This window comes from Pseudomonas sp. L-22-4S-12 (assembly GCF_009799935.1).
Lineage (GTDB): Bacteria > Pseudomonadota > Gammaproteobacteria > Pseudomonadales > Pseudomonadaceae > Aquipseudomonas.
Map to the genome: position 1 here is coordinate 278,473 of NZ_WELL01000004.1, position 55,169 is coordinate 333,641.

Annotated in this window: 53 protein-coding genes (2 of these 53 only partly in view); 33 read left to right on the top strand and 20 right to left on the bottom strand. The window is 66.8% G+C overall.

The genetic code is table 11. The features are described from left to right. Positions 1-573, bottom strand: the 5' portion of a protein-coding gene (locus F3I16_RS12585; protein ID WP_160493934.1) for an alpha/beta hydrolase. It extends 375 nt beyond the left edge of the window; 573 of the gene's 948 nt are visible here — the first part of the coding sequence; its start codon is at positions 571-573; its stop codon lies beyond the left edge, outside the window. Next, positions 557-2,029, bottom strand: coding sequence for an NAD(P)/FAD-dependent oxidoreductase (locus F3I16_RS12590; protein ID WP_160493935.1), 1,473 nt, complete (start codon positions 2,027-2,029; stop codon positions 557-559). The genes F3I16_RS12585 and F3I16_RS12590 overlap by 17 nt, the downstream gene beginning before the upstream one ends. Before the next feature lie 110 nt (positions 2,030-2,139). Here F3I16_RS12590 and F3I16_RS12595 point away from each other — a divergent pair, with 110 nt between their 5' ends. Next, the gene (locus F3I16_RS12595; RefSeq protein WP_160493936.1) at positions 2,140-3,165 is read left to right on the top strand and encodes an AraC family transcriptional regulator; all 1,026 of its coding nucleotides are present in this window, start codon (positions 2,140-2,142) and stop codon (positions 3,163-3,165) included. Between the two features lie 71 nt (positions 3,166-3,236). On the opposite strand, the gene F3I16_RS12600 is transcribed toward F3I16_RS12595, so the two are convergent. After that, the gene (locus tag F3I16_RS12600; RefSeq protein WP_160493937.1) at positions 3,237-5,312 is read right to left on the bottom strand and encodes an LTA synthase family protein; all 2,076 of its coding nucleotides are present in this window, start codon (positions 5,310-5,312) and stop codon (positions 3,237-3,239) included. A gap of 1,337 nt (positions 5,313-6,649) precedes the next feature. On the opposite strand from F3I16_RS12600, the gene F3I16_RS21380 reads away from it, so the two are divergent. Next, the gene (locus tag F3I16_RS21380) at positions 6,650-7,192 is read left to right on the top strand and encodes a methyl-accepting chemotaxis protein (RefSeq protein WP_372239627.1); all 543 of its coding nucleotides are present in this window, start codon (positions 6,650-6,652) and stop codon (positions 7,190-7,192) included. Positions 7,193-7,258: 66 nt separating this feature from the next. Here F3I16_RS21380 and speE read toward each other — a convergent pair whose 3' ends face one another. Then, entirely contained in the window at positions 7,259-8,119 is an 861-nt protein-coding gene (speE, locus tag F3I16_RS12610; RefSeq protein WP_160493938.1) for a polyamine aminopropyltransferase, read from the bottom strand. Positions 8,120-8,285: 166 nt separating this feature from the next. Next, on the bottom strand, positions 8,286-8,477 hold the full coding sequence (locus F3I16_RS12615; protein WP_160493939.1) for a PLDc N-terminal domain-containing protein: 192 nt from the start codon (positions 8,475-8,477) through the stop codon (positions 8,286-8,288). A gap of 240 nt (positions 8,478-8,717) precedes the next feature. On the opposite strand from F3I16_RS12615, the gene F3I16_RS12620 reads away from it, so the two are divergent. From F3I16_RS12620 to F3I16_RS12640, 5 genes are all read left to right on the top strand, one after another. Continuing rightward, a complete protein-coding gene (locus F3I16_RS12620; protein WP_160081244.1) occupies positions 8,718-8,984 on the top strand; it encodes a hypothetical protein in 267 nt (88 codons plus the stop codon). A 182-nt stretch (positions 8,985-9,166) separates the two neighbouring features. Then, the gene (locus F3I16_RS12625) at positions 9,167-10,159 is read left to right on the top strand and encodes a GlxA family transcriptional regulator (RefSeq protein ID WP_160493940.1); all 993 of its coding nucleotides are present in this window, start codon (positions 9,167-9,169) and stop codon (positions 10,157-10,159) included. A 15-nt stretch (positions 10,160-10,174) separates the two neighbouring features. Next, positions 10,175-10,423, top strand: a complete 249-nt coding sequence (locus tag F3I16_RS12630) for a DUF1272 domain-containing protein (protein WP_160493941.1) — start codon at positions 10,175-10,177, stop codon at positions 10,421-10,423. Positions 10,424-10,434: 11 nt separating this feature from the next. Next, positions 10,435-10,944 (top strand): HPP family protein, encoded by a 510-nt coding sequence (locus F3I16_RS12635; RefSeq protein ID WP_160493942.1) that lies wholly within the window; start codon positions 10,435-10,437, stop codon positions 10,942-10,944. 8 nt (positions 10,945-10,952) lie between these two features. Then, positions 10,953-12,122 carry an MFS transporter gene (locus tag F3I16_RS12640; protein WP_160493943.1) on the top strand — a complete coding sequence of 390 codons (1,170 nt, stop codon included), beginning with the start codon at positions 10,953-10,955 and terminating at the stop codon, positions 12,120-12,122. Positions 12,123-12,227: 105 nt separating this feature from the next. Here F3I16_RS12640 and nfuA read toward each other — a convergent pair whose 3' ends face one another. Both nfuA and F3I16_RS12650 read right to left on the bottom strand, forming a co-directional pair. Further along, the gene (gene nfuA / locus F3I16_RS12645; RefSeq protein ID WP_160493944.1) at positions 12,228-12,812 is read right to left on the bottom strand and encodes a Fe-S biogenesis protein NfuA; all 585 of its coding nucleotides are present in this window, start codon (positions 12,810-12,812) and stop codon (positions 12,228-12,230) included. A gap of 121 nt (positions 12,813-12,933) precedes the next feature. Then, positions 12,934-15,219: a fatty acid cis/trans isomerase gene (locus tag F3I16_RS12650; protein WP_160493945.1), complete on the bottom strand. Its 2,286-nt coding sequence runs from the start codon at positions 15,217-15,219 to the stop codon at positions 12,934-12,936. A 160-nt stretch (positions 15,220-15,379) separates the two neighbouring features. Between F3I16_RS12650 and metH the strand changes: the two genes are divergently transcribed. The 3 genes from metH to F3I16_RS12665 are packed head-to-tail and all read left to right on the top strand — an operon-like array spanning position 15,380 to position 20,204. Beyond that, on the top strand, positions 15,380-19,090 hold the full coding sequence (metH, locus tag F3I16_RS12655; protein ID WP_160493946.1) for a methionine synthase: 3,711 nt from the start codon (positions 15,380-15,382) through the stop codon (positions 19,088-19,090). Between the two features lie 32 nt (positions 19,091-19,122). Further along, positions 19,123-19,686 (top strand): nicotinamide riboside transporter PnuC, encoded by a 564-nt coding sequence (pnuC, locus tag F3I16_RS12660; protein WP_160493947.1) that lies wholly within the window; start codon positions 19,123-19,125, stop codon positions 19,684-19,686. Further along, positions 19,683-20,204, top strand: a complete 522-nt coding sequence (locus F3I16_RS12665) for an AAA family ATPase (protein ID WP_160493948.1) — start codon at positions 19,683-19,685, stop codon at positions 20,202-20,204. Before pnuC ends, F3I16_RS12665 begins: the two co-directional genes overlap by 4 nt. A gap of 259 nt (positions 20,205-20,463) precedes the next feature. On the opposite strand, the gene F3I16_RS12670 is transcribed toward F3I16_RS12665, so the two are convergent. Continuing rightward, a complete protein-coding gene (locus F3I16_RS12670; RefSeq protein ID WP_160493949.1) occupies positions 20,464-21,069 on the bottom strand; it encodes a Crp/Fnr family transcriptional regulator in 606 nt (201 codons plus the stop codon). 232 nt (positions 21,070-21,301) lie between these two features. On the opposite strand from F3I16_RS12670, the gene F3I16_RS12675 reads away from it, so the two are divergent. Next, on the top strand, positions 21,302-22,255 hold the full coding sequence (locus tag F3I16_RS12675; protein ID WP_160493950.1) for a sterol desaturase family protein: 954 nt from the start codon (positions 21,302-21,304) through the stop codon (positions 22,253-22,255). Here the strand turns inward: F3I16_RS12675 and F3I16_RS12680 are convergent. Further along, complete coding sequence (locus F3I16_RS12680; protein WP_160493951.1) at positions 22,252-24,318, bottom strand: multicopper oxidase family protein; 2,067 nt, start codon at positions 24,316-24,318, stop codon at positions 22,252-22,254. The two genes, F3I16_RS12675 and F3I16_RS12680, sit on opposite strands and share 4 nt — an antisense overlap. Positions 24,319-24,639: 321 nt before the next feature. Here F3I16_RS12680 and F3I16_RS12685 point away from each other — a divergent pair, with 321 nt between their 5' ends. Further along, positions 24,640-25,299, top strand: a complete 660-nt coding sequence (locus F3I16_RS12685; RefSeq protein ID WP_160493952.1) for a potassium channel family protein — start codon at positions 24,640-24,642, stop codon at positions 25,297-25,299. A 90-nt stretch (positions 25,300-25,389) separates the two neighbouring features. Here F3I16_RS12685 and F3I16_RS12690 read toward each other — a convergent pair whose 3' ends face one another. Further along, the gene (locus F3I16_RS12690) at positions 25,390-25,914 is read right to left on the bottom strand and encodes a hypothetical protein (RefSeq protein ID WP_160494038.1); all 525 of its coding nucleotides are present in this window, start codon (positions 25,912-25,914) and stop codon (positions 25,390-25,392) included. A gap of 244 nt (positions 25,915-26,158) precedes the next feature. On the opposite strand from F3I16_RS12690, the gene F3I16_RS12695 reads away from it, so the two are divergent. Next, positions 26,159-27,490, top strand: coding sequence for a sensor domain-containing diguanylate cyclase (locus F3I16_RS12695; protein ID WP_160493953.1), 1,332 nt, complete (start codon positions 26,159-26,161; stop codon positions 27,488-27,490). 21 nt (positions 27,491-27,511) lie between these two features. Here F3I16_RS12695 and F3I16_RS12700 read toward each other — a convergent pair whose 3' ends face one another. After that, the gene (locus F3I16_RS12700) at positions 27,512-27,814 is read right to left on the bottom strand and encodes a DUF1883 domain-containing protein (RefSeq protein ID WP_160489576.1); all 303 of its coding nucleotides are present in this window, start codon (positions 27,812-27,814) and stop codon (positions 27,512-27,514) included. A gap of 125 nt (positions 27,815-27,939) precedes the next feature. On the opposite strand from F3I16_RS12700, the gene F3I16_RS12705 reads away from it, so the two are divergent. The 6 genes from F3I16_RS12705 (at position 27,940) to F3I16_RS12730 (ending at position 33,238) form a co-directional block, all read left to right on the top strand. After that, positions 27,940-28,413, top strand: coding sequence for a DUF2846 domain-containing protein (locus F3I16_RS12705; RefSeq protein ID WP_160493954.1), 474 nt, complete (start codon positions 27,940-27,942; stop codon positions 28,411-28,413). Positions 28,414-28,430: 17 nt separating this feature from the next. Beyond that, entirely contained in the window at positions 28,431-29,039 is a 609-nt protein-coding gene (locus F3I16_RS12710) for a hypothetical protein (protein ID WP_160493955.1), read from the top strand. 80 nt (positions 29,040-29,119) lie between these two features. Next, positions 29,120-30,163: an RNA methyltransferase gene (locus tag F3I16_RS12715; protein WP_160493956.1), complete on the top strand. Its 1,044-nt coding sequence runs from the start codon at positions 29,120-29,122 to the stop codon at positions 30,161-30,163. A gap of 75 nt (positions 30,164-30,238) precedes the next feature. Next, positions 30,239-30,700, top strand: a complete 462-nt coding sequence (locus tag F3I16_RS12720; protein ID WP_160493957.1) for an isoprenylcysteine carboxylmethyltransferase family protein — start codon at positions 30,239-30,241, stop codon at positions 30,698-30,700. 169 nt (positions 30,701-30,869) lie between these two features. After that, positions 30,870-32,198, top strand: a complete 1,329-nt coding sequence (locus F3I16_RS12725) for a leucine-rich repeat-containing protein kinase family protein (protein WP_160493958.1) — start codon at positions 30,870-30,872, stop codon at positions 32,196-32,198. 89 nt (positions 32,199-32,287) lie between these two features. After that, positions 32,288-33,238, top strand: a complete 951-nt coding sequence (locus F3I16_RS12730) for an endonuclease/exonuclease/phosphatase family protein (protein ID WP_160493959.1) — start codon at positions 32,288-32,290, stop codon at positions 33,236-33,238. Between the two features lie 81 nt (positions 33,239-33,319). On the opposite strand, the gene F3I16_RS12735 is transcribed toward F3I16_RS12730, so the two are convergent. Then, a complete protein-coding gene (locus F3I16_RS12735; protein ID WP_160493960.1) occupies positions 33,320-33,478 on the bottom strand; it encodes a hypothetical protein in 159 nt (52 codons plus the stop codon). Positions 33,479-33,483: 5 nt separating this feature from the next. Here F3I16_RS12735 and F3I16_RS12740 point away from each other — a divergent pair, with 5 nt between their 5' ends. Next, positions 33,484-33,870 carry a VOC family protein gene (locus tag F3I16_RS12740; protein ID WP_160493961.1) on the top strand — a complete coding sequence of 129 codons (387 nt, stop codon included), beginning with the start codon at positions 33,484-33,486 and terminating at the stop codon, positions 33,868-33,870. A gap of 130 nt (positions 33,871-34,000) precedes the next feature. Beyond that, entirely contained in the window at positions 34,001-34,948 is a 948-nt protein-coding gene (locus tag F3I16_RS12745; protein WP_160493962.1) for an IS481 family transposase, read from the top strand. On the opposite strand, the gene F3I16_RS12750 is transcribed toward F3I16_RS12745, so the two are convergent. Continuing rightward, positions 34,945-35,724, bottom strand: coding sequence for a helix-turn-helix domain-containing protein (locus tag F3I16_RS12750; protein ID WP_160493963.1), 780 nt, complete (start codon positions 35,722-35,724; stop codon positions 34,945-34,947). The two genes, F3I16_RS12745 and F3I16_RS12750, sit on opposite strands and share 4 nt — an antisense overlap. A 172-nt stretch (positions 35,725-35,896) precedes the next feature. On the opposite strand from F3I16_RS12750, the gene F3I16_RS12755 reads away from it, so the two are divergent. The 5 genes from F3I16_RS12755 to F3I16_RS12775 all read left to right on the top strand — a co-directional run bounded on the left by F3I16_RS12755 (position 35,897) and on the right by F3I16_RS12775 (position 39,754). Continuing rightward, positions 35,897-36,844 carry a hypothetical protein gene (locus tag F3I16_RS12755; RefSeq protein ID WP_160493964.1) on the top strand — a complete coding sequence of 316 codons (948 nt, stop codon included), beginning with the start codon at positions 35,897-35,899 and terminating at the stop codon, positions 36,842-36,844. 57 nt (positions 36,845-36,901) lie between these two features. Then, positions 36,902-37,231, top strand: a complete 330-nt coding sequence (locus F3I16_RS12760) for a hypothetical protein (RefSeq protein WP_160493965.1) — start codon at positions 36,902-36,904, stop codon at positions 37,229-37,231. 187 nt (positions 37,232-37,418) lie between these two features. Further along, positions 37,419-38,357 (top strand): triacylglycerol lipase, encoded by a 939-nt coding sequence (locus tag F3I16_RS12765; RefSeq protein WP_160493966.1) that lies wholly within the window; start codon positions 37,419-37,421, stop codon positions 38,355-38,357. Between the two features lie 96 nt (positions 38,358-38,453). Then, entirely contained in the window at positions 38,454-39,488 is a 1,035-nt protein-coding gene (locus tag F3I16_RS12770; RefSeq protein ID WP_160493967.1) for a lipase secretion chaperone, read from the top strand. A gap of 47 nt (positions 39,489-39,535) precedes the next feature. Beyond that, positions 39,536-39,754, top strand: a complete 219-nt coding sequence (locus tag F3I16_RS12775; RefSeq protein WP_160493968.1) for a DUF2970 domain-containing protein — start codon at positions 39,536-39,538, stop codon at positions 39,752-39,754. Positions 39,755-39,936: 182 nt separating this feature from the next. On the opposite strand, the gene F3I16_RS12780 is transcribed toward F3I16_RS12775, so the two are convergent. Beyond that, on the bottom strand, positions 39,937-40,992 hold the full coding sequence (locus F3I16_RS12780; RefSeq protein ID WP_160493969.1) for an ABC transporter substrate-binding protein: 1,056 nt from the start codon (positions 40,990-40,992) through the stop codon (positions 39,937-39,939). Positions 40,993-41,592: 600 nt separating this feature from the next. Here F3I16_RS12780 and F3I16_RS12785 point away from each other — a divergent pair. Together F3I16_RS12785 and F3I16_RS12790 are read left to right on the top strand one after the other, a co-directional pair. After that, a complete protein-coding gene (locus tag F3I16_RS12785; protein WP_160493970.1) occupies positions 41,593-43,251 on the top strand; it encodes a nitrite/sulfite reductase in 1,659 nt (552 codons plus the stop codon). Further along, complete coding sequence (locus F3I16_RS12790; protein WP_160493971.1) at positions 43,235-43,732, top strand: DUF934 domain-containing protein; 498 nt, start codon at positions 43,235-43,237, stop codon at positions 43,730-43,732. Before F3I16_RS12785 ends, F3I16_RS12790 begins: the two co-directional genes overlap by 17 nt. A gap of 80 nt (positions 43,733-43,812) precedes the next feature. Here the strand turns inward: F3I16_RS12790 and F3I16_RS12795 are convergent, their stop codons facing one another. Then, positions 43,813-44,802: a YhdH/YhfP family quinone oxidoreductase gene (locus F3I16_RS12795; protein WP_160493972.1), complete on the bottom strand. Its 990-nt coding sequence runs from the start codon at positions 44,800-44,802 to the stop codon at positions 43,813-43,815. Between the two features lie 10 nt (positions 44,803-44,812). Next, positions 44,813-45,835: a protease SohB gene (gene sohB, locus F3I16_RS12800; protein WP_160493973.1), complete on the bottom strand. Its 1,023-nt coding sequence runs from the start codon at positions 45,833-45,835 to the stop codon at positions 44,813-44,815. A 336-nt stretch (positions 45,836-46,171) separates the two neighbouring features. On the opposite strand from sohB, the gene F3I16_RS12805 reads away from it, so the two are divergent. From F3I16_RS12805 to F3I16_RS12820, 4 genes are all read left to right on the top strand, one after another. Beyond that, on the top strand, positions 46,172-46,882 hold the full coding sequence (locus F3I16_RS12805) for a histidine phosphatase family protein (protein WP_160493974.1): 711 nt from the start codon (positions 46,172-46,174) through the stop codon (positions 46,880-46,882). Positions 46,883-46,943: 61 nt separating this feature from the next. After that, positions 46,944-47,258 carry an SCP2 sterol-binding domain-containing protein gene (locus F3I16_RS12810; protein WP_137972692.1) on the top strand — a complete coding sequence of 105 codons (315 nt, stop codon included), beginning with the start codon at positions 46,944-46,946 and terminating at the stop codon, positions 47,256-47,258. Positions 47,259-47,455: 197 nt separating this feature from the next. Further along, positions 47,456-48,523 (top strand): phosphotransferase family protein, encoded by a 1,068-nt coding sequence (locus tag F3I16_RS12815; RefSeq protein WP_160493975.1) that lies wholly within the window; start codon positions 47,456-47,458, stop codon positions 48,521-48,523. Between the two features lie 24 nt (positions 48,524-48,547). After that, positions 48,548-49,315, top strand: coding sequence for an SDR family oxidoreductase (locus F3I16_RS12820; protein ID WP_160493976.1), 768 nt, complete (start codon positions 48,548-48,550; stop codon positions 49,313-49,315). Between the two features lie 68 nt (positions 49,316-49,383). On the opposite strand, the gene F3I16_RS12825 is transcribed toward F3I16_RS12820, so the two are convergent. Together F3I16_RS12825 and F3I16_RS12830 are read right to left on the bottom strand one after the other, a co-directional pair. Further along, complete coding sequence (locus tag F3I16_RS12825) at positions 49,384-51,102, bottom strand: SulP family inorganic anion transporter (RefSeq protein ID WP_160493977.1); 1,719 nt, start codon at positions 51,100-51,102, stop codon at positions 49,384-49,386. A 68-nt stretch (positions 51,103-51,170) separates the two neighbouring features. Next, positions 51,171-51,821 (bottom strand): hypothetical protein, encoded by a 651-nt coding sequence (locus F3I16_RS12830; RefSeq protein WP_160493978.1) that lies wholly within the window; start codon positions 51,819-51,821, stop codon positions 51,171-51,173. Positions 51,822-51,921: 100 nt separating this feature from the next. On the opposite strand from F3I16_RS12830, the gene F3I16_RS12835 reads away from it, so the two are divergent. Next, positions 51,922-52,707: a TSUP family transporter gene (locus F3I16_RS12835; RefSeq protein WP_160493979.1), complete on the top strand. Its 786-nt coding sequence runs from the start codon at positions 51,922-51,924 to the stop codon at positions 52,705-52,707. Between the two features lie 72 nt (positions 52,708-52,779). On the opposite strand, the gene nudC is transcribed toward F3I16_RS12835, so the two are convergent. Both nudC and F3I16_RS12845 read right to left on the bottom strand, forming a co-directional pair. Beyond that, positions 52,780-53,613 carry an NAD(+) diphosphatase gene (gene nudC / locus F3I16_RS12840; RefSeq protein WP_160493980.1) on the bottom strand — a complete coding sequence of 278 codons (834 nt, stop codon included), beginning with the start codon at positions 53,611-53,613 and terminating at the stop codon, positions 52,780-52,782. Next, positions 53,613-55,169, bottom strand: the 3' portion of a protein-coding gene (locus tag F3I16_RS12845; protein ID WP_160493981.1) for a ferrous iron transporter B. It continues 111 nt past the right edge of the window; the window shows 1,557 of its 1,668 coding nt (coding positions 112-1,668); its start codon lies beyond the right edge, outside the window — the gene reads right to left on this strand; the stop codon is at positions 53,613-53,615. The genes nudC and F3I16_RS12845 overlap by 1 nt, the downstream gene beginning before the upstream one ends.

Sequence of the window (55,169 nt, forward strand, 5' to 3'; positions counted from 1 at the left end):
ATCGCTGAACGGCGACAGGCAGACCAGCGCCGCCGGCAGCGGCAGGCCCAGTTCGCGCAGCCGCAGCACACTGACCAGGGCCAGGTTGCCGCCGGCCGAATCGCCGGCGATGACGATCCGTTCGGCCGGCTGGCCCTGGGCCAGCAAGGCGCGATAGGCCGCCAGCGCATCGTCGCGGGCCGCCGGGAACGGATGCTCCGGCGCCAGGCGGTAATCCAGGGCGCAGACGCGCAGCTGGCCGTGCCGCGCCAGGTAGCTGGTCAGGTTGCGATGGGTCTGCGGCGCGCCGACGATAAAAGCCCCGCCATGCAGGTAGAGCAGCACCCAGCCGTTGTCCCGCGCCGGCAGCAGCCATTCGCAGGGCACCCCGCCCAACTCGCCCGCCGCCACCCGCACCCCGCGCGCCACCGGTGCCAGGCGCGTGCCCCAGCGCAGCAGGCGGCGCTGGGTCGGCACACCGACGCCGGGGTGGAAGCCGCCGCGGAACAGCAGCCAGGTCAGCCCGCGCAGCAGCGCCGTCAGCAGGCGCTGCCCCGCGCCCGAGGGGGCCGCCAGCTCAACGGACCAGGTCATAGTCGCTCCAGTCCGGCTGGCGGGTGTGCTGACGGTAGCTGAAGGTGAAGCCGGACCAATTGTTGGTGTGCTTGCCGGCGGCATTCTTGTACCAGCTGCTGCAGCCCTGCTCCCACACCGAACGCCGGATGTCGTGCTGCACCTGGCGGTTCCAGGCCTGCTGCACCGGCGCGCGCACGTCGAGGTAGCGCACCCCCTGCTGCAGCTGCTGCAGGCCGGCCAGCACATAGGGGTACTGGCTCTCCAGCATGTAGATGATCGAGTTGTGGCCCAGGTTGGTGTTCGGCCCGTAGAGCAGGAACAGGTTGGGGAAGCCGTTGACGCTGATGCCCTTGTAGGCCTCGGCGCCCTCCTGCCAGGCCTGGTTCAGCTCGACGCCGCCGAGGCCGCGGATGTGCATGGGCGCGAGAAAATCGCTGGCGGCGAAGCCGGTGCCGAAGATCAGCACGTCCGCCGGGTGTTCGCGGCCGTCGGCGGTGATCACCCCGTGGGCACCGACCGCACGAATCGCCGTGTCGACCACCGCTACCTGGGGCTGCGCCAGCGCCGGGTAGTAGTCGTTGCTGATCAGGATGCGCTTGCAGCCCAGCGGGTAGTCCGGGGTCAGGCGCTCGCGCAGGGCCGGGTCGGCGATCTGCCGGCGCAGGTGGCGCAGAAAGGTGCCGCGGTACAGTTTCATCAGCCCCGGCAGGATGAAGAAGGCCACACCGCGGGCCTCGTGGTAGAGGTACTGCAGGGCCCGGTCGAGTTTCTGCGTCCACGGCCAACGCTGCATCAGCGCCAGCTCGAAGCGGCTGTAGGCGCGGTCCGGCTTGGGCAGCACGTAGGCCGCCGAGCGCTGGAACAGGGTCAGTTGCGCCACCTGGGGCACGATCTGCGGGACGAACTGGATGGCGCTGGCGCCGGTGCCTATCACCGCCACCCGCTTGCCGGTGAGGTCCACATCATGGCGCCAGCGCGCCGAGTGAAACGCCTCGCCGGCGAAGCCCTCGATGCCCGGCAGCGCCGGGTACGCCGGCCGGTTGAGCTGGCCACAGGCGCTGACCAGGGCACGGGCGCTGAAGCGGGCGCCATCGCGGGTCTGCACGCGCCACAGCGCGGCCGGCTCGTCGAACCAGGCCTCGGCCACTTCGCTGTTGCAGCGGATGCGCGGCTGCAGGTCGTACTTGGCCACGCACTGCTGCACGTAGGCGAAGATCTCCGCCTGCGGGGCGAAGCGCCGACTCCAGTCGGTCTTCGGTTCGAAGGAAAAGGAATACAGGTGCGACGGCACATCGCAGGCCGCTCCGGGGTAATGGTTGTCGCGCCAGGTGCCGCCGGCCTCGGCGGCCTTTTCCAGAATCAGGAAATCGTCGCAGCCCTGCTGGCGCAGGCGCATGGCCAGGCCCAGGCCGGCAAACCCGGCACCGATGATCAGCACGCCCAGGGGTGCATGCTCGGGAGTATTGTTAGACATTGTGTTCTCCGTGAATCGCCGTGCAGGCGATGAACGAATCCTAAGTGCAGCGGCGTCCCCGAGTTATGGCATAGTCGGCCAGAAAATTGTGACTTTCGGACAAGCTCGCCATGCCCATCGCCACCCCCTGGCCGCAGCGCCGCAGTGCCATCAGCGTCCAGCTGCTGACCCAGTTCGGCCTCGACCAGGGCCTGTCGATCGACGCCTGCCTGGCCGGCACGGGGCTGAGCTGGCAACAGCTGGCCGACCCCGGTTGCGAGGTGGAGGCCGGCCAGGAGCTGCTGCTGATCGGCAACCTGGTGCGCGCCCTCGGCGAGCGCCCGGGCATCGGCCTGCTGGCCGGCAAGCGCTACCAGCTGAACACTTACGGCATCTGGGGCTTCGCCCTGCTCAGCAGCCCGACCTACCGCGACGCCGCCCGCCTCGGCCTGCGCTACCTGGACCTGACCTACGCCTTCCACGGCATGCAGCTGGAGGAACACGGCGACGAGGCGCACCTGCTGCTCGACGACCGCGCCATCGCCCCGGAACTGCGCCGCTTCATCCTCGAACGCGACCTGGCCGGCATGCTCCAGGTGCTACGCGAACTGAACAGCCGCGAGGTGCCGCTGCTGCGCGTCGACCTGCGCAGCGCCGAACCGGCCGACCCCAGCCTGTACCTCAGTGAAATCGGCGTGTTGCCCCACTTCGCCCAGCCCTGCAACCGCTTCGTGGTCGACCGCCGCCTGCTCGACCACCCCCTGCCCGGCGCCAACCCGCGCACGGTGGAGCTGTGCGAGCAGCAGTGCCAGCTGCTGCTGGACAAGCGCCGCCAGCGCAGCGGCCTGGCCGGGCAGATCCGCGGCCTGCTGCTGAGCCGCCCCGGCCACCTGCCGGACATGGAGCAGGTGGCGAGCAGCCTGCACATGAGCTCGCGCACCCTGCGCCGGCGCCTGGACGAGGAAGGCACCAGCTTTCGCAGCCTGCTGGAGGAAGTGCGCCAGGCCCTGGCCGAGGAGCTGCTGGCCACCGGCGGCCTGAGCCTGGAGGAAATCGCCGAGCGCCTGGGCTATGGCGAAGTGTCCAACTTCATCCATGCCTTCAAGCGCTGGAAAGGCGTGCCGCCGCGACAGTACCGGCTCGGCGAGCCGGCCTGAAAGGCCGATTACGATCTCGCCACCGGTTAACCGACACGTAGCAGATCGTAGGCAGGTTCTGAGCGCAGTGCTCAGCGGGCGACCTGCTGCCCCCGGCCACCGATGGCGCCACTGGTGTTGTCCAGCAGGCTCCCGGTCGCCACCTGCAGGAAGGACTGCAGGCGCTTGAGCATCGGCGCCTGGGCCGGGTCGTCGTGCAGCAGGCTGACCCGCGCCTGGGCGCCGAGCTGGTAGTCGTACAGGCGCGCCGCCAAGCCCTTGGGCTGCACGAGGATCTTGCTGCCGCTGACCAAAGCCACGGTCTGGTCGCTGCCGGACGGCTTGATCACGCCGATGCCCTGGTCGCCCGCCGGCAGGTTGAGCAGGTCGCGCCCCCAGCACTGGTGGCGCACGTCGCCGCCCAGGCGACCCATGATGGTCGGCACCACATCAAGCTGGGTGCCCACGGTGTCGCGCTGCGCGCCGAACTGCTGCTGGATGCCCGGGGCGATCAGCAGCAGCGGCACGTTGAAGCGGAACAGGTCCAGTTCGGTCAGTTGCTCGCCACTGGCAAAGCCGTGGTCGCCGACTATGACGAACAGGGTGTCCTTGTAGTACGGCGCCTGCTTGGCCTTCTCGAAGAACTGGCCCAGGGCCCAGTCCGAGTAGCGCATGGCGGTCAGGTGCTGGTTGGCCCCGCCACGGTCGGTGACCGGCGGCACCGGCAGCTGCGCCGGCAAGGCATAGGGGGTGTGGTTGGACAGGGTCTGCAGCAAGGCATAGAAGGGCTTGGCCGGGTCCAGCTTGGCCAGCTCCTCGGCGCCGCGGTCGAACATGTCCTGGTCGGACACGCCCCAGGTCGGGTCCATGAACACCGGGTCGACGAAGTCCTCGCGACCGACGAAGTTGCGCATGCCCTGGTTGCTGAAGAAGCCGGACTGGTTGTCCCACTGGAAATTGCCGTTGTAGACGTAGACGTCGTCGTAGCCGCGGGCGCTGAGCAGCTGCGGCAGGCCGGAGAACTGGTGGCCGCCCTCCGGCGTGCGCATCAGGTACTCGAAGCCCGGCAGGTTGGGGAAGCAGGCCATGGTGGCGAACATGCCCTGGTGGGTATGGGTGCCGTTGGAGAACAGGCGGGTGAACAGCAGCCCCTCCTGGCTCAGGCGGTCGAAGTTGGGCGTGATGTTGGCATCGCTGCCCAGCGCGCCGACCCAGCGCCCGGCAAAGCTCTCCATGAGGATCACCACCACATGGCGGATCGGCAGCGTGCCGGCCTGCGGCGGCTGGAAGTCGCGGCGCACGGCGGCAAGGTCGCCATCGACCAGTGCATCGTGCGGGCCGAGCAGCATCTCGCGCACCGTCTGCAGCGCCTCGGCGGGCGGCAGGCTGGCTTTCCAGGCGTTGTCGCGATGGCTGGAAAAGCTGTTCTTCGCCGCATCGATCAGGGTCAGCGTGCCGTTCAGGCCCAGGTGGTTGGCGAACATCGAGTCGGTGGTGAAGGCGTCGCCCCAGCGCAGCGGCGGGCCCTGCTTCAGCGTGCCACGGGCGGCGAGCACCGCCAGCAGCAGGCAGAGGATGAACACCAGCCCCCGCCAGTACCAGGCCAGGCCCGGCTGGTGCGCACGCGGCCGGGTACCCTGCTCGATCAGCAGGAACAGCCAGGCCAGCGCCAGCGTGGCCAGGGCCCAGGCCAGCAGGTAGCGCAGCACCGGGAAACCGTTCCAGAGCATGCTCAGCACGGTGCCCAGGTCTTCCTGCATGTACTGGAAGACCAGGCTGTTCAGGCGCTGGTGAAACTCGCGGTAGAAATCCAGCTCGGTGACACCGATGAACAGGGTCAGGCTGGCGAACAGGGTCAGCCAGGCCACGTGCAGGCGCCGGGCAGCCATGGCGCGCGCGCTGAGCAGCGACAGCAGCAGCGGAGCGCAGGCATACACCACCAGGCGCAGGTCGAAGCGCAGGCCGTTGAAGAAGGCCTCGGCGATCTGCAGCCACGGCGTGGCGCCGACCTGCTCGAAGTTGTAGAGCAGCAGCGCGCCGCGGAGCAGGGAGTACATCAGCATCAGCAGCACGGCGCTGGCCAGGGCGAACGCCAGGTGGCTGGCGAGCGTGGGCGGCAGGGGTCGAACGGGCAAGGCCGGCTGATTCGGGGTAGCGGCGACGGGCATGGGCATTCCAGGCAAAGAGCGACGAGGGAACCGGCAAGGCACGGCACAGAAGCTTTCCTATGCTGCGCCGGCCGCCGTGAAATTTTTGTCGAAGCGGATTGGGTAGACCCGCCCCCAGGCCCTCGGGTTCAGTGCCGGCCCGCTCGCCGGGCTCCCGCCGCCGCACAAGGCGATTGCGCCTTTCCTGCGGCCGCTTCGGCCACCCCCTGGGCGCAAACCCGCATGACGCCGTCGCCACCCGCGCCGGGGCCCGTCCAGAGGTCACGGGCTCGTCGTCAAGCGGTCGCCGCCAGCACCTTGGCACGGTACTCTGGCTACCGGCATTCTGCCAGCATCCGCCCGCCGGGTGCGGCGCCACCCATCCCCCAGACCGCGCTCAAGCCGCCCACCGCGCGGCCGATAGCCTCGGCAACGAACAAGAACGGAGCCCCCTCATGCAACAGGGCCTTTTAGCCACCTTCATGCCGCCGACCGAGCAGGACCACAGCACCCAGCTGCTCAGCCGCATGCTCGCCTTCTTCGCCTTCTGCGGCCTGGCCATCGGCCTGTACAGCGGCATCAAATGGGGCCGCCTGGGCAACGACGCGCTGCTGCACGGCTCCTTCCTGCTGATCATCGGCATGCCGCTGGCCCTGCTGGTGCTGCGCAACGCCTGGCTGCCGGCACGCGGCGTGGCCAACTTCGCCATGGCGCTGATCAGCAGCTACGCGATGATCCTCATCTACCACCTGGGCGGCCTGCATTCGGCGCACATCTTCTGGCCTCTGGTGGTGATCGGCTTCGCCTACCTGCTGCTGGGCGGGCGCAGCGCGGCCTTCTGGGCCCTGCTGCAACTGCTCTTCGTGTTCTGGCTGATCCGCCTGCAGCGCAGCGGCGCCGCCCTGCCCGTGTTCGAGCTGAGCCCGCGCGATGCCATGCTCAACGAATACTCCGGCTACATGCTGCCGGTGATCACCATGTGGCTGGCCCAGTGGTACAGCTCCAAGGTTCGCCAGCAGGCGCTGGACGACGCCCAGCAGCACCTCGACGAGGCCGAGCGGGTGGGCAAGGCCGCCACCGCCGGCAGCCAGCAGCTGGCGGCGCTGCTGGACGAGGTGCGGCACAGCGCCGGCGACCTGCGCCAGCTGTCGCAACAGCTCTACCAGACCCTCGACAGCATGCGCCAGCGCTGCCAGAGCATCGATGGCGACGTGCAGCAGCAGGCCGCCGCCATGCAGCAGCTCGATCAGGCCGTGCACCAGGTGCTCGACGAACTGGCCGCCAGCACCGCGCAGATGCAGCAGCTGAGCCAGGACACCCAGCACAGCAGCAGCCAGGTCATCACCTGCGCCCAGCGCATGCAGGACGCCCGGCAGAGCATGCAGGCCATCCAGCAGAGCAACCAGCGCATCGCCGAATCCATGCAGATGATCAGCGCCATCGCCCAGCAGACCAACCTGCTGGCGCTCAACGCGGCCATCGAGGCGGCCCGCGCCGGCGAGCACGGCCGCGGTTTCGCGGTGGTCGCCGACGAGGTGCGCAGCCTGTCGCAGCGCAGCAACCAGACCGCCGACACGGTGCAGAGCGTGCTCGGCCAGTCCGAGCAGATCGTCAACACCGGCGCCGAGCAGGTCAGCGATGTCGGCGAGGCCCTCAGCGAGAATGCCGCCCTGACGGAAAACCTCTCCGGCGCCATCCTCCAGCACAGCCAGGCGCTCGACCAGGCCCACCGCCAGCTGGTGCAGGTGCGCGACAACAGCGCCGCCCAACGCGAAGCCAGCCTGCGCCAGCGCGCCGCCAGCGCCGAACTGCTGCACGCCCAGGAATCCCTGGTCGAGCTGGGCGAGCGCCTCGACCAGCTGTCGCAGCAACTGCACCAGCGGGTCGCCGAACAGCGCTGACGCCAGCCACGGGTACAGACATGAAAAAGCCGACTTGCGCCGGCTTTTTCATGTTCCGCTGCAACCTCAGTCGTTGCTCGGTTTGTTCACCGCCTGCAGCACGTACTGCGGCAGGGCGAAGGCCCCCTGGTGGATTTCCGGGTTGTAGTAGCGGGTCACGATGCTACTGCCGGCAAAGCGCTGGCGCAGGGTTTCCAGCGGCAGCTTGCGGTACTCGGCATCGGTGGCGCCCCAGGCGAAGGTCATGCTGCCGCCGATATAGGTCGGCACCGCGGCCATGTAGAAGTGCCAGTCGGCGAACAGCCCGTCCATGCGGCTGGCGGTGTTCTGTACTTCGGACAGCTGCATGAACGGCGTGCCGTTCTGCGTGACCAGGATTCCGCCATCGTTCAGGCAGCGGCGGCAAGCCTGGTAGAAGTTCTCGGAGAACAGCACCTCGCCCGGACCGATCGGGTCGGTGGAGTCGGAGATGATCACGTCGAACTTCTCGGTGGTGGTGGCGACGAAGTTCATGCCGTCGTCGATCACCAGGTTCAGCCGCGGGTCTTCATAGGCGCCGCAGGAGTGGTTGGGCAGGAACTCCTGGCACATCTCGACCACGGTACCGTCGATCTCGACCATGGTGATGCTCTCCACGCCGCGGTGCTTGCGCACCTCGCGCAGCATGCCACCGTCGCCGCCGCCGATGATCAGCACGCGCTTGGCGTTGCCGTGGGCGAGGATCGGCACGTGGGTGAGCATCTCGTGGTAGATGAACTCGTCGGCCTCGGTGGTCTGGATCACCCCGTCCAGGGCCATCACCCGGCCCATGCGGGCGTTCTCGAAGATCACCAGGTGCTGGTGTTCGGTGCGTACTTCGTGCAACAGCTTGTCCATGCGAAAGCGCTGGCCATAGCCGTCGTAGAGAGTTTCCAGGTAGTCGCTCATGGGTAGTCCCCCGTCGAGGTGGTGGATGCGGACGGACTGACACCCGCCCATGAAAAGGCGCGCATTGTAAGGGCATAAGCGAGGTGGCTCCACCGCTGGAGCCATATCGGAGCGCCTTCCTGCGGTAGATCCGCTGGGCAGGACGATGTTCAGGCGCCGCGGCAATTTACAGACGAACGTTACCGCGCGGACCGGCCAGGGCCCAGATGATCAGGCCAAGCACCGGAAGGAAGACGATCAGCAGAACCCAGACGACTTTCATCGGGGTCTGCGCATGGCTTTTCACCACGTTGATGATCGCCCAGATATCCAGAACCAGAATCGCCAGACTGAGAAGACCGCTCAAGAACGAGCCCATGGCAACACTCCTGTGGGATGGGGTTACCTGTTTAGGATAAGCGCAATCCGCGGTGGTTCCATTTTTCTGCCTGGTGCGCGGGAAAACTCCGTAAATCGGACACATGCGACATATTGCTGTGTTTTTACGACAGCTTGTGACTTCAGGGTCAGGTTTCGTCATCAACACAATACAGGCCACGGTATTGCACGCTTTCGTCGGCCAGATCGCATATTGGGCATCCATTGGAGATACAGACCCATGAACACTCTGCTCCGCGTCAACGAAGCACTCTTGATTGCCGGTCGCGCCTTCCAGCCGTTCCAGTGTGTAGCCTGGACCCAGCAGGACGGTAGCGGCGAACTCAGCCTGACCGTGATCGACCGGACCAACACCCGCGTCGGCCAGACCCGCCTGACCAGCAGCACCTACCGCGACCCGGCGCAACTGGCCGATGTCCTGACCCAGTCGCGCGAGCAACTGAGCCGTCAGGGCTACGACCTCGAGCCGTGGAGCATGCCGGAGTAAGACTTCGCCCTCCCCGGCCTGCCGCCACCCCAACCCCCTCTGCCCTCTGGGCGAGGGGGTTTTTATTGCGGGCGAAACGGGATTCGCACGACACGGATCTGTCCATATCTGTGGGCTTATTGTCATTGTCGCCATGACGAGCCGAGCGCAGACTGCTTCCATCCTTCTGCGAGAGCCGCCCCATGGACGCCCCCCGGACCATTGCCTGCCTGATCTACCCCGACGTGATGAGCCTGGATGTCAGCGGCCCGCTGCAGGTGTTCGCCTCGGCCAATGTCGAGTGCCAGCGCCTGGGCCTGCCACCGCCCTACCGCTTGCGGGTACTGGGCGAGCAGGCCGGCCCGGTCGCCACCTCGGCGGGCTTCCAGCTGGTGGCCGAGCAGGCCTGGCGCGATACCGCGCCGGCCAGCCTGGACACCCTGCTGATTCCCGGCGGCCTCGGCGAGGCCGCACAGTGCGAGAACCAACCGCTGCTTGACTGGCTAAGAGCAGCCGAACCCCAGCTGCGCCGCCTCGGCTCGGTGTGTTCCGGGGCGCTGATCCTGGCCGCCGCCGGCCTGCTCGACGGCCGCCGGGCCACCACCCACTGGGCGGATGTCGAGGCGCTGCGTGCTTACCCGCGGGTCGAGGTGGACGGCAATCGCCTGCACACCTATGACCCCAGCGGCCAGGACGGCGAAGCCCATGTGTTCACCTCGGCCGGAGTCACCGCCGGCATCGACCTGGCCCTGGCCCTGGTCGAGGCCGATCTCGGCCGCCCGCTGGCCCTGGCCGTGGCCCGGCGCCTGGTGATGTTCCTGCGGCGTCCCGGCGGCCAGGCGCAGTTCAGCGCCCTGCTCACCGCGCAGGCCAGCCGCACGCCACGCCTGCTCGGCCTGCTCGAATGGATGGCGCAGAACCTCGCGGCGGACCTGTCGCTGGAGGCCCTGGCGAGCCAGGCCAGCCTGTCCAGCCGCAGCCTGTCGCGCCTGTTCGTCCAGGAACTGGGCATGGGCCCCGGGCGCTACGTCGAGCGCCTGCGTCTGGAGGCGGCGCGCGCGCTGCTGCAGGACAGCGGTGCATCGATCGCCACGGTGGCGCGGCTGACCGGCTTCAACCACCCGGAAAACCTGCGCCGCACCTTTCACAAGCACCTGGCGGTCAGCCCCCAGGACTACGCCGAACGCTTCGCCTGATCAGGAGAGATGACCATGCTGCAACTACGCCCCGGCTGCGAATGCTGCGACCGCGACCTGCCGCCCGACTCGGCGGACGCGATGATCTGCTCGTTCGAGTGCACCTTCTGCCGCGACTGTGCCGAGCAGCGCCTGCACGGCCACTGCCCCAACTGCGGCGGCGAGCTGCTACGCCGACCGATTCGCCCCGCCGCCACGCAGGCTGCCAACCCGCCCTCCGCCGTGCGCATCCACAAGCCTGGCGGCTGCCAGGCCAATTATTGAGGAACCCCACCATGCTCGTACTCTTGCGCAAATTCCGCGGCGACGCCCTTGCCCTGCCGCCTCGCGCCAGCCTGCAGCAGGTCGCCCTGGCCTGGCTGGGCGGCGTGCTGGCCATTGCCTGCGTCGCCAGCGCCGCCGACCTGCTGTCGCTGAGCCTGCTGCTCGGCTCCTTCGGCGCCTCCTGCGTGCTGGTGTTCGGCTTTGCCGACCTGCCCTTCTCGCAGCCGCGCAACGTGATCGGCGGGCACCTGCTCAGCTCCCTGGTGGGCCTGGCCTTCCTGCACGCCTTCGGCCCGCAGTGGTGGGTGCTGGCCCTGGCGGTCGGCAGCGCCATCGCCCTGATGATGCTGACCCGCACCGTGCACCCGCCGGCCGGCTCCAACCCGGTGATCATCTTCCTGGCCCAGCCGGGCTGGGGCTTCCTGCTCTTCCCCACCCTGGTCGGTGCCCTGCTGCTGGTATTGGTGGCGCTGTTCTTCAACAACGCCACGCGCAGCGGGCGTTACCCGAAATACTGGTGAGGCCGAGCATGCTGCTGCGCAATCCGACCCTGCTGCGCCTGTTTATCGCCCAGGCGCTGTACTGGAGTTGCTCGCTGATCGGCATCACCCTGACCGCCCTGGTCGGCCTGCAACTGGCGCCCCTGAACAGCCTGGCCACCCTGCCGCTGGCCCTGCTGGTGCTCGGCAACCTGCTGAGTACCCAGCCGCTGTCGCTGTTCATGCAGCGCCACGGGCGCCGGCCGGGGTTGCTGCTCGGTGCGCTGGCCGGTATCGGCGGCGGCCTGCTCAGCGCCTTGGGCGTATGGCAGGCGAGCTTCCTGCTGTTCTGCCTGGGCGCCCTGCCGATCGGCGTATACCAGGCCTCGGCGATGTACTACCGCTTCGCCGCACTGGAGGCGGTGGACGAGGCGCACAAGGGCCGCGCCAGTGCCTGGGTGATCGGCGGCGGGGTGTGCGCCGCGCTGCTCGCGCCGACCCTCACCCTGTGGTCGCGCAACGCCCTGGCCACCCCCTATGCCGGCGCCTACCTGCTGCTGGCCACCCTCGCCCTGCTGGCCCTGCTGCCGCTCGCCGGCCTGCGCGAGGGCGGCGTGCCGGCCCCGGCCAGCGGCGGCCTGCACGGATTGGGCGAGCTGCTCGGGCGCCCACGGATCCGCGCGGCCATGGCCACCACCGCCATCGGCCACGGCCTGATGATCATGGTGATGAACGCCACGCCCCTGGCCATGAGCTTCTGCGGCCTGGCGCTGGCAGACGGGGCGCGGGTGATCCAGTGGCACATGCTCGGCATGTTTCTCCCGGCCTTCATCGCCGGGCCGCTGGTCGACCGCCTCGGCAGCCAGCTTGTGGCCCTGCTCGGCATCGCCCTGCTCACCCTCAGCGCCGGCATCGCCCTGGCCGGCCAGACCCTGGGGCATTTCCTCATCGCCTCCTGCCTGCTCGGCATGGGCTGGAACCTGATGCTGGTGGCCGGCACGACCCTGCTCGGCAGCGCCCACGCACCAGGCGAACGCGGCCAGGCCCAGGGGCTGATGGAGCTGGGCAACGGCACGGTGGCGGCCGGCGCCTCGTTCGCCTCCGGCGCGCTGCTCAGCAGCATCGGCTGGAATCCGGTGAACCTGGCCATGCTGCCGTTGCTGGCGCTGGCCCTGCTGGCCCTGCGCGGCGCCGCCGGCAAGGCGGCCGCGCCGGCCTGAATGCGTGACGCTTGAGGTGTGTCCACACGCCAGGGCCACAAACCAACAAGGCGACCGAAGTCGCCTTGTCTTGCCCTGCACTGGCCTGGCGCCGAGGCGCCCCGATCAGTAGTAGGCGTTCTCGCGGTTGCTGTGGTCGGTCACGTCGCGCACACCCTTGAGCTCGGGAATGCGCTCGAGCAGGGTCTTCTCGATGCCTTCCTTGAGGGTGTAGTCGGCCTGGCCGCAGCCCTGGCAACCACCGCCGAACTTGAGCACGGCGATGCCCTCCTCGACCACGTCGACCAGGCTGACCTGACCACCGTGGCTGGCCAGCCCCGGATTGATCTCGGTCTGCAGGTAGTAGTTGATGCGCTCGGTGATCGGGCTGTCTTCGTTGACCATCGGCACCTTGGCGTTCGGCGCCTTGATGGTCAGCTGGCCGCCCATGCGGTCGGTGGCGTAGTCGACCACGGCGTCTTCCAGGAACGGCTCGCTGAGCGCGTCGATCCAGGCGGTAAAGCTGGCCAGACCGACGGCGGTGTCTTCCGGCTTCTGCTCGCCCGGCTTGCAGTAGGCGATGCAGGTTTCCGCATACTGGGTGCCCGGCTGGGTGATGAACACGCGGATGCCGATGCCCGGCGTGCTCTGCTTGCTCAGCAGATCAGCCAGGTAATCGTGGGCCGCATCGGTAATGGTAATGGCGCTCATGGCAACTCCTCGCAAACATGGAGGCAGTGTACGCCACTCGCCCCGGCGGATAAAGTCCTACCAAATTAGTAGGAATAATTCTTGGCCAGCAGCCGCTGCGGGCAGCCACGGCCCGTGGCCGTCACAGGTTCTGGTAGCGGTTCATGTCCAGCACGCCCGCCTCCACCGGCTCGGTCTCGCGGATATAGGCCGACAGGTCGTGGAAGTAGCGCCAGAACTCGGGGTGGCTGCGGCGAATGCCCCAGCGCTCGACCAGCCTGTCGAACGCCAGCTGATCGCGGACCTGCTCCAGCTCGGCGACGAAGGTCGGCACCTCGGCCACCGGCACATTGAACAGGAAGTTCGGGTAGCTGGTCAGCACGCCGGGGTAAACGGTCAGGGTATCCAGCCCCGGCTGGTAGCGCAGCGACTCGCCGGCGATGAACGCCACGCTGCTGTGCGCGCGGTTGCGCAGCAGGCTGTAGATCTCGCGCTGGCCACCGGCCAGCTCGACGCGCAGCAGGCTGGCTTCCGGCAACTGATCGATCACCTTGAGCCCCGCCGCCGGCTTGCCGGTCAGGCGGCTGAGCGCCTGCTCGGCATCCTGTAGCCCTGCCGGCAAGTGCCGCCGGTAGCAGTCGCCCGTGGCGCAGCGATTGATCGGATCGGGCCGCGCATTGATATCCGCGTAGCGCTGCAGCAAGGCTTCGGCAAACACACGTTTGGGGTCGCGGCCCTCGAGCTTGAGGGCCGTCGGCGTGTGCAGGTCGGCATCCACATAGGTCAGCCACATCTTCAGCTTGGCGCTGCTCTGGTACCAGTCGTCCAGATAAGCCTGGCGCGACTCGGCCGGCAACAGGCGGAGGAAGTTCAGCTCGGCGCCGTTGCGGATCAGGTCGAAGTACAGGCGGGTCTGCGCCTGGTGCGAGACATTACCGAACACGTCGAAGTTGACCACCAGCTGGTAGTAGGTGCGCTCGAACAGCGGGAAATCCAGCAGCCACAGGGTCTGCGGGATCTCGCCGATCAGGCCCTTGCGCACCGAGGCGCTGTCGCGCTGGCGGAAGATCGACAGCAGCGCGTTGTCGTTGCCGGCCCAGATGCTCGACCAACTGGGCGCCGGTGCATCGGCATAGGCCTGCTGGCGCAGGTCCTCGTACTGGTTGCGCTTGTTGCGATAGCTGCGCCAGACCCCCAGCAGGTCGCCGATCTCGTCGAACTGCCCGGGCATGGCCAGCAGCGGCGTGGCTTGCGCGCGGTACTCGGCATCGGTGAGGTAGAGGTCGCGCTCGGGGGCCTGGAACAGCGCCCAGAAGTTGTCGCGGATCACGTCGGTGGCGATCTGCCCGCGGCATACCGGGCCACGGATAAAGGTGCGCACGAAGTACTCGGCGTTATCCAGCATGAACTGGTAGCGCGCCTGCGGCGGGATGGCGGCGAAGGTCTCGAAGGGGTTTTCCCGCCGCTGGGCGCCGTAGCCCGGCACCGCATCGGCCTTCCAGTCGCCGCTGAAGAACAGTTCCTGCACCCGCGCCAGCTTCTTCGCGCTGAGCGGATAGGTGATGTGGGTCTTGTGCACGATTACGCCCTGGATCGGCCACAGGCGGTAGTACACCTGAGTGCCCGGGTCTTCGTTGGGCCGCCGCGTGGCGATCGCATCGATCGGCTGGTCGCTGGGCGTGCGCGAGCGCACCAGCTGGAAGAAATGCCCCGCCTCGCCGCCCTCGAAGTACAGGTGGGCGAGGAACAGGTGCTCGAACAGCCAGCGGCCGACCAGCGCCTCGCGGGCCCCCGCCGCGTTGAGCAGGTTCTCCCACGCGGCGATCTGCTGCTGCTCGGCGGCAGAAGGCTGCAGCGCCTGTTCATCCACCGGCGCGCCCTGTTTCAGCCACTGCTGCAGCGTTGCGTATTCGCCGTCGCTGAGGCCGGCCACGGCGAACGGCATGCCGGCGTGGGCGAACTGCCTCTGGTAGGCATCGAACTCGCCCGGCAGCGGGCACTGGTTGTCGCGGGCGATGGAGATATCCAGCTCGGCCGGCAGCTTGGCATTCGGCGTCGGTGGGTTGTTGCGCCCAAGTTCCAGCATGCGCGCCATCAGTGCGGCCTGGCCGTTCTGGGGGTTCAGCACCGACTCGAAGCCCTTGCTGCGCCAGGCCGCCTCGCCCTGGGCATCGAAGTACAGCCGGGTGGTGGCTTGGGCCTTGGTCCGCCCGCCGTCATACACCGGCAGCTTGCTGGCACCACGCAGCACACCCTCGCCGCTGCCCAGGTTGAGCTGGCACGGCGCGTCGTAGCAGGCGTGGCAGGCCACGCACTTCTGCGTGAGGATCGGCTGGATATCGCGGCTGTAGGACACCGCCGGGCTGGCGCCGACAGGGCCGATCAGGATGAATGCGAAGAAAAATGCAGCAAGTCCCTGGCGCAACATAAGCCTGTCCTGTGTGTGCGAATGGCGATTCTAACGCACTGGCCAATCGGCAGGCGCCCTAAACATGAGCAAAATTCATGGAAAAACCCGAGCTGCGGCAAAAGCATGCAGCTTTGCTATCATCGCCGCCTCTGTTTCCGCTCTCTCCAGGTAGTTCCCCATGTCCGATCGCAGCGCCCGCCTCCAGGCCCTTCAGCAAGCTCTGAAAGAACGCATCCTGATCCTCGATGGCGGCATGGGTACCATGATCCAGAGCTACAAGCTGGAGGAAGAAGACTACCGTGGCGCGCGCTTCGCCGACTGGCCGAGCGACGTCAAGGGCAACAACGACCTGCTGCTGCTCAGCCGCCCGGACGTGATCCAGGCCATCGAGAAGGCCTACCTGGATGCCGGCGCCGACATCCTGGAAACCAACACCTTCAACGCCACCCAGGTGTCCCAGGCCGACTACGGCATGGAGTCGCTGGTGTACGAGCTGAACGTCGAAGGCGCGCGCCTGGCCCGTGAAGTGGCCGACGCCAAGACACTGGAAACCCCGGACAAGCCGCGCTTCGTTGCCGGCGTGCTCGGCCCAACCAGCCGTACCTGCTCGATTTCCCCGGACGTCAACGACCCCGGCTACCGCAACGTCACCTTCGACGAGCTGGTGGAAAACTACGTCGAGGCCACCCGCGGCCTGATCGAGGGCGGCGCCGACCTGATCCTGATCGAAACCATCTTCGACACCCTCAACGCCAAAGCGGCGATCTTCGCCGTGCAGCAGGTGTTCGAGGACGATAACGTCGAACTGCCGATCATGATCTCCGGCACCATCACCGACGCCTCCGGCCGCACCCTGTCCGGGCAGACCACCGAAGCCTTCTGGAACTCGGTAGCGCACGCCAAGCCGATCTCCGTGGGCCTGAACTGCGCCCTCGGCGCCAAGGACCTGCGCCCGTACCTGGAAGAGCTGTCGACCAAGGCAGGCACCCATGTGTCGGCACACCCCAATGCCGGCCTGCCCAACGCCTTCGGCGAATACGACGAGACCCCGGCCGAGATGGCCGCCGTAGTCGAGGAATTCGCCGCTTCGGGCTTCCTCAACATCATCGGCGGCTGCTGCGGCACCACCCCGCCGCACATCCAGGCAATTGCCGAGGCGGTCAGCAAGTACAAGCCGCGCGCGATTCCGGAAATTCCCAAGGCCTGCCGCCTGTCGGGCCTGGAACCCTTCACCATCGATCGCAGCTCGCTGTTTGTGAACGTCGGCGAGCGCACCAACATCACCGGTTCGGCCAAGTTCGCCCGGCTGATCCGCGAAGAGAACTACACCGAAGCCCTGGAAGTCGCCCTGCAGCAGGTCGAGGCCGGCGCCCAGGTGATCGACATCAACATGGACGAAGGGATGCTCGATTCCCAGGCGGCCATGGTCAAGTTCCTCAACCTGATCGCCGGTGAGCCGGACATCTCGCGCGTGCCGATCATGATCGACTCCTCCAAGTGGGAAGTGATCGAAGCCGGCCTCAAGTGCATCCAGGGCAAGGGCATCGTCAACTCGATTTCGATGAAGGAAGGTGTCGAGCAGTTCAAGCACCATGCCAAGCTATGCAAGCGCTACGGCGCCGCCGTGGTGGTGATGGCCTTCGACGAAGTCGGCCAGGCCGACACCGCCGCGCGCAAGCGCGAGATCTGCCAGCGCAGCTACGACATCCTGGTCAACGAAGTGGGCTTCCCGCCGGAAGACATCATCTTCGACCCGAACATCTTCGCCGTCGCCACCGGCATCGAGGAACACAACAACTACGCCGTGGACTTCATCGAAGCCTGCGCCTATATCCGCGACCACCTGCCCTATGCCCTGAGCTCGGGCGGGGTGTCCAACGTGTCGTTCTCCTTCCGCGGCAACAACCCGGTGCGCGAGGCCATCCACTCGGTGTTCCTCTACCACGCGATCCAGAACGGCCTGACCATGGGCATCGTCAACGCCGGCCAGTTGGAGATCTACGACGAGATCCCGGCCGAGCTGCGTGAGAAGGTCGAGGACGTCGTCCTTAACCGTACACCGAACGGTACCGAGGCTCTGCTGGCTATCGCCGACAACTACCGCGGCGACGGCAGCGTCAAGGAAGTCGAGGACGAAGCCTGGCGCGCCCTGCCGGTCGGCAAGCGTCTGGAGCACGCGCTGGTCAAAGGCATCACCGCCTTTATCGTCGAAGACACCGAGGAATGCCGCCAGCAGTGCGCGCGCCCGATCGAAGTGATCGAAGGCCCGCTGATGAGCGGGATGAACGTGGTCGGCGACCTGTTCGGCGCCGGCAAGATGTTCCTGCCCCAGGTGGTCAAGTCCGCCCGGGTGATGAAGCAGGCAGTGGCCCACCTGATCCCCTTTATCGAAGCCGAGAAAGGCGACAAGCCGGAGGCCAAGGGCAAGATCCTCATGGCCACGGTGAAAGGCGACGTGCACGACATCGGCAAGAACATCGTCGGCGTGGTGCTCGGCTGTAACGGCTACGACATCGTCGACCTGGGCGTGATGGTCCCAGCGGAGAAGATCCTGCAGACGGCGATCGCCGAGAAGTGCGACATCATCGGCCTGTCCGGCCTGATCACTCCCTCGCTGGACGAGATGGTGCATGTCGCCCGCGAGATGCAGCGCCAGGGCTTCAGCTTGCCGCTGATGATCGGCGGCGCCACCACCTCCAAAGCCCACACCGCGGTGAAGATCGAGCCCAAGTACCAGAACGATGCGGTGGTCTATGTCACCGACGCCTCGCGCGCGGTCGGCGTGGCCACCCAGCTGCTGTCCAAGGAGCTCAAGGCCGGCTTCGTCGAACGTACCCGTGCCGAATATGTGGAAGTACGCGAACGCACCGCCGCGCGCAGCTCGCGCACCGAGCGCCTGCCCTACGCCGCCGCCGTGGCCAACAAGCCGAAGTTCGACTGGAGCAGCTACCAGGCCAGCAAGCCGAGCTTCACCGGCGTGAAGGTGCTGGACGACATCGACCTGGCGACCCTGGCCGAATACATCGACTGGACGCCGTTCTTCATCTCCTGGGACCTGGCCGGCAAGTTCCCGCGCATCCTCACCGATGAAGTGGTCGGTGAAGCCGCCACCGCGCTGTATGCCGATGCCCTGGCGATGCTGAAGAAGCTGATCGACGAGAAGCTGATCAGCGCCCGCGCAGTATTCGGCTTCTGGCCGGCTAACCAGGTCGACCACGACGACATCGAAGTCTACGGCGACGACGGCCAGCCGCTGGCCAAGCTGCACCACCTGCGCCAGCAGACCATCAAGCCGGACGGCAAGCCCAACCTGTCCCTCGCCGACTTCGTCGCGCCGAAGGACAGCGGCGTGACTGACTATGTTGGCGGTTTCATCACCACCGCCGGCATTGGCGCCGAGGAAGTGGCCAAGGCCTACCAGGACGCCGGCGACGACTACAACTCGATCATGGTCAAGGCCCTGGCCGACCGCCTCGCCGAAGCCTGCGCCGAGTGGCTGCACGAACAGGTGCGCAAGAATTACTGGGGCTACGCCCAGGACGAACAACTGAGCAACGAGGAGCTGATCAAGGAAGCCTACAAGGGCATCCGCCCGGCCCCCGGCTACCCGGCCTGCCCGGATCACACCGAGAAGAAGACCCTGTTCACCCTGCTCGACCCCGCGGCCGAGTTCAACAAGGCCGGCCACAGTGGCGTGTTCCTCACCGAACACTACGCCATGTTCCCCGCCGCCGCCGTCAGCGGCTGGTACTTCGCCCACCCCGAGGCACAGTACTTCGCCGTGGGCAAGGTGGACAAGGATCAGGTGGAGAGCTACACGGCGCGCAAGGGCCAGGAGCTGGCGGTCAGCGAGCGTTGGCTGGCGCCGAACCTGGGTTACGACGACTGACTGCACAGGGGCGCCATGCGCCCCTTCTCATCATGACCCCACTCGAACTCATCGCCTCCGCCCTGGGCATCACCTCCGTCTGGCTGACCGTGCGGCAGAACCCGCTGTGCTGGCCCATCGGCCTGGTGATGGTGCTGCTCTACGCCTGGTTCTTCCTCGACGCCCGCCTGTATTCGCTGGTGCTGCTGCACGGCGTGTTCGCCGCCATGCAGCTGTACGGCTGGTGGCAATGGAGCCAGGGCGTGGACGACAGCGGGCGGCGCCCGGTCAGCCAGGCCGGCGGCCAGGAGGTCAGCCTGGGTCTGGCAGCGGCCCTGTTTATCGGACTGGCATTGGGGCTGGCCATGCAGAGCTTCACCGAAGCCATCTATCCCTGGCCGGACGCCCTGCTCACCGCCTTCAGCCTGCTCGCCCAGCTGTGGATGGCGCTCAAGCGCTGGCAGTGCTGGATCCTGTGGATTCTGGTCGATGTGCTCTATGTCGGCTTCTTCGGCTTCCAGGGTTACTGGTTGACGGCCGGACTGTATGCCGCCTTCACCGCACTGGCGCTGCTCGGCCTGCGCGAATGGCGCGCCACGCGGCTGCAGACCGCATGAAAGTCGTGGTGCTCACCGGCCCCGAGTCGAGCGGCAAGACCTTTCTCGCCGCGCGTCTGCAGCGGCACTTCGGCGGTCTGCTGGTCGGCGAATATGTGCGCCACTTCATCGAGCAGGAGCGCCGCGACACCTGCCTCGCCGACATTCCGGCCATCGCCCGCGGCCAGCTGGCCTGGGAGGATGCCGCCCGTACCCGAGCGCCCGAGCTGCTGATCCTCGACACTCACCTGCTGAGCAATATGCTCTGGAGCCGCACCCTGTTCGGCGCCTGCCCGGACTGGCTCGAAGCAGAGCTGCTGCAGCGACATTACGACCTGCACCTGCTGCTCTCGCCGCAGGGCGTGGACTGGCACGACGACGGCCAGCGCTGCCAGCCGCAGCTGACCGAGCGTCAGCGCTTTCACCAGGAGTGCCGCGACTGGCTGCAGCGGCATGCACGCCCCTGGACCGAGGTCGGCGGCGACTGGCTGCAGCGCGAGGCTCAGGCCGTCGAACAGGTACGCCGACTGCTCGGCTAACCGGCTGTTGAATAACGACCTGCGCTGCTGATACCGCGCTAACAACGGCTACACGCGCCTAATGCCGATCAGTCCCTTTCCTGTATCAGGCATAGAGCGCTTTTTGTAGGAGCCAGCTTGCTGGCGATGTTTTGGCTTCGCTGATCGCCAGCAAGCTGGCTCCTACAGAGGCTCGAAGTCCTGGAGTCAAACGCTTTACTGATCGGCATTAGCCACACACGCCCCCTGGCAGCCATCCCGTTCGCTGCATCACGAGCTGTCAGCGGCGCCCCCGCACCAGTCCCATCCGCGCGCGAATGCGCGACAACGCCACATTGGTGATGCCCAGATAGCTCGCCACATGATGCAGCGGAATGCGCTCGGCCAGCTCGCCGCGCTGGTCGAGGAAGGCCCGGTAGCGGGCCTCCGCGTCCAGCAGCAGGAGCTCGGCCTCACGCTGGGCGCTCCGCGCCAGCACGGCGCGAATGGCATCGCTGAGCAGCTCCTGCACCAACGGCAGTTCGGCCTGCCACAGGCGCAGCTCGGCATAGCCCAGCTCCAGCACCTGGGTCGGCTCCAGGGCGAGGATATCCACCGGGCTGGTCGTGGCGAAGGGCGGCGTGCCCCAGCCGACCCAGCTGCCTTCGGCATGGAAGGCGGCATTGCGCTCGACGCCCTGCGCCGACAGGTGCGCCACCCGCACCAGGCCGCTGGCGACGAACCAGACCCGCTCGACCGCCTGGCCGGCCATGAGCAAGGGCTGGCCGGCCGCGTACTCGCGGCGTGGCAGGGTCTGCCAGCGCGCGGTCAGCTGCGGATGACGGTCCAGTTGACCCAGCAGGTGCGGCGCGCAGGCCAGGCAATCGTACAGAGAGGTGTCGGTCATAAACCCAGGTTAATGCAGCCGCAGGACGGGAGGCGAAAACTAGTGGCCTGTGCGGCTAATCCGTGCATTCAAGTTCGAGTGCCAGGGTTTGCCAGACAAGGCGCCGCGACGAGTCGTAGCAGGGCTACGGTGAGGAGCGGCAACGCAGTATGGCGAAGTCTGGCGCCGAAACTGAATATTTGAATTAGCCAAACAGGCCACTAACACCACCACACAATGGAAGACAGCCTCTATGAACACTCGCCCTCCGCTCAACTGGGCCCACCTTGGCGCCCTGCTGCTGGCGGCCGGCTGGGCCGCGCTGGCGCTGCAACTGAACTGGGGCAGCATGCCGCTGCTGCTCGGTGGCCTGCTGCTGGTGCTGGCCTGGTTCGCCTTCTGGGAATGGCGCTGGCCCTACCGCGAAGACTGGCGCGCGCAACCCGCGGATCGCCGCCGCGACGCCCTGTTCGCCATCGCCCTGCTGGGCGCCGACGCGCTGGCCGATCTGCTGATCCGTGGCCTGGTAATGCTGTTTAACGCCGATGCACAGGGCCCCGCCACGGGGCTAGCACTGTGGCTGGCGGTACCGGCCGCGGCCCTGCTCGGCGAGTTCGGCGACTACTGGCTGCACCGCCTCAAGCACCGTGGCGGCTGGTTGTGGCGCGTGCATTTCGTCCATCACCGGCCCGGCGCGCTGAATGTGACCAACAACTTCACCACCCACCCGCTGGACCTGCTGTTGCGCAAGACCGTGCATGTGCTGCCGCTCTGGCTGCTGGGCTTCGATCCGCTGGCCATAGCCCTGGCCGGGCTGTTCAGCCAGACCCAGTCGCTCGCCACCCACGCCAACAGCCGCGGCACCCTGGGCTGGTTGAACTACCTGATCGGCAGCGCCGAGCTGCACCGCTGGCATCACAGCGTCAACGTGGACGAGGCGCTCAACTTCGGCACCGCCCTGCCCCTGTGGGACCAGCTGTTCGGCACCTACCGCTGGCGCGGCGGCGAACCTGTTGTGCTGGGCGTAGCGGCCAGTGCCGAGCAGCCTGGCCAACACGATATTCGCGGCCTGCTCGGCTACCCGCTGGAGCCGCTACTGCCCAGCCTTTGCCGGGTAATGGGTCGACGTGCGTGCGAAGCGCCGGGAAGGCGGGTGATCGGCAGAACTGCAGCCGATCGCCCCCACTCCCAGGATTACCCGCCCTAACCCGGCTGCCCCGGCTGATGCGGTCCGATGCGGTACGGGCGCATCATCTCGTTGTCTTCGTGCTCGACAATATGGCAGTGCCAGACGAACTGGCCGGGCGTGTTGAACTGCGCGCGCAGGCGCGTGACCTGGCCGGGATAGGCGATGACGGTATCCTTGAAGCCAGTCTCCCAGGGCTCGGCCGGGGTCGGCACCGAGCCGGGGGCGAGTTGGACCGTCTCGGCCTGCTCGTCGACCACGATGTCCTGCCGATCGATGACTTCGAACACGACCTCATGAATGTGCATCGGGTGGGCATCACCGGTGGCGTTGTACAGCTCCCAGACCTCGGTCGCGCCGAGGGCCGGGTTCTCGCTGACCGGCTCCATCCACAGGCGCTTGTTCCAGGCGGCCGGGGCCTCGGCCGGATCGCCCGCCAGGGTGCCGAGCAACGCTTCGGCCGGCGCGTCGGCGAAGAAGGCCGACATTTCCTCGAGCAGTACCAGTCGGCGGGTAAAGGTTTCCGCCGGCAGCGGCGTGATCGCCGGCAACTGCAGGAACTGCGGCGGCGTGCTCGGATCGGCCGCCAGCGCCGGCACCACACGCAACTGCATGACCTGGCCGGTGGTGTCCGGGTCGGCCATATCGAAGTCGTCATCCGGTTCACCGCCGCTAAACGGCTCGTCCGGCCCGACATTGGCCAGCACGTAGTTGCCCGGCGGCACCTGGCTGAAGTCGACGATCAGGTCGGCCCGCTCCGCCAGGCCCATCAGCAGGCGGTTGCCGTGGTCGGCGCTGAGGTTCACCGGCGCGGCGAGGAAGCCGCCCTCGTTGCCGATCTGCCAGACCTCCACCCCGGGGATGGCATTGAAGTCGAGGATCAGGAAGCGCGACTGGCAGCCGTTCAGCACGCGCAGGCGGTAGCGCACCTGCTCGACGGTGTGGAAGGGCCAGGTAGTGCCGTTGACCATCAGCATGTTGCCGAAGAGCTCGGGATTCCACAGCGGCGAGATGTCGCTATCCGGAATGAAGGGGCCGGCGATGTCGTCGAAAAACGCGCGGGAATCCGGGTAGAACAGCGAGCCGTCGGCGTTGAAGGAGCGATCCTGGATCGCCACGGGGATCTCGTAATAGCTCTTGTTCGGTGGGAACTTGTCGTTCGCCTTGGGCGCCGGCCCCGGCAGCAGCGCCGAGGTGCCGGAACGCGTGTCGAGTACCGCAGCGTCGCCGGCCGGGCCACCACGGACCAGGTAGAAACCGGCCGGCCCGGCGTAGACGTTCAGACGGGTCATGCCCAGGGTGTGGTCGTGATACCAGAGGGTCGAGGCGCGGTTGCTGTTCGGGTACTGGAAGGTAGCGAAGCCCGGCCCCCAGGTCTCGCCGAACTTGGCCAGCGCCTTGCCGGCGAAGAATTCGTACCAGCCGCCTTCACGAGCGAAGTCCGCCGGGATGTTGCTGGCATCGGGCAGATACCAGGCCTCGGCGTAGCCGTCGCTCTCGTCGCCGACGCCGACTGCGCCGTGCACATGGGTGATCATCGGCACCGGCCCGGTGTAGGGCGCGGGCGTGCTACTGAAGGTCGGGCGTGTGTCGCGGCCGGCGCTGCTGCCGGGCGGGTTGGCCCAGTGCAGGGTCGGGTCGACGGGCAACAGGTGGGGCAGGAAGTTACCGGCGGCGTCCTTGAGCTCATTGACCCACTTCACCCGCACCGGGGTGTTCCAGGTGGCCTCGATGGTCAACGAGGGTGCATTGTGCAGCAGCAAGCCTCTCTTACTGCCGGCCGCCACGGCGCCATAACCCCAGACCGTAGTGGCGGGCAGGCCGGCGGGGAGTATCTGCTGGCTGAGCTGCCTGAGCGCAATCTCGTAATAATCGACCCGCTTGCCGCCCAACTGGGTGAACAGCGCCGCCTTGGGCATCACCGGCGGAATCAGCAAAGGCGTCTGGAACTTGGGCACCACGTCGGGATCGAGGGAGCCGCCGGGGATCTGGGCGATCGCCACCGGCACGCCGAAGCGGTTGACCGCGAACAGCGTAAGGACCGTGCCGCCGGTATATTTCAGGAATGTACGCCGTGTGAACATGATGCGAACCTCTATGCGTCAAATTGCCTGAACTGCCACTTGGACCGTCCATCAATTCGTCGAAGGCATCCACTTTCAGGTTGCACACGACACGCTGCCGCACAACGTTCCTTGTCTCCCTTGAGCCACCGCCGTACCTGAAGACCACCCGCATAAATGCGATGCTGTTCGAGAAATACTGCTGCATGGACCACAAATCAGCGCTGTGCGATCAATTCGCCAGCAATTGAAGCTTAGTTAGTCATTTCGCCACTATTTTTCCGCTGGTCGCCTCCGCACACGGCACTGCTTGGTTCTTGTAAACCTTCGTCAAGGAAACCCATGTCCCCCATCACCTACATCATCCGCCACCCATCCGCCGGCCTGCTGTTCGTCCAGCTGCTCGGCGTACTGCTCTACCCCTGGATGGAAGGCACCCAGATCGGCCGCGCGCTGTTCGGCGCCTTCGGCCTGGTGGTGCTGGGCCTGGCCCTGCATGTGGTCAAGCGCAGCCCAACCCAGACCTGGGTCGCCGTGTTGCTGGCCGTGCTGGTGCTGGGGCTGTCGTCACTCGACAGGCTGATGCCCAGCCCGCAGCTGGAATGGCTGATCGCCATCCTGGAGGCCGCGTTCTACTTCTATGCGGCAGCCAGCCTGATCGCCTATATGAATGCGGACCAGCACGCCACCACCGACGAGCTGTACGCGGTCGGCGCGACCTTCACCCTGCTGGCCTGGGCCTTCGCCCACCTCTTCACCTTCTGCCAGCTGCTGCTGCCCGGCAGCTTCGCCGCGATGGTCGAGCCGCAGGCGGCGCGGACCTGGATGGAGCTGCTGTTCCTCAGCTTCACCACCCTCTCCGGGGTCGGCCTGGGCGATATCGTGCCGCTGACGCCCATGGCCCGTTCGCTGGTGATGATCGAGGAATTCGTCGGGGTCATGTACCTGGCGCTGGTGGTGTCGCGCCTGATCGCCCTGTCGGTGACCAGGGCGCGCAGCTGAAGCCGCTCCCAGGCAACGATCCAAGTAAAAGGCCCGCCGGATGGCGGGCCTTGTCCATGGGCACCGGCACTTGGCCGGCGGGCGACAGCCTTACTGGCGGACGCTGAAGTCCTTGCCCCACAGGCGGATCGCGGTGATCCCTTCTACCGGCCCCTCGAAGACGAACTTCTGCCGCACCCCGACCTTCGCCGGAATGGTCACCTGGTCCGGGTTGTCCAGGCCGGCCAGCAGGGGGCTGGAGTAGCCGTCCTTGTCGATGACGATCAACGCACCGGTCTGGGTCAGGTTGATCAGGCGCAGTTGCTGGTCCGACTCGTTCTTGAAACCGAGGGTGGCAACCAGGTTGTCGCCATCGGGAGCGGTGCGCAGCAACTCGATCTCGACCTTGCCTTGCAGCTGCTCCAGAGCGGAAATGCTCTGCGCGCCATCGATGCCCTCGGCCCCCTCGCGCCCTTCGGTGACGCCTTCGGTCAGGCCGCCCATGAGGTTCTTGCCGGCCGTGATCGCCGTCGACATGGTGGACTTGGCCGAGTCGCGCAGCGTGCTCGACTCGCTGGCGGCTTCGTCGGCGAAGGCCGGCGCGATGCTGATGATGGAGGCCAGTACGGCAAACATCCCTGCTCGATGATTCATTTCCACTCCTTGAAAACCGGGTTAAGGGCCGAATGATCCTCCGCCAGCGCCGCCTGCCACAAGCCCCAAGGCGACGCACTGCACAACCCATCACAACGCATCGCGGGCATCCGCCGCCGACGGCCATGCAACCTGCCCCCTTCGGCGCCGGTGCGGCCAGCCGGCAAGCAGGCAACCGCAGCGCTTGGCGGTGCATAATGCCGGGCACCTTCTACCCTGATGCTTCATGCCCAGCCCGAATTCGATGCCCTTGCTTGCTCTCGCCCTCGCTGCCGCCCTGGCCCTGCTGACCCTTGCCGGCCTGACAGCCCGCCAGGCCCGGCGGGAAACCGCCCTGTACCGAGGCCTGCTCGACAGGCTGGGCGACGGCGTGGTGCTGCTCGATGCCCGCGGGCGGATTCGCCGGCTCAACCCGGCCGCCGCGCAGTTGCTCGGCCGGCCCGCCGACGAACTGCCCGGCACGCCCCTGGCCACCTGCCTGCCGCAGCTGCAAGCGCAACCGCTCTGCGGCCGGCAGCCGCACCAGGTCGTCAGTGCCGAGGGGCGCATGCTCACCCTGGAGACGCACCAGCAGCCCGGCACCGCCATAACCATCGTCCTGCTGCGGCCGCAGGTCGAAGCCGTGCGTTCGCAGGAGGACGCCGAGCGCTTCAAGCGCAGCCAGTACTTTGCCCGCATCGGCACCTGGGACTGGGACATCGACACCAACCGCCTGTACTGGTCCGACGCCATCTACGCCATGTTCGGCTACCGGGTTGGCGAGGTAACGCCCAGCTACGAGCTGTTCTGCCAGAGCGTGCATCCGGACGACCGCGCCCGGGTGCGCGCCGGCGAGCTGCGCTGCATCGAGACCGGCGAGAACCACGACGAGGAATACCGGGTGACCTGGCCGGACGGCAGCGTGCACTGGCTGCGCGAGACCGGCAACGTGGTCAAAGACGAGCGCGGCGTCGCCGTGAAGATGATGGGCGTGGTGCGCGATATCACCGAGGAAAAGGCCTGGGCCAGCCAGATGCACCAGCTGGCCCATCACGATCCGCTGACCGGCCTGCCCAACCGCCTGCTGTTCGAGGACCGCCTGCGCAGCGCCCTGGAGCGCGCCAGGCGCAGCGATACGCGGGTGGCGCTGGTGTTCATCGACCTCAACGGCTTCAAGGCGATCAACGATGCCCTCGGCCATGCCGCCGGCGACCAGGTACTGGTCGCCACCGCGCAGCGCCTGCAAGGCGCCCTGCGCGGGTCGGACAGCGTGGCGCGGCTAGGCGGCGACGAGTTCGTGGTGATTCTTGAAGGCCTGGCCCTGAATCGCGACCTCGACGAAGAAGCGCGGAGCATCGGCGAGAAGATCATCGCCGCCCTGGCAACCCCACTCAGCCTGGAGCATGGCCCGCAGCGCATCGGCGCCAGCCTGGGCATCGCCGTGTTCCCGGATCACGCACCGAGCATGGACCGGCTGATCCATCACGCCGACCTGGCCATGTACGCGGCCAAGCGCAGCGGCGAGAACCAGTACCGCCTGGCCGGCGCTACGCCGCAGCGCGCCGGCAGCAGACTTTGAACAGGTTCTGAGCGCGGGGCTTCAGCTCAGGTTAGAGCTGGAGCGGCGGACGATCTTGATTGAATGCTTCAGCGCCGGCTTGCGCGTCACGCTGATGGCGCGGCGGGTCACCGTATCGATGGTGATGTTCCAGAAGCCGCTGTTGGGCACGGTGATCTTCGCCGGGAACTTGTCGAACGCGCCGCCGTGGTAGGCATGGCGGCCGCCATTCTTGAAGCTGCGGAAGTTCGCATCGCTCATCAGGCGTATATTGCAGGGCTGCGAACACTCGATGACGACGATATCGTCCTCGTTCAGGTGTTCGCGCTGGTGAATGAATTTCATGGCCTGTTCCCACAGTATTTTTTCCGGGCGCGACCATAGCACAGGATGAATCGCCAGCTAACCTTAGAAGGCTTGCCGTCTGCCGGCCGGCCATCGCCCTCTGCCACCGGACAAGGATGCCCTGCATGCCCCATCGGCTATTACTGCTCCTGCCCCTGCTGCTCGCCGGTTGCAGCAGCCCCGCCTACTTCCAGGCCGTGCCACCCTCCAACCCGCAACACGCCATGCTCTACCTGTATCGCCCCGAAGCAAGCAACCCCGGGCTGATGCAGCCGCTGCGCTACGACTACCCGGAAGTATTCATCGACGAACAGAGCATCGGCACGCTGAAGTTCAACAGCCATCGGCATGTCGAACTGACGCCGGGCCAACACAGCATTCGCATCACCGGCCTGAGCCAGGCGGCCAGGTGGGAGCCGCGCGATATCCAGCAGAAGCTGACCCTCGCACCGGCACAGATCAAGTATCTGAAACTGGATGTGCAGTACAACCTGGATGAAATGATGCTCGGCCAACCCAAGCCGAGCTACACCATCTACCTGACGCCGATGCGCAGCGAAGATGCCGTCTACGAAATCCGCCATACCAAGCCCCAATAACCTGCAGGAGAACGTGCATGTCCACCCTCAATCATCTGGGCTTTGCCCTGCTCAGCGCCGCGCTGCTCACCGCCTGCAACACCCAGGCGCAGAACGAACCGCTGACCGGTAGCGCCAGCGCCACCCAGGTCACCATCGAAGGCGTACCCGGCGGAGTGACCACCCAGGTCGAGCAGGTCAGCGCCGTGGTCAGCGCCATCGACCCGGCCAAGCGCAGCTTCACCCTGGAGGATGCCCAGGGCCATCGACGCAGCTTCACCGCCGGTCCGGAAATGATCAACTTCCCGCAGCTGAAGGTCGGCGACAAGGTCAACGCCACCGTCGCCGTGGAACAGGTGGTGTACCTGCGTGAACCGGGCGCCGCCAGCGAAGATGGCGCCGCCGGGCTGGTCGCCGCGCCGCCGGCCGGTTCCAAGCCGGGCCTGCTGGTGGCCGATACCGTCGAGGTCACCGCCCTGGTCAAGGCCATCGACAGCAAGCGCCACACCGCCACCCTGGAGTTCGCCGACGGCACCCGCAAGACCGTGCAGGTGCGCCCGGACGTGCAGCTCAAGGACGAGTACCTCAACAGCCAGGTGGTGATTCGCCTGAGTTCGGCGCTGGCCATCCGCGTGGAACCCCAGTAACCGACTGCGCTCGGTGGGCCCCGCCCGCCGAGCCGGCCACGCTTCGCCGCTACCACGCACAGTGGTAGCATGCGCGCCCCATGCGCATCCCCGACATCCAGCAACGTCTCGCCGACCTCGGCGCCCTGCCTGCCCACAGCGGCCGGGTGGTGCGTGCCTGGCTGCAGGGCAAGCCGCTGAACACTGGCACCCGCCGCCAGCACAGCGACAACTTCCTGCCGCTTTCCGTGCGCGCCGGCCTGCCACAACTCAGCGATGACCTCGACAAGCTGGTGCGCCTGCGCTCCGAACACCCCGGCGCCGACGGTTCGGCGCGCCTGCTGGTGGAGCTGAATGACGGCCAGATGATCGAGAGCGTGCTGCTGCCGCGTGGCGGCCTGTGCGTGTCGAGCCAGGTCGGTTGCGCGGTCGGCTGCGTGTTCTGCCAGACCGGCAAGAGCGGCCTGCTGCGCCAGGTCGGCAGCGCCGAGATCGTCGCCCAGGTGGCCCTGGCGCGGCGCTTCCGCCCGGTAAAGAAGGTGGTGTTCATGGGCATGGGCGAGCCGGCACACAACCTCGACAACGTACTGGAAGCCATCGACCTGCTCGGCACCGAAGGCGGCATCGGCCACAAGAACCTGGTGTTTTCCACCGTTGGCGACCCACGGGTGTTCGAGCGCCTGCCGCAGCAGCGGATCAAGCCGGCCCTGGCCCTGTCGCTGCACACCACCGATGCCGAGCTGCGCCAGCAATTGCTGCCACGTGCGCCGCGCATCGACCCCGAGGAGCTGATGGAGCTGGGCGAGGCCTACGCCCGCGCCGTCGACTACCCGATCCAGTACCAGTGGACGCTGCTCAAGGGCATCAACGACAGCCAGGAGGAGATGGACGAGATCCTGCGCCTGTTCAAGGGCAAGTACGCGGTGCTCAACCTGATCCCCTACAACAGCCTGGAAGCCGACCAATTCCAGCGCCCCGACGGCGACCGCATCGTGCAGATCGTGCGCTACCTGCACAGCCGCGGCGTGCTGACCAAGGTGCGCAACAGCGCCGGCCAGGACATCGACGGCGGCTGCGGCCAGCTGCGTGCACGGGCTGCCGAACTGGTCGAGCGCAAACGCCAACAGCGCCATTCTACGGACTGAAACGGTTCCCGGACTTGCCAGCGGCGCTAGCGCCGTGCACCAATCGGCGCACATCCCCCGTCAGGAGCCGCGCCCATGTCCGCCCTCGAACTGAAGATCCCGCCGCCGCTGGTGCTGTTTGTCTGCGGCCTGCTCATGTGGCTGCCGGCCTATCTGCTGCCGGGCCTGAACCTCGAGCTGCCGGGGCGGCTGGCGCTGGCCGTGCTGCTGGTGATCTGCGGCCTGGGCGTGGCCGGTGCCGGAGTCCTGGCCTTTCGCCAGGCCAGCACCACCATCAACCCGACCCGGCCGAGCGCCACCAGCAGCATCGTCAGCAGCGGCGTGTACCGCTTCACCCGCAACCCCATGTACCTGGGCATGCTCCTGTGCCTGGGCGGCTGGGCGCTGTTCCTCGGCAACCCGCTCAGCCTGCTCGGCCTGCCCCTGTTCGTCGCCTACCTCAACCGCATGCAGATCGGCCCGGAAGAGCGCGCCCTCGGCGCCAAGTTCGGCGAGCCCTACGCGCAGTACCGCAGCCGCGTGCGCCGCTGGATCTGAGGGGCACCTGCCCCCGTAGGAGCGGCTTTAGCCGCGAAGCTGTTGCCGGCGCCTGAGGGTGTTCGCGGCTAAAGCTGCTCCTACTCGGCACAGCCCTGCTCCGCAACTGCCGGGCTTGCGGCAAAATGCTACCCTCTGCGCCCCTTTCCAGCCGCCCCTGCCGACTCGCATGCACACCCTCGAACAACTCCGCCGCGGCGAACTGGCCGGCATCACCCGCCTGGACCTGTCCGCCGAGCTGCGCGAATTCCCCCGGGAAATCTTCGACCTGGCCGACAGCCTGGAAGTGCTCAATCTCTCCGCCAACCAGCTCACCCGCCTGCCAGACGACTTGCCACGGCTGCACAGGCTCAAGGTGCTGTTCTGCTCGGATAACCCCTTCACCGAGCTGCCGGAAGTCCTCGGCGACTGCCCGCAGCTGGAGATGGTCGGCTTCAAGGCCAACCGCCTGCGCCACCTGCCCGCCGCCGCGCTGCCCAAGGCCCTGCGCTGGCTGATCCTCAGTGACAACCAGCTCGACCGGCTGCCGCAGGAGCTGGGCGACTGCCCGCGCCTGCAGAAGCTGATGCTGGCCGGCAACCAGCTCACCGGCCTGCCGGACAGCCTGGCCGCCTGCAGCAACCTGGAACTGCTGCGCATCGCCGCCAACCGCCTCGACGCCCTGCCCGACTGGCTGCTGCAGCTACCACGCCTGAGCTGGCTGGCCTTTGCCGGCAACCCCTTCAGCGACCGCGAGGAAACGCTGGCCCTGGCCCGCCATCCGCACCCGCCGATAGCGCGCACGCAGCTGGATCTCGGCGAGCTGCTCGGCCAGGGCGCCAGCGGCATGATCCACCGCGCCCAGTGGGCGCGCCCCGGCCAACCACCCCAGGCGATGGCGGCCAAGCTGTTCAAGGGCGCGCTGACCAGTGACGGCCTGCCCCGCAGCGAAATGGCCGCCTGCCTGGCCGCCGGCGCCCACCCCAACCTGATTCGCGTGGCCGGCCCGCTGGCCGAGCAGGCCGGCGCACCAGCGGGCCTGCTGCTGGAGCTGATCGAGCCGAGCTACCAGGTGCTGGCCGGTCCACCCTCGCTGGCCAGCTGCACCCGCGACCAGTACCCGGCCGAGCGCCGCTTTAGCCTCGCCGAAACCCTGCGTATCGCCCGCGGCGCCGCCGCAGCCGTGGCCCACCTGCATGCCCGGGGCATCCTGCATGGCGACCTGTATGCGCATAACCTGCTGGTCAATCCCCAGGGCGACTGCCTGCTCGGCGACTTCGGCGCCGCCTCCTTCTTCGCCGCGGACGGCCAGCAGGGCCGCGCCCTGCGCCAGCTGGATGCACGCGCCTTCGGCTGCCTGCTGGAAGAGCTGCTGCAACGTTGCGCGCCCGCCGACGGCGCCGCGCAGCAGGCCGCCCTGTGGCAGCTGCACGGCCAGTGCATGGCGCCCTGGAATGAACAGCGCCCGGACTTCGCCGAGATCGTGGCGCAGCTCGACAGCCCGCTGCTACGCGGCTGAAGCCGACGGCCTGGCCTGGCCAAGCCGGGCTTGCACGCCTGCCGAGCGGCGCTCATCCTGCATCACCACTGGCAACCCCTGCCCCGACCATGCTGCGCACGCGCCTTCTCCTCTACCTCCGGCTGTTGCTCGGCGGCAGCCTGTTCGGCCTGCTGCTGCCCTGGCTGCAGCGGCCGCTGGCCTTCACCCCCGGCCCGCTGAGCTGGCTGCTCGACCTGGCCAGCCACTGGCAATGGCTGTTCCTCGCCGGCCTGCTGCTGGCAGTCTCCGGCGCCAGCTGGCTGGATCGACGCTGGCTGCTGGCCCTGCTGGCGGCGCCGCTGCCCTGGCTGAGCGCCGCGCCAGGGCTGCCGAGCGGCAAGGAGGGTGCGCCGCTGGCCATCGCCAGCGCCAACGTGCACCTGGACAACCACGACGTCAGTGCCCTGCGCGCCTGGCTGGCCCGGGAACGACCGGAGCTGGTGGTGCTGCAGGAAGTCTCGCCCGAGTATGCCCAGGCGCTGCTGGGGCTGGCCGACTACCCCCACCAGGTAGTCAGCCCGCAGCATTCGCCGTTCGGCATCGCCCTGCTCTCGCGCCTGCCGATCAGGCAGTCGGCGGTGCTGGTCGACGACCAGGGCGTTGCCCGCATCGAAGCCGAACTGGATCTTGCCGGTTGCGCCATCGGCGTAACCGCCGTCCACCCCATGCTGCCACTGACGCCGCGGTACCGGCTGCAGCGCGACAGTCAGCTGCACGCCCTGCTGCGCCGCGGCCAGGCGCGCAATCTCCCGGCACTGCTGGCCGGCGACCTCAACAGCAGCCCCTGGTCCGCCGCCTTTGCCGGCTTCGCGACGCTCGGCTGGCGTCGCGCCAGTGGCCTGCAGCCGACCTGGGGCGGCCCGCTGGGCATCCCCATCGACCAGGTGCTGGCCTCGCCGCAGTGGCGCCTGGACAGCCAGACGCGCGGCCCCGACCTGGGTTCGGACCACCGCCCGGTGCTGGTGCGCCTCAGGCTGCAGGCCCGCGGCTGCCCTGCGGGCACAGGCAGCGCAGGATGAACATGGTCTGGCCGTCGAGGTGAATGCGGCCGCTGTGCTCCAGCGCTGCCGGAAGAAATCGCGGTGCTCGATGCCCGGTTGCTACAGCGCCAGCAGCGCCTCGCGCTGGCGATGCTCCGCGCTCAGGTGGTAGCGCAGGCTGATCTCGCGGCGGTGTTCGCTCTGCTGCGCATCATCGACAAAGTTGCTAGGGTGCAGCGTGCCCGACGCCCGAGAACAGCACAGCCACCGCAGGAGCACCGCCCATGCGCATCGAACGCCTCGACCACCTGGTACTGACCGTCGCCGATATCGAGGCCAGCTGCCGGTTCTACAGCCGGGTACTGGGCATGCAGGTGCTGACCTTCGGCGCCGGGCGCAAGGCCCTCGGCTTCGGCCAGCAGAAGATCAACCTGCACCAGCACGGCGCCGAGTTCGAGCCCAAGGCCAGGCGCCCGTTGCCGGGTTCGGCGGACCTGTGCTTGCTCGTCGCCACGCCGCTGGCGCAGGTCGCCGAGCACCTGCAGGCCTGCGGGGTGGACATCGAGGAAGGTCCGCTACAGCGCACCGGCGCCACCGGGCCGATCCTCTCGCTGTACCTGCGCGACCCGGATGGCAACCTGCTGGAGCTGAGCAATCCGCTGCCGGTTTAACCAGCCGACGCTACTCTCAACGAGGCAATTGACGGCCTGCCAGCTAGCTGTGATCTCTCAGTAGGTTGTTCATCCGGGGCATTCCCGGAATTCTGGAAGTGCGACCAACACAACCTTCCAGGAGCCCCGGATGAACCTGCATAAACATGCCCGTCTTACACCCCACGGTCGAGCCCTTTTGGTTCAACGTGTCCAGCAGGGCTTGCGTGCCGATGAGGCCGCTCAGGCCGCCGGTGTCAGCGTGCGCACTGCTTTCAAATGGCTCCGGCGCTTTCGTGAAGAAGGCGAGACTGGCCTGCTGGATCGCTCATCACGGCCCAAGCATTGCCCCCATGCCACCTTAGAAGACTTGATGGCCCGCCTCATTGAACAGCGCCGCGCACGCAAGTCCTATCGACAGATTGCAAGCGAGCTGGGTCTGGCTGTCAGCACAGTGGCACGTCGACTCAAGAAGATGGGCTTGCATCGCCTGGCCGAGCTGGAGCCAGCACGCCCGGTGATCCGCTACGAGTATCCAGCCCCAGGTGATCTGTTGCATCTGGATATCAAGAAGCTGGGACGATTTCGCAAGCCCGGCCATCGCGTCACGGGAGACCGCAAACAGAACTCGGAGGGTGCCGGCTGGGAGTTCGTCCATGTGGCCATCGACGATGCCTGCCGGATAGCGTTCAGCTCAGTGCACCCAGATGAGCGTGCAGCCAGTGCTTGCCAGGCGCTGCTCCAAGCGCTGCGCTACTACCGTGGGCTGGGCATCCACTTCGCGCGCGTCATGACCGACAACGGCAGCTGCTATCGGTCGCGCCGTTTTCGCCACTTGCTGCGACGTCTTGGCTTGCGCCACCTGTACACCAAGCCCTACACACCACGCACCAACGGCAAAGCCGAACGCTTTATCCAGACCAGTCTGCGTGAGTGGGCTTATGCGCGCAGCTACGATAGCTCCGAGCAGCGTGCAGCCCACCTCCTGCCCTGGCTGCATCACTACAACTGGCACAGAGTGCACGCCAGTCTTGGTTACAACCCGCCAATCAGCCGAGCGCCACTTCCACTGAACAACGTACTGGGTTTACACAGCTAGCCCGCGAACAGGCGCACGCCCTGCGGGTGGGCCAGCACGGCGGACGGCGTCATGCCGATGATGCTGCGAAAGGTATGGCTGAAATGCGCCGAATCGGTGAAGCCGGCCGCCACCGCCGCCTCGGTCAGGCTCATGCCCCGCGCCACGCCGACCGAGGTGACGAACAGGCGGTGCCACTGGCGGTAGCGGCGGATCGGGATGCCGATCTTCTGGCGGAACAGCTGGGTCAGGCGCGGCACCGACAGCCCCACCTGCCCGGCCAGGTAGGCGATGGACTGGTTGCACGACACGTCCGCCTTGATCAGCTCGATGGTACGCACGATGCGCGGGTCAAGGACAAAGCCGCCGGGCACGCGCTGTTGCGCATCGATCAACTCGTCCATCCAGGCATACACCTGCTCGGGCGCGGCGCTGCTGCGATGCAGCTCGTCGAAGCGCCGAATGCAGGCCGCTTCGTTGTCCAGGCCATGCAGCACGCCGGCCTGGCTGGCGGCCATGCGCGGTGCCAGCAGGGCGAAATCTTCGCCGAACACGTCGAGATAACAGATCGCCACCCGCGAGCCGCAGCCATCCACGCTCAAATCCAAACCCGCCGGCAACAGCGCACTGCGACAGGCCAGGGCGTCGCCATGGCTGGTTATGTGCAGCGGGCCATCCAGGCCGACCAACAGCATCGCCGCAGCCTGTGAAAGCTGCAGCGGCTGGTGGAACTGGCTGAGGTGAAAGGTGCGTTTGTCCCACAGATAGAGCAGGACCGGCGCGTCGATCGGCAGCATGGACGTATCTCGCCCTTGTTGTTTTTGTCGGGCGATGGTTACCACAGCCGAACCAGGCACGAAAGCCCATAAGCGAACGGAGTCGCAATATTTGTGCGCTCGTCCCAAGCAATCGCATACCCAGCACGTCACTGCGATTATCCTGGCCGCAATCCATGCATAGGGAACCGCCATGTCCACCACCCTCGCAGAGTTGCTCGAACAGATCCGTACCGACGCGGCCATGCTCAACCCTGCGCCGCAGGCCTGGCACAGCTATTGGTACCATCGCCCGAACGAGGCCTTTCCCCCACCATCCGTGCGCCAGCCACAGCAGTACGACGGCGGCGCACGCCTGAACCTGGTCTGCACCCAGACCGATCTGCCGGCCAAGGAACAACGCCAGTTGGTGCAGAGCTGGTGCGAATTGCTGCCGACGCTGGATAACCTGCGCGTCCTCTGGTTCAACTCCAAGGTCAACCAAGACATGTTCGAGGCTGCCTGCAGCAACCCACACCTGCAGGGGCTGTACATCAAGTGGAGCGATATCCGCTCGCTCACGCCCATCGCCAAGCTGCAGCAACTAACCCACCTGCATATAGGTGGAGCGCCCTCGGCCCAGCCACTGGAGGCGTTGCACGCCCTGCCGAAACTGATCGACCTCGAACTGAGCAACGTGAACGCGGCAGGCAATCTGGATTTCCTCTGCGGCCTGCCGCAACTCCAGTCGCTGGCCGTCTCCGGCGATCACAACAGCATCAAGCGACTCAAGATCGAATCCCTCGCCCCGCTCGCCAGCCTGCGCGAACTGCGGCGCCTGGAGCTGAGCTGTGTGGCGCTACTGGACGAGTCCCTGGCACCTATCGGCGAGTTACCCAGACTCCAGCACCTGCTGTTGTCCAATCAGTTCGAGATGGAAGAACTGGCCAGACTCTCGGCCAAACTGCCCGAAGTGGCCTGTGACCGCTTCTTGCCCATCGGCGAGTCGGTCAACTGGACCCACTGCAAGAAATGCCAGCAGGCGCGCGTGGTGCCGCTGACCGGCAAGCGCAAACCCTGGCTGTGCCTGGACTGCGATGCGGCGCGGATCGAGAAGCACATCCGCGCCTTCCAGACCTGCCGCGCCCAAGCCAGCGTTTGAGAGGCACCCCATGAGCGAGGCTCCATCGAAGCCAAGGCGGCCTTCGTCGACCAGGTATTGGGCTTCTACCTCGAATCCCCTCTGCTGGAAACCGCCCTGCTGATGCCTTCGCCACAGGGAGAAGTCGACAACTGGTATCTGTTGGCCCAGGTGTTCCAGGCCGTCCTGCAACGCAGCGAAGTCGGCGCCGCCGACTACCACAACCTCTTCCTGTTGGTCGAGGATGCCAGTGCCGAACTGACCGCTGCGCGCTTCCTCGGCATAGAGCCCGAGCCCGAGACCGAGACCGAACTGGGCAGTGGCTACGACCTGCCCGCCAGCTTTGCTCAGCGAATGCACGCGATGATCTGGCAGGAACTGCTGCGCCAGAAAACACCCAGCTACTGAGTGCGCCTTCGCCAGGGCAGACGCCTGCCACAAGGCAGGCCGTAATACTGCGAGAGTTGCCACTCTCGCTCAGCAACGATCATCAGTTCTTACAATCATTCTCGCTGTACGAGTGTTTTCATGGCCGCCACCTCGCTGCTGTGTGCGGGGCTACAAAAACAACAATGAACACACAGGTACAACCCCCATGAAAAAGCTGCTCGTCTCGGCATTGGCTGCCGCCAGCCTTTGCACCGCCGTATCCGCCAGCGCCGGCACCCAGGCGCAAACCAAGAACCCCATCGTCCTGGTGCCCGGCATCTTCGCCTTCGACACCATCGCCGGCATCGACTACTGGTACAAGATCCCCAGCGCCCTGCAGAGCGAAGGCGCGACCGTGCATGTGCCGAAGATCAATGCCTTCGACAGCTCGGCCAAACGCGGCGAGGCGCTGATCGCCCAGCTCGAACAGATCCGCGCGGCCTCCGGCGGCAGCGTGAAGAAGTTCAACCTGATCGGTCACAGCCAGGGCGGCATCACCTCGCGCTACGTGATGAACGTGCGCCCGGATCTGGTCGCCTCGGTCACCACCCTGCACACCCCGCACAAGGGCTCGCCGCTGGCAGACGTGGTCACCGGCATCGCGCCGTCCGGCACCCTGCAGGGGGTGGCCTTCGACGTGTTCGCCAATGCCGTGGGCGACCTGGTCAACCTGCTGTCGAACAACCGCAAGAGTCAGTCGGACATCCGCGCCATGCTCGCCGAGTTCAACAAGACCGGGGCGGCGGCCAACAACGCCAGTTTCCCGACCGGCATCCCCACCACCTCCTGCGGTGAGGGCCCGGAAACCGCCAGCCTCGGCGGCAACAGCGTGCGCATGTACTCCTGGAGTGGCACCGCGCCGCTGACCAACGTGCTGGACATCTCCGATCCGCTGTTCGCCATCACCTCGCTGGCCTTCAGCGAGTCCAACGATGGCGTCACCGGGCGCTGCTCCAGCCACTTCGGCAAGGTGCTCAAGGACAACTACACGATGAACCACCTGGACCCGACCAACCAGGTCCTGGGCCTGGTCTCGCTGTTCGAGACCAATCCGAAGACCCTCTACCAGAACCAGGCCAACCGCCTGAAGAACCTCGGCCTGTAACCTGCGCCAGCGCCCCACGTCCGGCGCGCCCCCGGGCGTGGGGCAGGCGCTGCCACGCAGTCGGCGGGCCGTGCGGCCCGCCAACAGGAGTTTTCGATGTCCGGCAAATTCCTCCTCGGCGCCTTGGGCCTCGCCAGCCTGACGGTACTGAGCGTCGCCAGCACCCTGCTGCTCAACCACGAGGCACCACCCGTACTCGCCCCGCCTTCCGCCACCGCCGTCATTGCCGCGGCACCTGCCGACCCGCGCAGCCAGCAGGCCAGCAGCCTCAACCAGCAATTGCGTCAGGCCGCACCGACCCAGCTGGGCGACCCCGGCCCGCTGCCCGCCTCCCTCCAGGGCACGCGCCACGATGTGCGCTTGCAGCTGGATGAACAGGGCGCGCTGCGCGTCGAGGAAAGCCTGCTGCGCCTGTTCGACTTCTACCTAGCCGGCCTGGAAGAGGAAGGCATCGACAAGGTCCTGACGCGCATCCACCGCGACCTCGCCGCCCAGCTGCAGGGCCCGGCGCTGGAACAGGCCCGCGACCTGCTGCGCCGCTATGTGGACTACCGGATCGCCCTGCAGGACCTGCCCGCAGGTGACGGCAACCTGGACGCCGGGGCCCTGCGCCAGCGCCTGGAGGCGCTCAACGCGCTGCGCCAGCAGTTCTTTTCGAGCGAGGAATACCAGGCCTTCTTCGCCCGTGAGAATGCCGAGGACGAGTACATGCTGCAGCGCCTGGCCCTCAGCCAGCACGGCGCTCTCGACGCCAGCCAGCAGCAACAGGCGCTGGCCGAACTGGAAGCGCAGCTGCCGGACGAGGTGCGCCAGGCACGCAGCGCCAGCACCCGCCATGGCGAGCTCTACGCCGCCACCCAGGCCATGCAGGCCGAAGGCGCCAGCGCCGAGGAGATCCGCCTGCTGCGCGAGCAGAGCCTGGGCAGCGCAGCCGCCGACAGTCTGGCCCAACTGGACCAGCAGCAGGCCGAATGGCGCCAGCGCCTGAGCGACTACGCCACCGAGCGCGACCGCCTGCGCAGCGCCGGGCTGAGCCAGGACGACCTGGACAACGCCATCGCAGAACTGCAGAACAGCCGCTTCGACGAACGCGAGCGCATGCGGGTCAACGCTCTCGACGCGGATCTCTGAACCCCGTGCGGCGCTTTGCGGCTACGCTGGGGGAAAAGGAGGTGGCCATGAGCGACGAAGACGACAAGAAACCCCTCAGCTTCGGCCAGATGCTGCAGAGCATCCTGGCCGCGGCGTTCGGCGTGCAGAGCGGCAAACACCGCGCCCGCGATTTCAGCCGCGGCAAGCCCAGCCACTTCGTGATCCTCGGCGTGCTGTTCACCGCGCTGTTCGTGCTGGTGATCTTTGCCGTGGTCAAGCTGGTGCTGCACTTCGCCGGCGTCTGAGTTCAGAGGCTGTGAAAAAATCGAAGGCCGTCACGAGGGCGTCTCCGGGCGAGCGAAACAAGGCGCGCCACGTGAAAACGAGGGAGTTTGGCGAGCCAAATGACCGACGTTTTGGCGTTGCGCAACACAGTTGCAGCCGTCCGGAGGCGGCCGCAGTAGGCAAGCGAATTTTTCACAGCCTCTCAGCGCAGCAAGGCGTCGATCGAGCAGCTGTAGGCCTGCAGCCGCAGGTTGCGTTGCAGGCTGAAGCGGCGAAAATCCAGGCCCTTGCCGGGCTGTTCCTGACGCTGCAACAGGCGCCTGGCGTCGCGCTTGTCGAGCAGGCGCAACGGGCGCGCCTGCTGATCCTTGCCGCCATGCTCGGCGAAATCCAGCCCCGCCGCGTGGTCATATAGCATCGCCATGGCACAACCGCCGAGGATGAAGTGGCCGCCGACCAGGGCACTGATCCGGTCTTCGAGGCGCGCCGTCAGCGCCCGCTGCGAGGTGTTCAAGGCCGAGTAATGCAGCTGGCGCCCCGCTTCGTGCGCCGCGCGCATGACGCCGAAAGCCATCTCGTCATTCGCCGCCCAGGCCAGGCGAACCTCTGGATAGCGCGGCAGCAAGGTCGTGGCCTGCTCGTAGGCACGCGCTTCCCGCCACTCGCCAAACACCAGCTGGCGCAAGCGCACCTGCGGATGCTCGGCCAGGGCCCGACGCAGGCCGGCCTCGCGCAGGGTCGCCGACGGCGTCTGCTTGATCCCGGAAAACGCCACCATTTCGCCCTGCGGCGCCTGCCGGATCAGGGCCTTGGCCATCAGGTAGCCGGCCTCTTCGTCGTTGGGTACCAGGCTGCCGATCCAGTTCGCGTACTGCTCGCGGCTGCCGCCCACCAGTTGCTGCTGTTCCGGAGTCAGGGTGTTGTGCAGGGCAAACAGCTTGATCCCGCTGGCGGCGAACAGGCGGAGGATTTCCGGCCCCAGGTATTGCTCGTTGGTGAACACCAGGTAATCGGGACGCTCGCCCCCCTGCAGCACCTGGTGGGCATTGGCCAGGATGGTCTGGTTATCCCGTTCGCCGTACAGCACGCGCAACTGCATGCCCAGATCGTCGGCCGCATCCTGCATGAAGAGGGAGTAATCGATCCAGAAGCGCTCGTCGGCATGCCCCGGATTGAGGAACACCACGGAGGTGGCATGGGCCGCCAGGCACCCGAGCAGGCAGGACAGGGCAAGGCAAAGACGCGACAGCTGTTTCATCAATCCGGGGTCATAAAAATGTGCGGCGCATTATACAGAGCCATGGCCGGCACTTGGCCATTATCGCCGCGGCGGCCGATGAACAGTCCCCGCCCGCATGGACGGCTGGCGAACATCAGCGCGGAGTGATTCGCGGTTGAAGCCGCACCTGCGAGAACACCTCGGCCTGGAGCGAGGCAGCGCCCATGAAAAAGGCCAGTAGCGGCTCCCCGCTACCGGCCTTCGCTGGTCCATCCGCCTACTGCTGACTGACCCAGAACACTGCAGTCGTCACAACCAAGGCTATCAGTACGAAAATCGCCCGGGCATCGACCCGGCTGTCCTGCTCTTGCATGTCGGAATGATCGGTCATGGCTTACCCCTTTATTGTGGTTATGAGTGGTTCGCCCTGAGAGTTAAGACCAGGCCCCCGACAGCCTCAAGGTGAAAGGCCCTATTCGCCCTTCTTCTTAGTACTTTTAGTTCAGGCCTTATACAAAAACATCACTTTTGCGCATAAACCTTAGCTGGTATCTTCCCCCGGCTCTGCGTGGAGTGCGCAGCCGTGCGCGCAAAAGCCTTGCTGTCTGATGAAGCAGTAGCCTGAATCACAGGATATATATGTACGTATACGACGAGTACGATCAACGGATCGTCGAGGACCGCGTCAAGCAGTTCCGCGACCAGACCCGCCGCTATCTGGCTGGCGAACTCTCCGGTGAGGAGTTCCGCCCCCTGCGCCTGCAGAATGGCCTGTATATCCAGCGCTACGCGCCGATGCTGCGCGTCGCCGTGCCCTACGGCCTGATGTCTTCGGCCCAGGTGCGCATGATGGCCAAGATCGCTCGCGACTACGACAAGGGCTACGCCCACATCAGTACCCGGCAGAACGTACAGTTCAACTGGCCGGAACTGGAAGACGTGCCGGACATCCTCGCCGAACTGGCCACCGTGCAGATGCACGCGATCCAGACCAGCGGCAACTGCATCCGCAACACCACCACCGACCAGTTCGCCGGCGTGGCCCGGGACGAGATCGTCGACCCGCGCCCCTGGTGCGAGATCATCCGTCAGTGGTCGACCTTCCACCCGGAATTCACCCACCTGCCGCGCAAGTTCAAGATCGCCGTCAACGGCGCCGTCAGCGACCGCGCCGCCATCGAAGTGCATGACATCGGCCTGGAAGCGGTGCGCAACGCCGCCGGCGAGCTGGGCTTCCGCGTTTCCGTCGGCGGTGGCCTGGGCAGAACGCCCGTCGTAGGCAGCTTTATCAACGAATTCCTGCCGTGGCAGCACCTGCTGTCCTACCTCGACGCCATCCTGCGCGTGTACAACCGCTATGGCCGTCGCGACAACAAGTACAAGGCGCGCATCAAGATCCTGGTCAAGGCGCTGACGCCTGAGGTGTTCGCCGAACGGGTGAATGCCGAGTGGGCCCACCTCAAGGATGGCCCGACCACCCTGACCGAAGCCGAAGTGGCCCGCGTCGCCGCGCACTTCGTCGATCCGGCCTACCAGGCCCTGGCCGACCAGGACGCCGCCCTCGCCCAGCTCGATGCCGAGCACCCGGGCTTTGCCCGCTGGCGCCAGCGCAACACCTTCGCCCACAAGCGCCCCGGCTACGTCGCGGTGACCCTGTCGCTGAAGCCCACCGGCACCGCGCCGGGCGACGTCACCGACAAGCAGCTGGACGCCATCGCCGAACTGGCCGAGCGCTACAGCTTCGGCGAAGTGCGCAACAGCCATAACCAGAACATCATCCTCGCCGACGTCGAGCAGCAGCAGCTGTTCACCCTGTGGGGCGAGCTGCGCGAGCTGGGCTTCGCCACGCCGAACGTGGGCCTGCTGACCGACATCATCTGCTGCCCGGGCGGCGACTTCTGCTCGCTGGCCAACGCCAAGTCGATCCCGATCGCCGAAGCCATCCAGCGCCGTTTCGACGACCTCGACTACCTGTTCGACATCGGCGACATCGACCTGAACATCTCCGGCTGCATGAACGCCTGCGGCCACCACCACGTCGGCCACATCGGCATCCTCGGCGTGGACAAGAAAGGCCAGGAGTTCTACCAGGTATCCCTCGGCGGCAGTGCCGGGCGTGACGCCAGCCTGGCGCAGATCCTCGGCCCGTCCTTCGCCGAAGCGGACATGGCCGACGTGATCGACAAGATCATCAAGGTCTATGTCGAACAGCGTACCGCTGAAGAAAGTTTCCTCGACACCTTCCGCCGCGTCGGCGTCGACCCGTTCAAGGAGCGCGTATATGCAGCGAATCATTAAGAACGGCCAGGTCCTCGACGAGACCTGGCACCTGCTGCCCAAGGACGCCACGCTCGACGGCATCTCCAACTGCGACGACCTGATCGTGCCGCTGGCCCTGTGGCGCGAGCATGCCCATGCGCTCAAGGCCCGCGATGGCGGGCTCGGCGTGTGGCTGGATGCCGGCGAGGAAATCGAGGAAATCGCCGACCAGCTGGACAACTTCCAGGTGATCGCCCTCAACTTCCCGGCCTTCACCGACGGCCGCCACTGCTCCAGCGCCTACCTGCTGCGCACCCGCTACGGCTACCAGGGCGAAGTGCGCGCCATCGGCGATGTGCTGCGCGACCAGCTGTTTTCCTACCTGCGCGTGGGCTTCGATGCCTTCGCCCTGCGCGCCGACAAGGACCCGCTCGACGCCCTGAAGGCCTTCGAGGACTTCGCCGAGGTCTACCAGGCGTCCGCCGACCAGCCGCAGCCGCTGTTCCGCCGCCGCGCCTGACGGCCCCGCCAGACGAAAAAGCCCCGCACTGCGGGGCTTTTTCGTTTCCGGCCCGGCATGCACCGGGTCTGGCCAGTGGCTCAGGCGAGATTGACCAGCACCCGGCCGACCTGCTTGCCGGCCAGGATCTGCTCGATCTCCTGCGGCAATGCCTCCAGCCCCACTTCCCGCGCCAACCCCTCGAGATTGCCAAGCTTCCACTGCACGGACAGCTTGTCCCACATGGAGGCCTTGACCACCAGCGGCAGCTCGACCGAATCCACCCCGAGCAGGTTGACCCCACGCAGGATGAAGGGCATGACATTGGCCTTGAAGCCGACCCCGGCGGTCAGCCCGCAGCAGGCCACGCTACCGCCATAGCGCAGCGACTTGACCACGTTGAACAGGATCTCGCCGCCCACCGTGTCCACGGCGCCGGCCCAGCGCTCCTTGAGCATCGGCCGCTCGACGCCTTCCTGCAGCTCGCTGCGCGGCACGATCTGCTGCGCGCCGAGCTGGCGCAGGAACTCGCCCTGCTCGGCCTTGCCGGTGGCGGCCGCCACGCTGTAGCCCAGGCGCGCCAGCAAGGCCACGGCGATGCTGCCGACCCCGCCGGTGGCGCCGGTCACCAGCACCGGGCCGGCCTCGGGCGTCAGCCCGGCCTGCTCCAGCTTGTCCACGCACAGCGCGGCGGTCAGGCCGGCGGTACCCAGCAGCATGGCTTCGCGCAGGCTGAGCCCGGCCGGGCGCTTGATCACCCAGGCCGCCGGCACGCGGATGCACTGGCCAAAACCGCCGGCGGTGTTCATCCCCAGGTCGTAGCCGGTGACGATGACCTCGTCGCCGGCGGCGAACTCGGCCACCCGCGACTCGACCACCACCCCGGCGGCATCGATGCCCGGCGTATGCGGGTAATTGCGGGTCACCCCGCGGTTGCCGCTGGCCGACAGCGCATCCTTGTAGTTGAGCGAGGAATACTGCACGCGGATCAGCACGTCGCCGGCCGGCAGCTCGGCGCTGTCGCGATCGACCACCCGGGCATGGAACGCCCCTTCCTCTTCGCTGACCAGCAGCGCCTTGAACTGAGTCATGCAGCCTCCCTTACCAGAAACGTTGTTGATGGAGCCGGTTCCACCAGTTCAGCAGCACCCGGTCGAGCGCCACGCTGGTCGCCAGGCCGAAACGCTCCGGCAGGCTCTTCTTCTCGGCGTAATGCAGCTGGAACAGATCGGCCTCGCGGGCCCGCTCGGCCAGGTACTCGTCGCTGGTCTTGAGCTCGTCGACCAGTTGCTTGTCCAGCGCGGAAAGCCCCAGCCAGACCTCGCCGGTGGCGATCTCGTCGATCACCAGCTGCGGGCGGTAGCGGGCGACGAAGTTCTTGAACAGCACATGGGTGGTTTCCAGGTCTTCCTGGAACTTCTCCCGGCCCTTGTCGGTGTTCTCGCCGAACACGGTCAGGGTGCGCTTGTATTCGCCGGCAGTCAGCACTTCGAAATCGATGTCGTGCTTCTTCAGCAGGCGATGCACGTTGGGCAGCTGCGCGACCACGCCGATGGAACCGAGGATGGCGAAGGGTGCCGAGAGCACCTTGTCGCCGATGCAGGCCATCATGTAGCCGCCGCTGGCGGCCACCTTGTCCACGCACACGGTCAGCGGCACGCCGGCCTGGCGGATGCGCGCCAGCTGCGAGGCGGCCAGGCCGTAGCCGTGGACCATGCCGCCACCGCTTTCCAGGCGCAGCACCACTTCATCCTGGGCAGTGGCCATGCTCAGCAGCGCAGTGACTTCATGGCGCAGGTGTTCGGTAGCCGAGGCCTTGATGTCGCCATCGAAGTCGAGCACGAATACCCGCGGCTTGTGCTTGCCGGCCTTCTTCTCGGCCTTGGCCTGCTTGGCTTCGGCCTTGTGCCGGGCCTTGAGCTCGGCCTTGTCCAGCAGCGCATGCTCGAGCCGCTCGCGCAGGGCCTTGTAGAAATCGTTCAGCTTGTGCACGTCGAGATGGCCGCTGCCCTTGCTGCGACCCTTGCTGCGCAGTGCCGCGACAGCCGTCAGCACCACGATCACGGCGACCACCAGGGTCACGGTGCGGAGCAGGAACTCCGCATAATCCATCAGAAACTCCACAACTCCCCCTCGTTCGTCCCATGCAGGGCGGCCGTCAACGGCGCCTGTCGGCCCCAAGCATACCGACGCCGGCCGGCAGTGTCCTGTGGCGCAAATACCTATTTGAGTTTGCCGGCCGGCAGGCGCCGGAACCCGCCGCGCACTCGCCCGCGTCCCACCAGTCGGACCACGACCGGAGATTCCTGCCCGCCGCCTGCACAACCGCGCTACCCTGCCGCCAGGCCGTGCGTCGCCGGCCTCACACGAATTCAAACAAGCGTATGTTTTTTCGTTGACAGCGGCCCGGCTCTACCCATAACCTCGCGAAACTTCAACCCGCCGGGATCGACTGCAGCAGTGGGCAGCATCTACCTGATTCGACATGGCCAAGCCTCCTTCGGCGCCGACGACTACGACGTGCTGTCGCCTACCGGCGTGCGCCAGGCGGAAGTCCTCGGCGACCATCTGGCGCACCTCGGCCTGAGTTTCGACCGCTGCCTGAGCGGCACCCTGCGCCGCCAGCAACACACCGCCAGCGCCGCCCTGCAGCGCTGCGTCGCCGCCGGCCTGCCGGCGCCGGAGCTGGAAGTCGATGCCGGCTTCAACGAATTCGATGCCGAGGCGGTGATCCGCGGCCTGCTGCCGGCCATGCTGCCGGACGAGCCGGACGCCCTCGCCATCCTGCGCAACCCGAAAGACAACCGTACCGCCTTCCAGCACCTGTTCGCCCGCATCATCCAGCGCTGGGTCAGCGGCGAGCACGACCAGCCCGGCCATGAAACCTGGCAGGGTTTCGTCGGCTCGGTACAGTCAGGGCTCGAGCGCCTGCTCGCCCAGGCCGACAATAAACAGAACATCGCCGTGTTCACCTCCGGCGGCACCATCACCGCATTGCTCCACCTGCTGACCGGCGTACCCGCGCACAAGGCATTCGACCTCAACTGGCAAATCGTCAACACCTCGCTGTCACGCCTGCAGTTCCGCGGCAACGAGGTGACCCTGGCTTCCTTCAACAGCCGTGTGCATTTGGAGCTGTTGAAGGCGCCGGAACTCATCACCTATCGCTGAGTTCCAGCCCACTGCGGCCCGCAAGGCCGCCAGAAACCCTCGATAACAAAGGATAGAAACCATGAGCTCCGTTGCCGACACCATCAACACCATGAAGTCCAAGTTCAACGCCAGCGCTGCCGCCGGCCTGGACCTGGTATTCCAGTTCAACATCGAAGACGGTGAGAACTACGCGCTGATCGTCAAAGACGGCACCTGCGACGTGCAGCAAGGCGACAACGCCAACGCCAACGTCACCCTGATCATGGACAGCGCCACCCTGGCCGGCATCGCCAGCGGCGAAACCGACGGCATGCAGGCCTTCATGGGCGGCAAGCTGCGCGCCGAAGGCGACATGATGCTGGCCATGAAGCTGGCCGAGCTGTTCCCGGTCTAAGCGTCTAGACTGTTGCAGCAACAGGAAAACCGGAGTCGTCTGACTCCGGTTTTTTTTCGCCTGGCGCCGGCAATCAGAGCCCTTGATTGCAGGGCAACACCCACATCTATAACGCTGCGTCGTGCTTGTAGGAGCCAGGCGGCAACATTAGATTAGCCAATGATTAGTGCCACCCATCATAAGCAGAAGGGATAAGCATGACGCTTACTGACCAGTCCACCGGTATTCGCGATGGCGAAGAGCTCGACGCCGCCACCATCGACCCTTACCTCAAGGCACACATCCCGGGCCTGACCGGTGAGCCGCGCATCAGCCAGTTCCCGGGCGGTGCCTCGAACCTGACCTATCTGCTGGAATACCCCGATCAGGAATTCGTCCTGCGTCGTCCGCCCTTCGGCCACAAGGCCAAGTCGGCCCACGACATGGGCCGCGAATACCGCATTCTCAACCAGCTCAACGCCGGCTTCCCCTACTGCCCCAAGGCTTATGCGCACTGCACCGACGAGTCGGTGATCGGCGCCGAGTTCTACGTGATGCAGCGGGTCAAGGGCATCATCCTGCGTTCCGACATGCCGGCCGAGCTGAACTTCAGCGCCGAGCAGACCCACGCGCTGTGCAAGAGCTTCATCGACAAGCTGGTCGAGCTGCACAACGTCGACTACCAGGCCTGCGGGCTGGCCGACCTGGGCAAGCCGGAAGGCTACGTCAAGCGCCAGATCGAAGGCTGGAGCGATCGCTACGAGAAGGCCCTGACGCCCGACGCGCCGACCTGGGAGCCGGTCAAGGCCTGGCTGCGCGAGAAGATGCCGGCCGACCACGCCAAGCCGGGCATCGTGCATAACGACTACCGCTTCGACAACGTTATCCTCGACCCGAGCAACCCGATGCAGATCATCGGCGTGCTGGACTGGGAGCTGACCACCATCGGCGACCCGCTGATGGACCTGGGTAACACCCTCGCCTACTGGATCGAGGCGGCCGACCCGGCGCCGGTGCAACTGATGCGCCGCCAGCCGAGCAACGCCCCCGGCATGCTGACCCGCCGCGAGTTCGTCGACTACTACGCCGAGCGCGCCGGCATCCAGATCGACAACTTCGATTTCTACTACGTGTACGGCCTGTTCCGCCTGGCCGGCATCGTCCAGCAGATCTACTACCGCTTCTTCCACGGCCAGACCAAGGACAAGCGCTTCGCCCAGTTCGTCCACATGAACAAGCTGCTGGAACAGATGGCCCTGCAGGTCATCGGCAAATCCCCCCTCTAAACCGGCTCAGACAAGGTAACCAGAATGTCCAAAACTCACCTGTTCGACCTCGACGGCAAGATCGCTTTCGTTTCCGGCGCCAGCCGCGGCATCGGTGAAGCCATCGCCAAGCTGCTGGCCCAGCAAGGCGCCCACGTGATCGTCTCGAGCCGCAAGATCGACGACTGCCAGAAAGTCGCCGACGCCATCATCGCCGACGGCGGCAAGGCCACCGCCATCGCCTGCCACATCGGCGAGATGGAGCAGATCAGCAACGTCTTCGCCATGATCCGCGAGCAGTTCGGCCGCCTCGACATCCTGGTCAACAACGCCGCCACCAACCCGCAGTTCTGCAACGTGCTGGACACCGACCTGTCGGCCTTCCAGAAGACCGTCGACGTCAACATCCGCGGTTACTACTTCATGTCCATCGAAGGCAGCAAGCTGATGAAGGCCGGTGGCGGCGGCAGCATCATCAACGTCGCCTCGATCAACGGCGTCTCGCCGGGCGAGTTCCAGGGCATCTACTCGGTGACCAAGGCCGCCGTGATCAGCATGACCAAGGTCTTCGCCAAGGAATGCGCGCAGTTCGGCATCCGCTGCAACGCCCTGCTGCCGGGCCTGACCGACACCAAGTTCGCCTCCGCGCTGACCAAGAACGACGCCATCCTCAACCTGGCCCTGCAGCGCATCCCGCTCAAGCGCGTGGCCGCCCCCAGCGAAATGGCCGGCGCCGTGCTGTACCTGGCCAGCGAGGCCTCCAGCTACACCACCGGCGTGGCGCTGAACGTGGACGGCGGCTTCCTCTCCTGATCCATGGCGTAAACGCAAGGGCCGCTCGGTGAGCGGCCCTTTTTCGTTGGCAAGCCCCAGCTACGCCTTTACTGCACCACGACCTCCTGCTCGGCCTGGTAGGCACGCAGCACCTGGCGCAGGGTCGGGAAACGCCTGACCTCCGCCGCGGCCCGTACGCCCGAACGCTCATGCCAGCGCTCCCATTCGGTCAGCCGCCCGGCCATCACCGGCGTGATGCCGCGCTCGACCATCTCCGCCACCAGCTCGCGCAGCACATAGAAGCCCGAGGCGTCGACCATGGTCACCGGCAGCATGTCGATGACGAACCAGCGCAACTGCGGGCCGCCCCGCTCCATGGCCGCCCGCACCTCGCGGCGAAAATACTGGGCATTGAAGAACACGATCGGCGCGTTGAAACGGAACAGGTACAAGCCCGGGTAGCGCCGGGCATCGGCATGCCGGCCCAGCGAGTGGACTCCGCGCATGCCCTCGACCTTGCCCAGTTCCTCCACCTGCGGGCGCGACATGGCGCGCACGAAGCGCAGCAGCGCGAGAATCACCACCAGCAGGATCGCCTGGACAGCCCCGACCGCAACCACCCCCAAGGTGGCCAGGATCGACAGGGCGAACTCACTCTTGGAAATCCGGTAGAGCTCGCCGAGGAAGCTCAGGTTGACCAGGCTCATGGCGCCGAACACCAGCACCACGCCCAGGGCCGCCAGCGGCACGTAGGCCAGCGGCGCAGTGAAGAACAGCAGCACCAGGGCAATGGCCAGCGCCGCGATGACGCCGCACAGCTGGCTGCGCCCGCCACTGCTGTCGGCCACCGCGGTGCGCGAATCCGCGCCACTGATGGCGAAGCCCTGGGAGGCCGACGAGGCGATATTGGCCAGGCCCAGGGCCATGAATTCGCGGTCGGCATCCACGCTGTAGCCGTTCTTCTCGGCAAAACTCTGCGCCGTCAGCATCATGCTGGAGAAACTCACCAGGGCCAGGCCGGCGGCATCGGCCAGTAGGGTCGGCAACAGTTCCAGCGGGAAGCTCGGCACATGCAGCTCGGGCAGACCGGCGGGAACCGCCCCGATACTGGCCACCCCCTGCGCTTCCAGCCCCAGCCCGGCGACGGCCAGCCCAGCCGCCAGCATGGCCAGCAGGGCCGCCGGCAGCTTGGGCACAAGGCGCTGGGCCAACAGCATGACCAGCAGCGTCAGAGCACTCACGGCGATGGTCGGCCAATGCCAGAGTTCGAACTTGGCAAACAGCTCGACGCTGCGCGGCAGGATGCCGCCCGCCTCCATGCTGAAGCCGAATATCTTGCCCAGCTGGCCGAGCAGGATGCTCAGCGCCACGCCATTGAGGAAGCCCACCAGGATCGGTCGCGAGAGGAACTCGGCCAGTGCACCCAGGCGCAGGAAGCTGGCGGCCATGCAGAACAGCCCGGTGAGAAAGGTCAGGGTCAGCGCCAGCGACAGGTAGAGCCCGGCATCACCGCCCGCCAGCGGCATGACGGCCGCCGCCAGCAAGGCGCAGGTGGCGGCATCGGGGCCGACGATCAGCTGGCGCGAAGTGCCGAACAGGGCATACACCAGCATCGGCAGGATGCAGGCATACAAGCCGGTGACCGGATGGAAGCCGGCCAACTCGGCATACGCCACCGCCACCGGCAGGGCCACGGCCGCCACGGAGACACCGGCGCGCAGGTCATCCGTGAACCAGGCCGCCCGGTAGCCCAGCAGACTCACCAGCCCCGGGACAATGCGCGCCAGCCGTGTCTTCCAGCCTCCACCAACGACCTGCTGCGTCATGACACCCCCGCTCCGATTGCCCATCCTAACCTTAGCCGGGAATTCGCAGAGTCAGCTGCGGCAGACGCTTATTGCCAATCCTTCAAGGCCTGGTTGGCGGCCTGGTTCATCGGCTGGGCGAGCAAGCCGGTCGGGCTCAGGCTGACGCTGAACATCGCGCCATCGGCGATCGGCAGGTAGGTGACCCGCGCCGCCTGCGGATCGAACAGGAACAGGTCGTGCTGGCCCAGCCGCAGCCAGCGCCACAGGTCGATGCCGTAGGGACTCTGCGCCAGGCCGACCTGGGCATAGCGCGCGCTTTCCTGCTGCTCGATGGCGAGGAAGCGTCCGGAGAGTTTTTCCAGGCGATAGCCGGGCTGCAGGCCGATCAGCGCGGCCAGGCCCTTCCAGCGCAGCAGACGGGCATCGAGCTGCCACAGGTCGCCTTCCAGGGTGACCGCGCGCTCCTCGCCGCCTTCCAGCAGGCTGACCCGATAGCGTTGCGGGCCATCGGCGGTGAAACTCAGGGTCAGCAGCGGCTTGCCTTCCGGCAGGGCGTCGTAGCTGAGCAGGTCATAGGCAACCACGCCGACCAGGGCGGCCAGGCCGAGGAAGGCCAGGCCCAGGGTGCCGCGCAACCAGCCGAGGAACCAGCTGCGCGTCAGCAGGATGCGTGCGGCGATGAACAGCGCCAGCACCGCCAGCAGGCCGATGAACCAGGCCAGGCCGTCATACTGCATGTGTGCAATTCCTTATCCGTGAAATTGCCGGCATTATGCGCAGCAGCCAGGCAACCGGCCAGCCGCAGCCCCGCACAATTGAATCCACGTCGAGTTTTTTATGCCTTTTGTCTTTGAGTTGGGGGTCGACCCGCTCACCTTGGCCATTCTCGCCCTGGTCGCCTTCACCGCCGGTTTCATCGACGCCATCGCCGGCGGCGGCGGCCTGCTGACCATCCCCGCCCTGCTCACCGCCGGCCTGCCGCCACACCTGGTGCTGGGCACCAACAAGCTGTGCGCCACCTTCGGCTCGGCCACCGCCAGCTACACCTTCTACCGGCGCAAGCTGTTCTTCCCCGGCCAGTGGCGCAACGCCCTGCTGGCCACGGCCATCGGCGCCGCCCTCGGTGCAACCCTGGCCCACTGGCTGCCTGCCGCCTGGCTCAACCAGATGCTGCCGGCGGTGGTGTTCGGCTGCGGCCTGTACCTGCTGCTGGGCAAGACCCCGGCCACCCACGACCGGCAGGACGCGCCCATCGCCAAGGGCCGCCAGTGGCCGCAGGGGCTCGGCCTGGGCTTCTACGACGGCGTCGCCGGCCCCGGCACCGGCGCCTTCTGGACGGTCAGCACCCTGCTGCTGTACCCGCTGGACCTGGTGCGCGCCAGCGGCGTGGCACGCAGCATGAACTTCGTCAGCAACGCCATGGCCCTGACGGTGTTCATCATCACCGGCCAGGTGGCCTGGCTGCTGGGGATCTGCATGGGATTGGCGCTGATGGCCGGCGCCTTCCTCGGCGCGCGCACGGCGATTCGCGGCGGCTCCAGGTTCATCCGCCCGGTATTCATTCTGGTGGTGTTGGCGCTGACCGCACGCCTGGCCTGGCAGCACTGGTTCGGCCAGGCCTAGAGCCTGCACGAGTGAGAAAGGTCGTTTACCCTAGGTTGGGTTGAGCACAGCGAAGCCCAACGAGTCAGCCGGCTAACGCAACAACTGCGGCTCGGGCAAACCCAGCCGGCGGGCCACGTAGAGATCGATCAAGTAGCGGGCGATCGAGCGCGGCATCGGCAGCGGCGGCAGCTGCTCGATAGGGAACCAGCGCGCATCCTCGATCTCGTCGGCCTGCGGGACTATCTCGCCAGCGGCGTATTCGGCGTGGAAACCGAGCATCAGCGAGTGCGGGAAGGGCCAGCCCTGGCTGCCGAGATACTGCAGGTTGCGTACCTCGATGCCGACTTCCTCGCGCACTTCGCGGGCCACGCACTCCTCCGCCGACTCGCCCGGCTCGACGAAACCGGCCAGGGTGCTGTAGACCCCGGGCACGAAGCGCGGCGAGCGGGCCAGGAGGATTTCGTCACCACGGCTGACCAGCACGATCATGCTCGGCGAAATGCGCGCGTAGCTGTCCAGGCCGCAATCCGGGCAGCGCATGCAGCGCTCGCCGGGCACCTGGCGGGTCGGCGCGCCGCAACGCCCGCAGAAGCGGTGTTGGACGGCCCAGGTCGCCACCTGCTCGGCGAACGCCAGCATGCGGAACGTCGCCTGGTCGGCCTGCAGCATGAACTGGCGCAGCCCCTGCCAGTGGCAACCCGGCAGCTCGACCGGCTGCTGCAGTTGCAGCAGCCAGACCGGCTCGTCATTGAAGTAGCCCAGGCCCTGCTCGCCCTGCAGCGGCAGGTCCTGGCGCTTGAGCCATTCACGGGGAAACAGCACGCCGTTGCCATCGGCCAGGAAGCCCTGGGCGCCGTGCAGCAGGGCCCAGCCACCGGCCTGGGCATTATCCAGCGGCGGCGTGGTCTGCCAGCCCGCAGGCATCAGGCCGCCACCGGCAGCCCCAGGGCGCGCACGCTTTCCTCGGCGAGGTCGAGCACGCTCGGGCTGGTTTCCGCGCGCAGCACGCCACCACCCTCGAGGTAGTACTCCAGGCTGCTGAGGGCATCGGCCAGGGTCTCCAGCATCTGCTCGGAGGGCATCTGCTGGGTTTCGATCATGCGCGCCTGGATATAGTCGGCGCAGGCGCCGATCAACCGGGCGGCACGTTCCTGGCCGAGGAACCACAGGCCGCCGCGCACCGCCTGCAGGCTGAAGGGCACATTGGCCAGGTGCAGTTTCTCGCCGTTGGATTCCAGATAGGCGGTGATCGCCCGCTTGGCCAGGGCCAGGCCGGCCTGGGCCTCGTCGACCACCACGATGCGCGCCTCGATCAGTTGGTGCGCGGCAAACGCCTCGCCCTCGTCGCCCGGCTGGCTCGGCGCCGGACGCTGGTGGCGCTCACCACGCTCCAGGCTGGCCACCATGCTTTCCACATAGAGCACGGCCTCGGCCAGCTTGTGCAGGTCGTGCATGGCGGCCGGGCTGTCTTCGGCCCAGCTCGCTACGGTCGCTAGCTGCAGCTGCAGGGCATTGGCCGCCGAACTCAAGCCGACCATGCCGAGGGTCTTGGCCAGCTTGCCGAGCAGCACATGCAGGTTGCCGAAGCTGTCCGGCTGGGCGGTGCCACGCTCGATCAGATCGAGCAGGTCCTTGACGCTGGCCAGCTCCTCGCGGATCGCCGAGGACAACGAGCGCATCACGCCCTGCCCCGGCCCGGACAGGCGCTGGTATTCCTCGTCGAGCAGATGGTCGGTGAACGGCAGCGCATTGAGGCCGAACACCTCGCGCACCGCGCGGGCCTGTTCGCCCTGGCTGTCGGCCAGGGCCACCAGATACAGCAATTCCTTGAGCAGGCTGCGCGGCGCCTCGTAGGCGGCGCCAGCGAGAATCAGTTTGAGCTCGCGATCCAGGCGGGAGAACAGCTGCTTGCGCGACTTGCGCGGCAGCAGCTGGCCATCCAGCTGCGCCTCGACGGCCGCGGCGCCGATCCAGCACAGGCGCGCCCGCGCCTCGTCGGCGAACAGGCCGTCGAGTCGAGCCAGGGCGCGCTGCATCAGCTTGAGCCCGGCGTGCGGATTGTCCTCGCGAATGAAGCCGAGCAGGCCGACTTGGTACATCTGGCGCAGGCGACGGGCGTCGGCCGCCGCCACCTCACCCGGCGCCGCCCGCGGCGGGCGCGGCTGGTCGAGGCGCACACTGAAGAAGAAACTTTCCGGCAACGGCGGCTGGGCACCGGCCTGGCGCAATTCGTTGATCGCCGGCAGCAGCAGCTCGGGCATTTCCTGGCGATGGGCGTCGACGTTTTCCAGGTAGCGGCGCAGCACATAGAGCGCATTGCTCAGGGCGGTCAGCTGGGCGTCACGCTCCTCGCCGGCGCCGGCGGGAATGTCGGTGGCCTGTTGCAGCACTTCCTGGGCCAGCAGCTCGGCCCCGGTCAGCTCGATCAGATTGAGCGTGCCGCGCACCTGCTGCAGGTTCTCCACCGCTTGCTGCAGCAG

What these genes read in the sequence shown, in the direction of transcription:
- F3I16_RS12700 (WP_160489576.1), bottom strand. Translation starts at nt 27,814, where the DNA reads ATGAAATTCATTCACCAGCGCGAACACCTGAACGAGGACGATATCGTC.
- F3I16_RS12670 (WP_160493949.1), bottom strand. Translation starts at nt 21,069, where the DNA reads ATGACCGACACCTCTCTGTACGATTGCCTGGCCTGCGCGCCGCACCTG.
- F3I16_RS12825 (WP_160493977.1), bottom strand. Translation starts at nt 51,102, where the DNA reads ATGACGCAGCAGGTCGTTGGTGGAGGCTGGAAGACACGGCTGGCGCGC.
- F3I16_RS12615 (WP_160493939.1), bottom strand. Translation starts at nt 8,477, where the DNA reads ATGGGCTCGTTCTTGAGCGGTCTTCTCAGTCTGGCGATTCTGGTTCTG.
- F3I16_RS12775 (WP_160493968.1), top strand. Translation starts at nt 39,536, where the DNA reads ATGAGCGACGAAGACGACAAGAAACCCCTCAGCTTCGGCCAGATGCTG.
- F3I16_RS12795 (WP_160493972.1), bottom strand. Translation starts at nt 44,802, where the DNA reads ATGACTCAGTTCAAGGCGCTGCTGGTCAGCGAAGAGGAAGGGGCGTTC.
- pnuC (WP_160493947.1), top strand. Translation starts at nt 19,123, where the DNA reads ATGACCCCACTCGAACTCATCGCCTCCGCCCTGGGCATCACCTCCGTC.
- F3I16_RS12695 (WP_160493953.1), top strand. Translation starts at nt 26,159, where the DNA reads ATGCCCAGCCCGAATTCGATGCCCTTGCTTGCTCTCGCCCTCGCTGCC.
- F3I16_RS12730 (WP_160493959.1), top strand. Translation starts at nt 32,288, where the DNA reads ATGCTGCGCACGCGCCTTCTCCTCTACCTCCGGCTGTTGCTCGGCGGC.
- F3I16_RS12625 (WP_160493940.1), top strand. Translation starts at nt 9,167, where the DNA reads ATGGACGCCCCCCGGACCATTGCCTGCCTGATCTACCCCGACGTGATG.
- F3I16_RS12780 (WP_160493969.1), bottom strand. Translation starts at nt 40,992, where the DNA reads ATGAAACAGCTGTCGCGTCTTTGCCTTGCCCTGTCCTGCCTGCTCGGG.
- F3I16_RS12640 (WP_160493943.1), top strand. Translation starts at nt 10,953, where the DNA reads ATGCTGCTGCGCAATCCGACCCTGCTGCGCCTGTTTATCGCCCAGGCG.
- F3I16_RS21380 (WP_372239627.1), top strand. Translation starts at nt 6,650, where the DNA reads ATGCAGGACGCCCGGCAGAGCATGCAGGCCATCCAGCAGAGCAACCAG.
- F3I16_RS12720 (WP_160493957.1), top strand. Translation starts at nt 30,239, where the DNA reads ATGTCCGCCCTCGAACTGAAGATCCCGCCGCCGCTGGTGCTGTTTGTC.
- F3I16_RS12620 (WP_160081244.1), top strand. Translation starts at nt 8,718, where the DNA reads ATGAACACTCTGCTCCGCGTCAACGAAGCACTCTTGATTGCCGGTCGC.
- F3I16_RS12745 (WP_160493962.1), top strand. Translation starts at nt 34,001, where the DNA reads ATGAACCTGCATAAACATGCCCGTCTTACACCCCACGGTCGAGCCCTT.
- F3I16_RS12710 (WP_160493955.1), top strand. Translation starts at nt 28,431, where the DNA reads ATGTCCACCCTCAATCATCTGGGCTTTGCCCTGCTCAGCGCCGCGCTG.
- F3I16_RS12600 (WP_160493937.1), bottom strand. Translation starts at nt 5,312, where the DNA reads ATGCCCGTCGCCGCTACCCCGAATCAGCCGGCCTTGCCCGTTCGACCC.
- F3I16_RS12680 (WP_160493951.1), bottom strand. Translation starts at nt 24,318, where the DNA reads ATGTTCACACGGCGTACATTCCTGAAATATACCGGCGGCACGGTCCTT.
- F3I16_RS12835 (WP_160493979.1), top strand. Translation starts at nt 51,922, where the DNA reads ATGCCTTTTGTCTTTGAGTTGGGGGTCGACCCGCTCACCTTGGCCATT.
- F3I16_RS12690 (WP_160494038.1), bottom strand. Translation starts at nt 25,914, where the DNA reads ATGTTTGCCGTACTGGCCTCCATCATCAGCATCGCGCCGGCCTTCGCC.
- F3I16_RS12685 (WP_160493952.1), top strand. Translation starts at nt 24,640, where the DNA reads ATGTCCCCCATCACCTACATCATCCGCCACCCATCCGCCGGCCTGCTG.
- speE (WP_160493938.1), bottom strand. Translation starts at nt 8,119, where the DNA reads ATGAGCGACTACCTGGAAACTCTCTACGACGGCTATGGCCAGCGCTTT.
- F3I16_RS12665 (WP_160493948.1), top strand. Translation starts at nt 19,683, where the DNA reads ATGAAAGTCGTGGTGCTCACCGGCCCCGAGTCGAGCGGCAAGACCTTT.
- F3I16_RS12725 (WP_160493958.1), top strand. Translation starts at nt 30,870, where the DNA reads ATGCACACCCTCGAACAACTCCGCCGCGGCGAACTGGCCGGCATCACC.
- nudC (WP_160493980.1), bottom strand. Translation starts at nt 53,613, where the DNA reads ATGCCTGCGGGCTGGCAGACCACGCCGCCGCTGGATAATGCCCAGGCC.
- F3I16_RS12675 (WP_160493950.1), top strand. Translation starts at nt 21,302, where the DNA reads ATGAACACTCGCCCTCCGCTCAACTGGGCCCACCTTGGCGCCCTGCTG.
- F3I16_RS12755 (WP_160493964.1), top strand. Translation starts at nt 35,897, where the DNA reads ATGTCCACCACCCTCGCAGAGTTGCTCGAACAGATCCGTACCGACGCG.
- F3I16_RS12750 (WP_160493963.1), bottom strand. Translation starts at nt 35,724, where the DNA reads ATGCTGCCGATCGACGCGCCGGTCCTGCTCTATCTGTGGGACAAACGC.
- F3I16_RS12590 (WP_160493935.1), bottom strand. Translation starts at nt 2,029, where the DNA reads ATGTCTAACAATACTCCCGAGCATGCACCCCTGGGCGTGCTGATCATC.
- F3I16_RS12595 (WP_160493936.1), top strand. Translation starts at nt 2,140, where the DNA reads ATGCCCATCGCCACCCCCTGGCCGCAGCGCCGCAGTGCCATCAGCGTC.
- F3I16_RS12630 (WP_160493941.1), top strand. Translation starts at nt 10,175, where the DNA reads ATGCTGCAACTACGCCCCGGCTGCGAATGCTGCGACCGCGACCTGCCG.
- metH (WP_160493946.1), top strand. Translation starts at nt 15,380, where the DNA reads ATGTCCGATCGCAGCGCCCGCCTCCAGGCCCTTCAGCAAGCTCTGAAA.
- F3I16_RS12790 (WP_160493971.1), top strand. Translation starts at nt 43,235, where the DNA reads ATGCAGCGAATCATTAAGAACGGCCAGGTCCTCGACGAGACCTGGCAC.
- F3I16_RS12715 (WP_160493956.1), top strand. Translation starts at nt 29,120, where the DNA reads ATGCGCATCCCCGACATCCAGCAACGTCTCGCCGACCTCGGCGCCCTG.
- F3I16_RS12785 (WP_160493970.1), top strand. Translation starts at nt 41,593, where the DNA reads ATGTACGTATACGACGAGTACGATCAACGGATCGTCGAGGACCGCGTC.
- F3I16_RS12770 (WP_160493967.1), top strand. Translation starts at nt 38,454, where the DNA reads ATGTCCGGCAAATTCCTCCTCGGCGCCTTGGGCCTCGCCAGCCTGACG.
- F3I16_RS12635 (WP_160493942.1), top strand. Translation starts at nt 10,435, where the DNA reads ATGCTCGTACTCTTGCGCAAATTCCGCGGCGACGCCCTTGCCCTGCCG.
- F3I16_RS12765 (WP_160493966.1), top strand. Translation starts at nt 37,419, where the DNA reads ATGAAAAAGCTGCTCGTCTCGGCATTGGCTGCCGCCAGCCTTTGCACC.
- F3I16_RS12650 (WP_160493945.1), bottom strand. Translation starts at nt 15,219, where the DNA reads ATGTTGCGCCAGGGACTTGCTGCATTTTTCTTCGCATTCATCCTGATC.
- F3I16_RS12815 (WP_160493975.1), top strand. Translation starts at nt 47,456, where the DNA reads ATGACGCTTACTGACCAGTCCACCGGTATTCGCGATGGCGAAGAGCTC.
- F3I16_RS12705 (WP_160493954.1), top strand. Translation starts at nt 27,940, where the DNA reads ATGCCCCATCGGCTATTACTGCTCCTGCCCCTGCTGCTCGCCGGTTGC.
- F3I16_RS12740 (WP_160493961.1), top strand. Translation starts at nt 33,484, where the DNA reads ATGCGCATCGAACGCCTCGACCACCTGGTACTGACCGTCGCCGATATC.
- F3I16_RS12830 (WP_160493978.1), bottom strand. Translation starts at nt 51,821, where the DNA reads ATGCAGTATGACGGCCTGGCCTGGTTCATCGGCCTGCTGGCGGTGCTG.
- F3I16_RS12810 (WP_137972692.1), top strand. Translation starts at nt 46,944, where the DNA reads ATGAGCTCCGTTGCCGACACCATCAACACCATGAAGTCCAAGTTCAAC.
- F3I16_RS12820 (WP_160493976.1), top strand. Translation starts at nt 48,548, where the DNA reads ATGTCCAAAACTCACCTGTTCGACCTCGACGGCAAGATCGCTTTCGTT.
- nfuA (WP_160493944.1), bottom strand. Translation starts at nt 12,812, where the DNA reads ATGAGCGCCATTACCATTACCGATGCGGCCCACGATTACCTGGCTGAT.